Origin of the sequence: Paraburkholderia madseniana, from assembly GCF_009690905.1 — a bacterium.
Classification (GTDB): domain Bacteria; phylum Pseudomonadota; class Gammaproteobacteria; order Burkholderiales; family Burkholderiaceae; genus Paraburkholderia; species Paraburkholderia madseniana.
In genome coordinates this window covers 1-41790 of record NZ_VOSW01000082.1, presented here as the reverse complement: position 1 = coordinate 41790, position 41790 = coordinate 1, and the positions used below count along the sequence as shown (strand labels likewise).

36 protein-coding genes are annotated in these 41790 nt (G+C 63.0%); 13 read left to right on the top strand and 23 right to left on the bottom strand.

Features of this window, described 5'->3' with window-relative positions; all coding sequences use genetic code 11:
• Positions 1-354: 354 nt before the first annotated feature.
• Positions 355-1356: a LysR family transcriptional regulator gene (locus FSO04_RS33145; RefSeq protein WP_154565798.1), complete on the bottom strand. Its 1002-nt coding sequence runs from the start codon at positions 1354-1356 to the stop codon at positions 355-357.
• A gap of 202 nt (positions 1357-1558) precedes the next feature.
• Between FSO04_RS33145 and FSO04_RS33140 the strand changes: the two genes are divergently transcribed.
• The 3 genes from FSO04_RS33140 (at position 1559) to FSO04_RS33130 (ending at position 5815) form a co-directional block, all read left to right on the top strand.
• Entirely contained in the window at positions 1559-3724 is a 2166-nt protein-coding gene (locus FSO04_RS33140) for an FUSC family protein (RefSeq protein WP_154565801.1), read from the top strand.
• A 168-nt stretch (positions 3725-3892) separates the two neighbouring features.
• A complete protein-coding gene (locus tag FSO04_RS33135; protein ID WP_154565797.1) occupies positions 3893-4108 on the top strand; it encodes a hypothetical protein in 216 nt (71 codons plus the stop codon).
• Between the two features lie 192 nt (positions 4109-4300).
• Positions 4301-5815 (top strand): acetyl-CoA hydrolase/transferase family protein, encoded by a 1515-nt coding sequence (locus FSO04_RS33130; RefSeq protein WP_154565800.1) that lies wholly within the window; start codon positions 4301-4303, stop codon positions 5813-5815.
• A 65-nt stretch (positions 5816-5880) separates the two neighbouring features.
• On the opposite strand, the gene FSO04_RS33125 is transcribed toward FSO04_RS33130, so the two are convergent.
• Complete coding sequence (locus FSO04_RS33125) at positions 5881-6135, bottom strand: GlsB/YeaQ/YmgE family stress response membrane protein (protein WP_028197420.1); 255 nt, start codon at positions 6133-6135, stop codon at positions 5881-5883.
• 162 nt (positions 6136-6297) lie between these two features.
• Entirely contained in the window at positions 6298-7005 is a 708-nt protein-coding gene (locus FSO04_RS33120; RefSeq protein ID WP_154565796.1) for an MgtC/SapB family protein, read from the bottom strand.
• A gap of 662 nt (positions 7006-7667) precedes the next feature.
• On the opposite strand from FSO04_RS33120, the gene FSO04_RS33115 reads away from it, so the two are divergent.
• Positions 7668-8192, top strand: a complete 525-nt coding sequence (locus tag FSO04_RS33115; protein WP_154565795.1) for a hypothetical protein — start codon at positions 7668-7670, stop codon at positions 8190-8192.
• A 129-nt stretch (positions 8193-8321) separates the two neighbouring features.
• Here FSO04_RS33115 and FSO04_RS33110 read toward each other — a convergent pair whose 3' ends face one another.
• The gene (locus FSO04_RS33110) at positions 8322-9485 is read right to left on the bottom strand and encodes a metallophosphoesterase (RefSeq protein ID WP_154565794.1); all 1164 of its coding nucleotides are present in this window, start codon (positions 9483-9485) and stop codon (positions 8322-8324) included.
• 367 nt (positions 9486-9852) lie between these two features.
• On the opposite strand from FSO04_RS33110, the gene FSO04_RS33105 reads away from it, so the two are divergent.
• Positions 9853-10182 carry a hypothetical protein gene (locus tag FSO04_RS33105; RefSeq protein WP_154565793.1) on the top strand — a complete coding sequence of 110 codons (330 nt, stop codon included), beginning with the start codon at positions 9853-9855 and terminating at the stop codon, positions 10180-10182.
• A gap of 23 nt (positions 10183-10205) precedes the next feature.
• On the opposite strand, the gene FSO04_RS33100 is transcribed toward FSO04_RS33105, so the two are convergent.
• The gene (locus tag FSO04_RS33100; protein WP_154565792.1) at positions 10206-10790 is read right to left on the bottom strand and encodes a malonic semialdehyde reductase; all 585 of its coding nucleotides are present in this window, start codon (positions 10788-10790) and stop codon (positions 10206-10208) included.
• Between the two features lie 143 nt (positions 10791-10933).
• On the opposite strand from FSO04_RS33100, the gene FSO04_RS33095 reads away from it, so the two are divergent.
• The 5 genes from FSO04_RS33095 to yjfF all read left to right on the top strand — a co-directional run bounded on the left by FSO04_RS33095 (position 10934) and on the right by yjfF (position 16814).
• The gene (locus FSO04_RS33095) at positions 10934-11533 is read left to right on the top strand and encodes an alpha-ketoglutarate-dependent dioxygenase AlkB family protein (RefSeq protein WP_154565791.1); all 600 of its coding nucleotides are present in this window, start codon (positions 10934-10936) and stop codon (positions 11531-11533) included.
• 349 nt (positions 11534-11882) lie between these two features.
• Positions 11883-12869: an ABC transporter substrate-binding protein gene (locus tag FSO04_RS33090; protein WP_154565790.1), complete on the top strand. Its 987-nt coding sequence runs from the start codon at positions 11883-11885 to the stop codon at positions 12867-12869.
• A gap of 209 nt (positions 12870-13078) precedes the next feature.
• Complete coding sequence (locus FSO04_RS33085; protein ID WP_154565789.1) at positions 13079-14689, top strand: sugar ABC transporter ATP-binding protein; 1611 nt, start codon at positions 13079-13081, stop codon at positions 14687-14689.
• Positions 14686-15717, top strand: coding sequence for an ABC transporter permease (locus tag FSO04_RS33080; protein WP_154565788.1), 1032 nt, complete (start codon positions 14686-14688; stop codon positions 15715-15717). The genes FSO04_RS33085 and FSO04_RS33080 overlap by 4 nt, the downstream gene beginning before the upstream one ends.
• Positions 15714-16814, top strand: coding sequence for a galactofuranose ABC transporter, permease protein YjfF (gene yjfF / locus FSO04_RS33075; RefSeq protein WP_154565787.1), 1101 nt, complete (start codon positions 15714-15716; stop codon positions 16812-16814). The genes FSO04_RS33080 and yjfF overlap by 4 nt, the downstream gene beginning before the upstream one ends.
• Positions 16815-16820: 6 nt before the next feature.
• On the opposite strand, the gene FSO04_RS33070 is transcribed toward yjfF, so the two are convergent.
• Positions 16821-18122 carry an MFS transporter gene (locus FSO04_RS33070; RefSeq protein ID WP_171927924.1) on the bottom strand — a complete coding sequence of 434 codons (1302 nt, stop codon included), beginning with the start codon at positions 18120-18122 and terminating at the stop codon, positions 16821-16823.
• 76 nt (positions 18123-18198) lie between these two features.
• Entirely contained in the window at positions 18199-18978 is a 780-nt protein-coding gene (locus tag FSO04_RS33065) for a putative hydro-lyase (RefSeq protein WP_093647509.1), read from the bottom strand.
• Positions 18979-19152: 174 nt separating this feature from the next.
• Here FSO04_RS33065 and FSO04_RS33060 point away from each other — a divergent pair, with 174 nt between their 5' ends.
• On the top strand, positions 19153-20091 hold the full coding sequence (locus FSO04_RS33060) for a LysR family transcriptional regulator (RefSeq protein ID WP_154565786.1): 939 nt from the start codon (positions 19153-19155) through the stop codon (positions 20089-20091).
• A gap of 32 nt (positions 20092-20123) precedes the next feature.
• Here the strand turns inward: FSO04_RS33060 and mdcH are convergent, their stop codons facing one another.
• Genes mdcH through FSO04_RS33020 form a run of 8 tightly spaced genes read right to left on the bottom strand, consistent with a single transcriptional unit; the run spans position 20124 to position 27301 of the window.
• Positions 20124-21062 (bottom strand): malonate decarboxylase subunit epsilon, encoded by a 939-nt coding sequence (mdcH, locus tag FSO04_RS33055; protein WP_154565785.1) that lies wholly within the window; start codon positions 21060-21062, stop codon positions 20124-20126.
• The gene (locus tag FSO04_RS33050; protein WP_154565784.1) at positions 21062-21754 is read right to left on the bottom strand and encodes a malonate decarboxylase holo-ACP synthase; all 693 of its coding nucleotides are present in this window, start codon (positions 21752-21754) and stop codon (positions 21062-21064) included. The genes mdcH and FSO04_RS33050 overlap by 1 nt, the downstream gene beginning before the upstream one ends.
• Positions 21754-22569 carry a biotin-independent malonate decarboxylase subunit gamma gene (mdcE, locus tag FSO04_RS33045; RefSeq protein ID WP_154565783.1) on the bottom strand — a complete coding sequence of 272 codons (816 nt, stop codon included), beginning with the start codon at positions 22567-22569 and terminating at the stop codon, positions 21754-21756. The genes FSO04_RS33050 and mdcE overlap by 1 nt, the downstream gene beginning before the upstream one ends.
• On the bottom strand, positions 22566-23450 hold the full coding sequence (locus FSO04_RS33040; RefSeq protein WP_154565782.1) for a biotin-independent malonate decarboxylase subunit beta: 885 nt from the start codon (positions 23448-23450) through the stop codon (positions 22566-22568). The genes mdcE and FSO04_RS33040 overlap by 4 nt, the downstream gene beginning before the upstream one ends.
• On the bottom strand, positions 23447-23752 hold the full coding sequence (locus tag FSO04_RS33035; protein WP_233465058.1) for a malonate decarboxylase subunit delta: 306 nt from the start codon (positions 23750-23752) through the stop codon (positions 23447-23449). Before FSO04_RS33035 ends, FSO04_RS33040 begins: the two co-directional genes overlap by 4 nt.
• The gene (locus FSO04_RS33030) at positions 23638-24846 is read right to left on the bottom strand and encodes a triphosphoribosyl-dephospho-CoA synthase (RefSeq protein ID WP_233465057.1); all 1209 of its coding nucleotides are present in this window, start codon (positions 24844-24846) and stop codon (positions 23638-23640) included. The genes FSO04_RS33035 and FSO04_RS33030 overlap by 115 nt, the downstream gene beginning before the upstream one ends.
• A 2-nt stretch (positions 24847-24848) precedes the next feature.
• Positions 24849-26519: a malonate decarboxylase subunit alpha gene (gene mdcA, locus FSO04_RS33025; protein WP_154565780.1), complete on the bottom strand. Its 1671-nt coding sequence runs from the start codon at positions 26517-26519 to the stop codon at positions 24849-24851.
• Between the two features lie 8 nt (positions 26520-26527).
• The gene (locus FSO04_RS33020; protein WP_154565779.1) at positions 26528-27301 is read right to left on the bottom strand and encodes a GntR family transcriptional regulator; all 774 of its coding nucleotides are present in this window, start codon (positions 27299-27301) and stop codon (positions 26528-26530) included.
• Between the two features lie 188 nt (positions 27302-27489).
• Here FSO04_RS33020 and FSO04_RS33015 point away from each other — a divergent pair, with 188 nt between their 5' ends.
• Positions 27490-28788: an MFS transporter gene (locus FSO04_RS33015; protein WP_171927927.1), complete on the top strand. Its 1299-nt coding sequence runs from the start codon at positions 27490-27492 to the stop codon at positions 28786-28788.
• Positions 28789-28888: 100 nt separating this feature from the next.
• On the opposite strand, the gene FSO04_RS33010 is transcribed toward FSO04_RS33015, so the two are convergent.
• Both FSO04_RS33010 and FSO04_RS33005 read right to left on the bottom strand, forming a co-directional pair.
• A complete protein-coding gene (locus FSO04_RS33010) occupies positions 28889-31027 on the bottom strand; it encodes a TonB-dependent receptor (protein WP_154565777.1) in 2139 nt (712 codons plus the stop codon).
• A 509-nt stretch (positions 31028-31536) separates the two neighbouring features.
• The gene (locus FSO04_RS33005; RefSeq protein WP_154565776.1) at positions 31537-32457 is read right to left on the bottom strand and encodes a DMT family transporter; all 921 of its coding nucleotides are present in this window, start codon (positions 32455-32457) and stop codon (positions 31537-31539) included.
• Between the two features lie 114 nt (positions 32458-32571).
• Between FSO04_RS33005 and FSO04_RS33000 the strand changes: the two genes are divergently transcribed.
• The gene (locus FSO04_RS33000; protein ID WP_154565775.1) at positions 32572-33447 is read left to right on the top strand and encodes a LysR substrate-binding domain-containing protein; all 876 of its coding nucleotides are present in this window, start codon (positions 32572-32574) and stop codon (positions 33445-33447) included.
• A 9-nt stretch (positions 33448-33456) separates the two neighbouring features.
• Here FSO04_RS33000 and FSO04_RS32995 read toward each other — a convergent pair whose 3' ends face one another.
• The 6 genes from FSO04_RS32995 to FSO04_RS32970 all read right to left on the bottom strand — a co-directional run bounded on the left by FSO04_RS32995 (position 33457) and on the right by FSO04_RS32970 (position 41534).
• Complete coding sequence (locus FSO04_RS32995; RefSeq protein ID WP_154565774.1) at positions 33457-34515, bottom strand: ABC transporter ATP-binding protein; 1059 nt, start codon at positions 34513-34515, stop codon at positions 33457-33459.
• Between the two features lie 39 nt (positions 34516-34554).
• Positions 34555-36159 (bottom strand): ABC transporter permease, encoded by a 1605-nt coding sequence (locus FSO04_RS32990; RefSeq protein WP_154565773.1) that lies wholly within the window; start codon positions 36157-36159, stop codon positions 34555-34557.
• Positions 36160-37191 (bottom strand): iron ABC transporter substrate-binding protein, encoded by a 1032-nt coding sequence (locus FSO04_RS32985; protein ID WP_154565772.1) that lies wholly within the window; start codon positions 37189-37191, stop codon positions 36160-36162.
• 93 nt (positions 37192-37284) lie between these two features.
• Positions 37285-38673, bottom strand: coding sequence for a Dyp-type peroxidase (locus FSO04_RS32980; RefSeq protein ID WP_154565771.1), 1389 nt, complete (start codon positions 38671-38673; stop codon positions 37285-37287).
• An 85-nt stretch (positions 38674-38758) separates the two neighbouring features.
• Positions 38759-39910: an NHL repeat-containing protein gene (locus FSO04_RS32975; RefSeq protein ID WP_154565770.1), complete on the bottom strand. Its 1152-nt coding sequence runs from the start codon at positions 39908-39910 to the stop codon at positions 38759-38761.
• Between the two features lie 100 nt (positions 39911-40010).
• On the bottom strand, positions 40011-41534 hold the full coding sequence (locus FSO04_RS32970; protein ID WP_154565769.1) for a carbohydrate porin: 1524 nt from the start codon (positions 41532-41534) through the stop codon (positions 40011-40013).
• Between the last annotated feature and the right edge of the window lie 256 nt (positions 41535-41790).

Sequence of the window (41790 nt, the reverse complement as noted above, 5' to 3'; positions counted from 1 at the left end):
CCGAACAGGACCGTGAAACGACTCCACGCCGATGATAGTGCGGATTCCCGTGTGAAAGTAGGTAATCGTCAGGCTCCCCTGCAAGACCAGAAACCCCACCCCGCAAAGGTGGGGTTTCTGCGTTTACGGCTCTGAATTCAGCGCCAAGACTCTGGCGTCGTAGCGAGCACACGCGCGGACTCTTAACTCTCGTTCCCAACCCGCGGGACAACGCACCTCCATTCCGAGAGGTGCGTCACGAAAACACTGCCGCTATCTGGCAGGCCATAGATGCCGTCACAAATGTCCCGCCACTTCGTTACCTACGTTGCCACCTTCCACAGGCGCGGCCAGCTCGTCAGCTAAAAAACTGCGTCAGTGCGCGGCGACATCTCCGCCCCCAATGCCAGCCGTTCTCACAGGCACAGTGCCATCAACTGCATCCATCTGGCCAACTTCCGCAAGTAACGCCTCGTCGCGTGCAATCACCTTCGGTAGATGCGTGCGTAAGAACTCAACCCACGTCCGCGTCTTCGCATCGACGAACTTGCGTGACGGATACAGCGCGTAAACGTTCATCTTCTGCAGCGTATATTCAGGCAGCACGCGGACTAACGTCCCGTCACGCAGCCCGGCAATCGCTGCATAGAGCGGCACCATACCAATGCCCATTCCCTCGCGAATCGCGACGATTAGCGATTCCGCAATATTCACTTGCACGGGTCCATTCACTTCCATCATCTCGCTGCCGTTGGGGCCGTCGAGCACCCATTCGTAGGCCGGAAATGCTGGCGTGTGCAAGATCAGACACTCGTGATGCGCCAGGTCGCTGGGCTGTTGCGGCGCGCCATGAGCACGCACGTAAGCAGGCGATGCGCACAGGATGCTGAACGTTGTACCAAGCGGGAGCGACACGAGGTCGGAATTCGGCAGAGTCGAGGCGCCGATAACAGCGACGTCAGCGCTGCCTTCGAACAGGTCGGGCATGCGCTGCGACAACGTCAACTCGACGGTCACTTCGGGATAAAGCGCGCGATACCGGGAGATGGCCGGCAGCACGTAATGCTGGCCGATACTGGCAAAGCTGTGCATCCGCAAAGCGCCGGCAGGGCGTTCGTGGGCGCAGCTTGCTTCTTCTTCCGCTGTGTCGACATCTGCAAGGATCTGCTGAGAGCGTTTCAAATAACGCTCGCCCGCCGTGGTGAGCGCGAGCCGCCGTGTCGACCGGTTCAGCAAGCGCGTACGCAGATGAGCCTCGAGTTCCGAGACCGCGCGCGACATCGCGCCAGTCGTCGAATTGAGTGACTGCGCGGCGGCGGTAAAACTACCGGCTTCAACCACGCGCACGAACACTCGCATATTTTGTAGCGTATCCATCGATCCTTCTATTTCACGGCAGAAGCCGTATTGTCCGCCTGTCCCGCAAGCCCATTGTTGTTCATTCTGGAAGGGAGGTTCCGCGCCCGTCCTATTAATACGCGCAGCGCATGCTCTTACAATCGGCGCCTTGCCTGCTGGTGTGCGCAGCGTTCACCGGGGCTTCTTTTAGCGACAAACCGAGACGCGTTGCTTTCTGATGATGAGACGCCAACATGCGATCAAGCCCACCGTGGATTCTCGCCGGCAGTGGCGCGTCATGTTGCCGGCGCTCAGTCCCGCCGTTCGCGACTGGGCGAACAGCGACGGTCTGATCTGGCTGCATCTGCTGAAAACGGTCACTGCGGGTTTGCTGGCACTGGGCATCGCCATGTTTCTGGATCTCCAGCAGCCGCGAATCGCGATGACCACGGTGTTCGTGCTGATGCAGCCGTTCAGCGGCATGGTGCTCGCCAAGAGTTTCTACCGGATTCTTGGCACTGCGGTGGGGACGGTCGCTGCCCTGGTGCTCGGCGCGCTGTTCGTCCAGCAGCCCGAGCTGTACATGCTCGGCATGATCGGTTGGGTGAGCGTCTGTCTCGCGGCAGCGGTCCGGTATCGGCATTTCAGATGGTACGGCTTTGTGCTGGCCGGCTATACCGCCGCTTTGATCGGCATCCCGAATGTCACGGCGCCTCACGACCTGTTTCTGGCGGCGCTTACGCGCGCAGCGGAAGTGGCCGTCGGTATCGTGTGTTCGAGCGCAGTCAGCGCGCTCATCGTGCCGCAGCGTTCCAGTCTTGCGCTGCGGCGCGCACTTCATCTTCGATATACAAATTTTACTGCGTTCGCTGCCGAGGTGCTGGGTCGCGGAATCGACCGTTGCCAATTTGAACGGCGCTTTGCGGACCTCGTCGACGAGATCGTCGGCTTTGAAGCGACGCGAACATTTGCTGCCTTCGAGGATCCGGCCATGCGTTCACGCAGCCAGCATCTCGGCCGTCTGAACGGCGAATTTATGGACGCATGTGCGCGGCTGCATGCGCTGCACCAGTTGCTCAAACGTCTGCGTGTCAGCGGCCCGATCTGGAGGGTCGACGCCATCACGCCGTACTTCAGCGAGCTGTCGGCACTGCTTGAATCCACGCGGGATGCGAATGCTGATGCAGCGCACGTAGCTGCCGGCTTGCGGCTCTTTCAGGCGAGCTTGCCAAGGTGCGTGCGCGAAACGAGACGGCCACTGGAAGCCGCGCCCGCTGAATCGCTCGCGGACTTCGATACCGCCTCGGAACTGCTATATCGATTTGTCGATGAATGGATCCGCTACTCCGAGACTTACGCGTCTTTGGCGCGGCGCAAACCGGGAGCTGGGCCGTACACCGCCGGCCGCTACGTGAGCAGGACGAACGGCTTTGTGGTCGCGTTTACCTTTGCCAGGTCGGCGGTGGTGATGGCGATCGCCGGCTGGTTCTGGATCGCCACCGACTGGCCGAGTGGCGGTTTGGCAGTGATCGGCGCGGCGCTGGTTTGTGCGTTGACGTCGACCGCGCCGAACGCATCGAAAATGGCCGTGCAGATGGCAGTCGGTGCGGTGCTGGCGACCATGACCGGCTACCTTTTTACGTGCTACGTATATCCGAACATCGACGGCTTTCCGCTGCTTTGCGCGATGCTCGCTCCGGTGCTCGCACTCGGCGCCTTCATCGCATCGCGCAAGCTCTCGGCAGGGTATGGCATCGGCTTTTCCGTATTCTTCTGCCTGCTCGCCGCGCCGGACAACGTCGTCACGTATGCGCCCGATCTGCTGATCAACAATGGGATAGCGATCACGGCGTCGTTATTGCTTGCAGCAATCGTGTTCTCGGTGGTGTTTCCCGCGGACATGCCGTGGCTCACCGAGAGAATCAAGGGTGATTTGCGCGCGCAAGTCGTGTCTGCGTGCAAGGACGAACTGCCCGGACTCAATCAACGCTTTCAGTCGAGCACTCACGATCTGGCCTCACAGTTGCGCATGCTACTGACGCGGCGCTCCCGACGCCGCCGTGATGCGTTGCGCTGGATGCTCGTCACCCTCGAAGTAGGGCACGCCGTGATCGATCTGCGCAACGAAGCAGCACGTGCGGGCTACGCGCAAACTCTTCATTCGCACTGGAACAGCGGCCTCACGCGGACTTGCGACGACCTCGCGCGGCTCTTTGCGCGACCGGACTCACACGCTCTCGAGCGCGCGCTCGGATCCGTGCGCGCGGCCACGTGGATCGCGCAGGACCTGCTGGAAACCGTCCATGCCGACCGGGACCAGCGACACGACCTGCAGCGCATCCTGAGTTGCCTGCACTTCATCCGCACGGCGTTGCTCGACAAAGACGCGCCTTTCCATACGCGTTGACCCGCGCGTCGGATCGGGCGTGCGCCCCGATCCTTCTGCCAGATGGAAAGGTCCCTTCCGTCCAGCCCTGTTTATCCGCGTAGGTGGCGGTCATATAGTTTCTTCACCGCCGCGCAGTCCCCAAAAAGAACTTCCTGCGCGACGGAATCGTAAGAACTGGAGAACGAAATGAATGTGTTGAAGATTGCCCTGATTGCCTGCACTTTGTCCGCTGCTGTCGCTCATGCACAGACGGCGCCTGCCGCCTCGGAACAACAGGTCGCACAGGCGAATGCACCGCGCGCGAAGAGCGTCGATGAGCAACGCCGTGTCGCAGTACCGAAGGCCAAAGCTGAAGAGTGCGTAGGGCCTGTGAGTTTCTGTAATATTTTCTTCGGCAGCTAAGCAGCGCCACGCGCAACACCAGCAGTACCTGTAAGACCTGTCGCGGGAATGTTGCACGCGACGAAACGCCTGGCCGCGACGCCGTCCCGTCGAGACGCCGCGGCTGGTGCGATAAACTGGCTACTGAGCGAAGCACACCGCAGACGTGCGCACCGGTAGACTGGACGGGCGATTATGGAGAGACTCGATTTCATGTACCAGGACCGGATTCGTTGCTCCGCGCTGCGCGGAAAAATCACTTCAGCCGCCGAGGCGGCGCTTCTGATTCAGGACGGCATGCGCGTCGGCGCCAGCGGCTTTACGCGCGCGGGCGACGCCAAGGCTGTCCCGGTCGCACTCGCCGAGCGCGTCCGGCAGGAAGGCAAGCCGCTGCAAATTACGTTGATGACCGGCGCATCGCTAGGTCATGACGTGGATCGCATGCTCACCGAGGCGCATGTGTTGGCGCGTCGCTTGCCGTTTCAGGTCGACAAGACCCTGCGCGATGCGATCAACCGCGGCGAAGTGATGTTCGTCGATCAGCATCTGTCTGAAACTGTCGAGATGCTGCGCGCGAATCAGCTCGGCAAGCTCGATGTCGCCATTATCGAGGCCACCGCGATCACCGAAACTGGCGGCATCGTGCCGACCACTTCAGTCGGCAACTCGGCCAGCTTTGCGATCCTGGCCGACAAGGTCATCGTCGAAATCAATCTTGCCCAGCCGCTCGCACTCGAAGGGCTGCACGACATCTGGATTCCGGGCCGCAGGCCGAATCGCGAGCCGCTGCCGATCATGCATCCGCAAGACCGCGTTGGTACGCATGCCATCGAAATTCCGCCAGAAAAAATCGCGGCGATCGTGATCACCGACAAGGCGGACAGCCCGTCCACGGTGCTGCCCGCGGATGCGGAAACCGAGCTGATTGCGCGCCATCTGATTGAGTTTTTCCAGCACGAAGTGTCATGCGGACGCATGCCCCCGCAATTGCCGCCGTTGCAGGCGGGCATCGGCACGATTGCCAACGCGGTGCTGGCCGGTTTTGTCGATTCGCCTTTCGGCGCCTTCGAAATTTACTCAGAAGTACTGCAGGATTCGACCTTCGATCTGATGGACGCCGGCAAGGTGACGTTCGCCTCGGGTGCGTCGATCACGTTGTCGGCAGCGCGTCAGGCGCAAGTGTTCGGTGAACTCGAGCGCTATCGCGATCGCCTGGTGCTGCGTCCGCAGGAGGTCAGCAACCATCCTGAAGTGATTCGCCGGCTCGGTCTGATCGCCTTGAATACCGCATTGGAATTCGACATATACGGCAATGTGAATTCCACGCACGTCGGCGGCACGCACATGATGAACGGCATTGGCGGCTCGGGCGATTTCGCGCGCAATGCGTCATGCGCGATCTTTGCGACGAAGTCGATGGCGAAGGGCGGCCGCATTTCGAGTGTCGTGCCGATGGTGCCGCACTGCGATCACAACGAGCACGATGTGGACGTAGTCGTGACGGAGCAGGGCCTCGCCGATCTGCGCGGATTGGCGCCGCGGGAACGCGCTACGCTGATCATCGAAAACTGCGTGCATCCGCTCTATCGCGATCTGCTTCGCGACTACTATCGGGATGCCTTGCAATGGGGTGGGCAAACGCCGCATCGGTTGGACCAGGCTTTCACCTGGCATACGCGGCTGCGTGACACCGGCTCGATGTTGCCGGCAGTAGAGGCGCGTCTCTAAACGCGAAGTAAAACCGGCGTCAGGTGGCATTCGCTCCCGACGCCGTAAGACATCAGGTGCTACGCTCAGGTGCCGCGCCGCACAAGCCGGATAAGGAACAGCAGAATGACGGCGCCGATCACAGCGGTAATGATCGACCCGATCCAGCCGCCGCCGAGCGAAATGTGCAACACACCGGCAAGCCAGCCGCCGATGAATGCGCCGACAATCCCGACGATGATGTCGACGATCAGACCGAAGCCGCCGCCCTTGACGAGCACGCCAGCCAGCCAGCCGGCGATTGCGCCGATGATGAGCCATGCAATGATGCCGTGTTCCATATTCGAGACTCCATGGTTGAGTGTGAAGAAATCACGGTGACAGAGCTTAGTCGAAGGTTATGGGACAGTCCATATTCAGGACGCGGAATTAACATTGTCTGAATCTATTGCAAGCTAAGTGTAGACGATGCGCACGAATATGGGGAGCTTACGCAAGGTGGCTCACTCAGGCGTCGGCTCCGCATCTTTAGCCGTCCAGCTCACGCTCGATACGCTCTTTTCCATGCTGATGCGGCTGGCCATCTGTTCGAGCTTCGGCTGATCTTTCGGATGCAGCTTCAATGTTGCGGTAACGCGAATGCGTCCCGTATCGTCTTCGACGTCTTCGCTCGTCAGGCTCTGGAACGACAGCGGTGTCGAATACATTGAGTTGGATACCGCGGTACGAATGTGAATTTCATCGGCCTCCCGGCAAACGATCGTCAGCACATACTCGCGCACGAGGTCGGCGTCCGAAACGGGCGCCGCGTTGATGGCACGGCTCACTTCACGCAACACCGTATTGGTCAGCAGTACGACCGCGGTGCCGGCGAGGGCCGGGCCGTAATGCCCCGCACCGCACAATACGCCGACGGCCGCCGAGCACCACAAGGTCGCGGCGGTGTTGATCCCCTGAATGGAGCCCTTGTCGCGCATGATCACGCCGCCGCCGAGAAAGCCGACGCCGGAGACGACATACGCGGCAATCTGGGTGATACCGGCGGTGCCGTTGCCGGTCAGCACGCCGAGCGTGACGAACAGGCACGCGCCGCTGGCGACCAGCGTGATGGTCCGCAGGCCGGCGTTGCGCTGGCGCATCTGCCGTTCGAGGCCGATCGCGACCCCGCAGCTAAAGGCGGCAAAGAGCCGCAAGACGAATTCAATTGTCATCGGTAAGAGAGGTTGAAGCGCGTGTTCGCACAGTGTGAACCTTACGCATGACAGCATCACGTATCCGCAGGTGGAACGCGAGCGTGGTCAGGCGTGACAAGGCATGCGAGCGGGGGCTCGCGACGCAAAAGGCGTGGAGCATGCGCAGGCCATCGGGCCATGCGGCGCTTCACTTGCAGCAAGAGGGTAAAAGCGACGTGCACCGTCGGGCCCGAGGGCAAGACGGCGACAGGCAAAGGCTGACGCGGAAATCTTGCCGATCAGGCGATCGGGCGAATCGAAGCTCGACTGGTACTACTGCTACTGTCCAAGATCGTGATTCCGGTTAAATGAACTGGGCGAATTCTAGGCAGCTCTGCAAAGTTAAGTCAAGCCGGGATGAGGCAGGGTGGCGGAATGTGTTGTGGGTCGCTTGCAGAATTTTCCCCGGCAAGATCGGAATTTTCCTCGCATAAATACGGACTCCGAATATTGACGAGGTCCATCCCGGAAAACACACTGTTCGCACACTTCGAAACACGTCGTGTGGTTCGGGTGCTCAATCCACGTTTCATTTCCCAGGGTTTCGCCCAGAAATTTTTCGGTTGTCCTTGCGCTGTACCTTGCACATCCGATCCGCACCATGTCGTCTCTTTTCCGCTGTTCACCCAATTGAGGAATATATGAAAGAAAAAGCTCTCGGCGTTATTGCCGGCGCATTGATTGCTGCGGCTCCGCTCGTGTCGTTCGCCGCCGGTTTGCCTGCGCCGTTTGAAGGCAGCAGCACGCTGCAGGCGGATGGTGTCGTGAAGTCGATCGACCAGGCAAAACATTCCGTGACTGTGCTCGACGCACAGGGCGGCGAAGCTTCATTCAACATTACCGATACGAGCAACCTGGCGCAGATCAAGCAGGGTGGCAAGGTCCATATCCGCATGATGCGCAACGCCATGGTCAGCGTGACGCGCGGTGCCGACGGCCACGGCGCGGCTGTTCAACCGGTACAGCAGAACACTGTACAGAACGTGACCGCCGAAGTTCAGGCGATCGATCATGCCTCCGGCATCATGGCCCTGAAGGGCCCGAATGGCGCGGTGTTTCATATTCAGGGCCGCGAGCCGGCAAAGGTCGCCGGCGTGACGCCGGGTATGCAAGTGTCGGTGGCATACGCACCGCAGGTTAGCGTGGCCGTCGCGCCAGCTCAGTAACGCAAATTGGCTGACGTGGCGCGTCAGCGCCAAAGCGCGGATGTCCTTTGCGGACATCCGCGTTTCTTTTTTGCAGTGCAATCCAGTATGACTCCGATGCGGCGATATGCGGCACTCTAGCCCGGGGCCTTAGTCGGGCTCGCCGGGCACGAGGCGCAATCGCGTGATCTCCGAGGGAGCTCCCAGGCGCTTCGGCGGTCCCCAATAGCCGGTGCCGCGACTCGTGTAGACCCACAGGCCGTTCAGCCGTGCGAGACCAGCCGTGAACGGCTGCTGGAGACGCACAAAGAAATTCCATGGGAAGAACTGCCCGCCGTGTGTGTGGCCGGATAGCTGCAGTGTGAAACCTGCTGCCGCGGCTGCTTCGGCAGAGCGCGGCTGGTGTGCCAGCAGTACTTTGATCAGCACGTCGCCAGGCGCTCCTGCGAGGGCCGCAACCGGGTCGCTGCGATGCAACGGATCATGATGGCCCGCTGAGTAATCGGTCACCCCGGCAATCACGGCGCGCGCGCCGTCGTGTTCCACGATCACATGCTCGTTAAGCAGAACGTTTAACCCCAGGCGCCGGAATTCATCGATCCAGGCGTTCGCACCGGCGTAATACTCGTGGTTGCCGGTCACGAGGAACGCCCCGTGACGCGCGCTGAGCCGTGATAGGGGCTGCGTGTGTCTGGTCAATTGCGGCACGCTGCCGTCCACCACATCGCCCGTGACGGCAATCAGATCCGGCTTCAGACGATTCACCGCGTCGACGATCGCATCCACGTAACGGCCTTTGATGGTTGGGCCGACGTGGATATCGCTGATCTGGACGATCGTGAAGCCGTCGAGCGCCGGCGGCAAATCGTCGATCGGCACCTCGATCGTCACGACCTTGGCGCGGCGCCGTGCGTTGAACAGGCCAACGAGCGTCGAAAGCAGCGCAAGCAGCGGTACCGCGGCCGCCGAGCCGATGCGCCAATGCGCGATTGCTATTGTGTTCGGCCAGATTGCATCGACGGTGAGCAGCGAGGCGAGCGCCAGGTCACGCGCGAACGTCAGAACCAGCAGCGACGAGAAGAAACCCATCGCCAGCAGCCCGACCCACGCGAGGCGGTCGCTGAGCGGCTGCTGTTTGATGGTGCGCGCCAGCATGCCGAGCGGTATCAGAAAGATCGACAGCACCAGCCACAACGCGCACAGCCACCGGCCGGTGATGCTGACGGGCATGTCGGGAATCAGACGAAAACCGACGTAGATATGCAGCAGGATGCCAATCAGGATGAATCGAACAAGAAACGATGAGCGGCGCATAGAGAGGATAGAGGCGGGAAGGGGCCGGCACGAGCGGAGCAACGGCGGCGGCTCGCCAACTGCAATCATGAAATAACGGGCGAGCCGGATCATTCTACCGAGATGTGCAAACCCTTGCCGAGGGCGCCAGATCTGCTTCCAGGACTGGCCGGACACGTCTGTTTTTGACGAGGCAAGTGGATACCGCAACGCAGCAATTCTCGTTGCCGCATGCCGCCGTCTGAACTGCGGCGACGCTCTAATTAAATGGGCTTTGAATTGTGTTTCGCGTGCACTATTCTCAAATAGAACCGGCTCGTCTCAGGGCCATCGCGGCCCAGCGGCGGTTCGTTTTGTCCTCGGTTGAGGGCGAGGCAGGAGGCGCATCATGAAACTGCTTGGGTCGGGCAATCACGTACGCCACGTACTTCATGGGCATCACGTCGGACGAGAGGGCAGCCACGTCATGCTGCCGCTGGTGGGTATATCGCTGATGGCGCTCGCCTTGTACTTCGGCGTGCGCGACATCGACTTCTCCGAGCTGGGCAAAAACGCGTTATTCGACGTGGTGATGGTATGCGTTGCACTCGGCATCGCAGGGCTGTTCGGCGTCGTCGGCGCGTGGTTGCGTTCCAATGGCGACGACGCTGACGAAGGCTTTTGCTTTATCGGTGCGGTGATCGGCACAGTGGTGTTCTACGTGGCGCTCTTCAGATAAACGCACCGGCGGCTTAAGGGCTTTCAGACGATCTGGGCGGCTTCGTCGAAGGAGAAGCGCGGGCTGCGCGGGAAGAGCTTCGACGGGTCGCCATAGCCCAGATTGATCAGGAAGTTCGACTTTACGGTCGTGCCGGCGAAGAAGGCCTCGTCGACCTTGGCGGCGTCGAAGCCCGACATCGCACCCGTGTCCAGGCCGAGTGCGCGAGCAGCGAGAATCAGATAGCCGCCTTGCAGCGTCGAATTGCGAAAGGCCGTATCCGCGATCGCCCTGTCGTTGCCGGCGAACCAGCTACGCGCGTCGGCATGCGGAAACAGTTTCGGCAGATGCTCGTAAAACGCCATATCCATCCCGACGATCACCGTGACCGGTGCCGCCATCGTCTTCTCGAGATTGCCCGGCGACAAGGCCGGACGCAGCTTTTCTTTGCCTTCGGGCGTTTTCACGTAGACGAAGCGGCCGGGGCTTGAATTGGCCGAGGTCGGGCCGAGCAGCACGAGTTCGGTGAGCTGCTTGAGCACGGCGTTGTCGACCGGTTTGGCCTGCCAGCCGTTATGGGTGCGCGCTTTGCGAAAGAGCTGGTCGAGAGCTTGATCGGAAAGAATCATGATGGATACCCGTTGAAGTTGCAGAGTGAAAAAAACGGATGACAGCGCAAGCCACAGGCGTGAGCGTCGTCGTCGTTGCCGCCATAATAGCTAGGTTCTCACTCGCGCACGTGTCGCGCACGCAATCGCATTCGGGCAATCTTATGGCGGACCTTTTCGACGACCTTCCGGCGCCCGACGTGGACTGGTATCCCGAGTGGCTCGCGCCCGAGGCCGCGGCGCGCGCTTTGGCGCAACTCATCGGCGAAGTGGAATGGCGTCAAGACATGATGGGCACGCCCGCCGGCCGTGTGCCGCTGCCGCGGCTGACCGCCTGGCAGGGCGAACCGGACGCGGTCTACGTCTACTCCGGCATTCGCAACGTACCGCAACCGTGGACCGCGACCGTCGCGGAACTGCGAGCCGCCGCGGAGGCAAGCTGCCACGCGCGCTTTAACAGCGTGCTGATCAACCGCTACCGCAGCGGCACCGACAGCATGGGATGGCATGCGGACCGCGAGCCTGAACTCGGCACCCAGCCGGTGATTGCGTCGATCAGCCTGGGCGTCGCGCGCACTTTCGACTTGCGGCACAACAAGACTGGCGTCGTGCAGTCGTTTTCGCTGAAAGGCGGCAGCTTGCTGGTGATGAAGGGCAACACGCAGGCCGACTGGCGGCATCGCGTGCCGAAGGAGCCGCGTGTGGCCGGCGAGCGGATCAATCTGACGTTTCGCTGGGTGACGCCGCGCGGGGCAACTCGCTAGCTTGCGGGCTGACCGTTAGCCGCGCCGCTCCTGGTCCGAAGGCCCGAAAGTCCGGCACCCACTCGCTACCTGGCCCGAAGCCACACCGAGCACTTAAGCGCATAAAAAAGCATCTCCAACGCCACGCTCGATCGCCGCCGATGCTCGAGCGAACCCGCAGCATTGCCCACGTCCACCGTTACTGCCGATACCGCCAGCGATACCAGAATTGGTATCGCTGACGCGAATCATATGATTGGACGGTTAACGCCCCAGACACTACGCTACATCACGATCCACGCACCGTGAGGGCCGCAAACACCGGGCGGGTTCGATGGATCGCCGACACAACAACGATCAGGAGACAGTCATGGCGAATACACGACGCGCCGCATGTCGTGCGTTGGGCGCGCTCGCGCTTTGCTCGAGCATCGGCGCACTGGCGCTGACAGCGCCGGGCGCATACGCGCAGGACAAACAGATCACCCTCGGTTTCGCACAGGTCGGCGCGGAAAGCGCATGGCGAACCGCCAACACCGAGTCGGTGAAGTCAGCGGCGGCGGACGCCAAGATCAAGCTCAAATTCTCCGACGCCCAGCAAAAGCAGGAAAACCAGATCAAGGCGATCCGCTCCTACATAGCGCAGAAAGTCGATGTGATCGCGTTCTCTCCGGTCGTCGAATCCGGCTGGGAGCCGGTGCTGCGCGAAGCTAAAGCCGCAAAAATTCCGGTGATCCTGACTGACCGCAACATCGACGTGAAAGACACGTCGCTGTACGTAACGATGATTGGCTCGGACTTCATGGAAGAGGGCCGGCGCGGTGGTCATTGGCTGGCCGATCACTATAAGAATGATCCGGGCCCGATCAACATCGCGGAACTGCAGGGAACGGTCGGCTCGGCGCCGGCCAACGACCGGCATTCAGGCCTGATCGAAGTGATCAAGAGCGATCCCAAATTCAAGATCATTGCGTCGCAAAGCGGCGACTTCACACTTGCCGGTGGCAAGCAGGTGATGGAAGCATTTATAAAAACTTATGGAAATAAAATAAATGTAGTTTATGCGCATAACGACGATATGGCGCTCGGCGCCATCCAGGCGATGGAAGAGGCCGGCATGCATCCGGGCAAGGACATCACCGTCGTCTCGTTCGATGCGACCAAGGGCGGCTTCCAGGCGATGGCCGCGGGCAAGATGAACGTCGATGTGGAGTGCAGTCCGCTGCTGGGACCGCAATTGATGTCGGCAGTCAAGGACGTGGTGGCCGGCAAGCCGCTGCCCAAGCGTATCCTGACGGAAGAGACTGTCTTTCCGATGAGCGTCGCGGCGCAGACTTTGCCGACACGCAAATATTGAGGCGGAGTGTGATGGCTAACTGATTAGCTATCCATACGATAGACGCAGAACGCAAGCGAAGTACGGACGGATCGCAGGGGTTTCTCCAGTGGTGCCTGACCGCCTGGCTGCTTCGGCAGCGGGCGGTCTCTTTTCCGCAGAATCAGATTGCGCACAACGGGGCCAGCCTGAGCCCACCCGACCAACGCACCGCCGATCGAGCGAGGTCTATGACGCATCCCGCATCGGAACCCAATCCGCCGGCCATGAAGGCCGTCACAGGCGACGCTCGCGACGGCGCCGCCTCGAATGCACTCGAACCCATTCTGGCCACTACCGGCGTCAGCAAGACGTTTCCGGGCGTGAAAGCGCTGCAGCGGGTCGACTTTCGTCTGTTCCCCGGCGAGATTCACACCCTGATGGGACAGAACGGCGCCGGCAAATCCACCCTGATCAACGTGCTGACCGGCGTAGTCGCGCCTGACGCCGGTACGATCCGCCTCGGTGGCGAGACCGTCGCGTTTGCGTCGCCGCAGGAGGCGGAAGCGGCCGGCGTGCGCACGCTGTATCAGGAAGTGAACCTGTGCCCGAACCTGTCGGTGGCGGAGAACATCTTTGCGGGCCGGCAGCCAAAGCGTTTCGGCGCGATCGACTGGCCCGACATCAAGCGGCGCGCGCAGGCAGCGCTTGCCCGCCTCGACGTGACACTCGACGTCACCAGATCGCTCGACGCCTATCCGATCGCAGTGCAGCAGATGGTGGCGATCGCAAGGGCACTGTCAGTCGACGCACGCGTGCTGATCCTCGACGAGCCGACCTCCAGTCTCGACGACGGCGAAGTCGCGCAGCTTTTCAAAATACTTCGGCATCTTAAACAGTCGGGAATCGCCATTCTGTTTGTCACGCATTTCATCGAGCAAACCTATGCCATTTCCGATCGCATCACGGTGATGCGCAACGGCGAGCGTGAAGGGGAATATCTCGCGCGGAATCTGCCGGCCGATCAACTGGTCGCGAAGATGGTCGGTCATGAGCGCATGAGCGCGCGCTTGCGCGAAGCGGCACATGACGGCCACGCTGTTCATGAAGGGCCAGAGAGCAAGGACGCTGTTCAGCCGTTCGTCGAACTGCGCGGCGTCGGAAGGCGCGGCACGCTGCAGCCGATCGACCTTGACGTGCAGCCGGGCCAGATCCTGGGCCTGGCCGGCCTGCTGGGCTCGGGCCGCACGGAGACCGCCCGGCTGTTGTTCGGGGCCGATCGCGCCGACAGCGGCACTATCCTGATCGAAGGCCGGCCTGTGCGGCTGCGTTCGCCCCGGGACGCGGTGCGCCACGGCATCGGCTATTGCGCGGAGGACCGCAAGAAAGAGGGCATCGTCGCCGAACTGTCGATCCGCGAGAACATTCTGCTGGCGTTGCAGGCGCGGCGCGGCTGGTTGCGCAAGATCAAACGGCATCGCGCGCAGGAAATCGCGGACATGTGGATCGAGCGCCTCGGCATCAAGGCAGCGGACGCCGAACAGCCAATCGGGCTGCTCTCCGGCGGCAACCAGCAGAAAGCGCTGCTCGCGCGCTGGCTCGCTACGAATCCCAAACTCCTGATTCTCGACGAGCCTACCCGCGGCATCGACGTCGCCGCCAAGTTCGACATCATGGACCGCTTGCTGGCGCTGTGCGCGAACGGTCTGAGCATCCTGTTCATTTCGTCGGAGATCAGCGAGGTGCTGCGCGTGAGTCATCGTGTGGCGGTGCTGCGCGATCGTCGCAAGATCGCAGAAGTGGCCGGCAAGGCCTCGAACGAAGACAACATTTATCGACTCATCGCGGGGAGCGGCGAATGAAGCTATCGAACTGGTTCGTGCGCGATGGTGCGGAGCGCCCGTTGATCTGGCCGTGCGTCACGCTGGTGCTCTTGTGCGCCCTGAACCTCCTGGTGAATCCAAATTTTCTTTCTTTGAGGATACTCGACGGCCATTTGTTCGGCGCGCCGATCGACGTGTTGAATCGCGCTGCGCCGCTGGTGCTGGTTGCGACCGGCATGACGCTCGTGATCGCCACGCGCGGCATCGATATTTCGGTTGGCGCGGTGGTCGCGATCGCTGGCGCCGCGGCGGCCACGATACTCGCGACGCAAGCCGCACCGAGCGCCGCATTGATCGCGCAGGCGCTGGTCGCGGCGCTGATCGTCGGTGTGTTGAGCGGCATGTGGAACGGGTTGCTGGTGTCGTTCGTCGGCATGCAGCCGATCATCGCAACGTTGATCCTGATGGTCGCCGGCCGTGGCATTGCGCAATTGTTGACTGCGGGGCAGATCATCCCGATCGGCGCACCGGGTTACCTGTTCGTCGGCGGTGGGTATTGGCTTGGCGTGCCGTGTTCGGTGTGGATCGCAAGCGTTGCCGTGCTGGCCACCGTGGGGCTCGTTGAAGGCACCGCGCTCGGGCTCTTCATTCGCGCGATCGGCGTTAATCCAGTGGCGACGCGTCTCGTCGGCCTGCGCTCGAAAGCGCTGGTATTCGCGGTGTACGGCTTCTCGGGACTGACCGCCGCGATGGCGGGCATCCTCATCAGCTCGAACGTGCGCAGCGCCGATGGCAACAACGCGGGCCTGCTGCTCGAACTCGATGCGATTCTGGCGGTGACGCTCGGCGGCACATCGCTGCTCGGTGGCCGCTTCAGTCTCGCCGGCACCGTGCTGGGAGCGTTGATCATCCAGACGCTCACCTATACGACTTATTCGATCGGCGTGCCGCCGGAAGCGACGCTCGTCGTCAAGGCGGCCGTGGTGCTGGCGGTGAGCGTGATCCAGTCGCCCTCGGCGCGCTCGCTCGCCATGTCGCTCTTCAGGCAGCGCGGGGTGGCGCGATGAGACGACTCCTCGAGGCCTGGGCTCATATCGTCGATCCGCGCACCTTACCGATCGCCGTCACTGTCCTGTTGTTCTGCGCCCTGTTCGGTTTCGGCTCGGTGATGTACACCGGCTTTTTCTCGTGGCAAGTGCTGCTCGATCTGCTGGTCGATAACGCCTTCCTGCTGATTGTCGCGATCGGTATGACGTTTGTGATCGTGTCCGGGGGGATCGATCTGTCGGTGGGCTCGGTGGTGGCGCTGACCACCATCGTCGAAGCGGTGTTGTCCGAACACATGCATTGGCCGGTCTGGTTGATCGTGCCGATCGTGTTGCTGATGGGCACGGTGTTCGGCGCGGTACAGGGGGCGCTGATTCACTTTTTCCGCTTGCAGGCGTTCATTGTCACGCTGGCCGGCATGTTCTTCGCGCGTGGCCTGTGCTTTCTGATCACGACGCAGTCGATCACCATCAACGATCCGACGTTCCAGAAAATTTCCGCGTTTCGGCTCAACATCGGCGTCGGTTCGGTGACGGCCAATGTGTTGATCGCCCTCGTCACGCTTGTCGCGGCGATCTATGTCGCGCATTTCACGCGCTTTGGCCGCAACGTGTATGCGATTGGCGGCAATCCGCGCTCGGCGTTGCTGATGGGCTTGCCGGTCGCGCACACGCGGATCGGCGTGTATGCGTTGAGCGGCTTCTGTTCGGCGCTCGGCGGCGCGGTGTTCACGTTCTACGTGCTGTCGGGTTATGGGCTGCAAGGGCAGGGTATGGAGCTCGACGCGATCGCGGCAACGGTGATCGGCGGAACCTTGCTGACGGGCGGTGTCGGCTATGTGATCGGGTCGCTGTTCGGCGTCGGCATTCTAGGCACGATCCAGGCGCTGATTACCTTCGACGGCACGCTCAGTTCGTGGTGGACCCGCATTGTGATCGGCGCGTTGCTGTGCGCGTTCTGCCTGCTGCAACGGCTGATCGAGCGGCATGCGAAATCGGTGGGGCGGCCGGGTGGCACCGGTGCTGTTGTGACGCCAGGCCGTGAGCATGGTCGCGGCGATGCACCAGCGGCGTCCGATTCCCATGTGATCGGACGCGCGCCGGAGCAGGCGTTATAGCGCGGCTTAGGCGTTGAGTTCCCGCCCTCGGGTTTCCGGCAACGTCAGCGCGGCGAGGATCACGAGTCCGTATGCCGCGGCGGCGAATACGCCGATCGCGTGACCGAGCGTCATGGTCTGCGAGACGTAGCCGATCAGGAACGGAAATGTCGCGCCGACTGCCCGCCCGAAGTTGTAGCAGAAGCCCTGGCCGGAGCCCCGAATGCGCGTCGGAAACAGCTCGGTGAGAAACGCGCCCATCCCCGAGAAAATGCCGGACGCACAGAAGCCGAGCGGGAAGCCGAGCACGAGCATCGTGAGGTTGTCGAGCGGGAGTTGCGTGTAGATCAGCGCGATCGCACACGAGGCCAGCGCGAACGTGATGAACGCGCGTTTGCGGCCGATCTTGTCGCTGACGTAAGCGCCCGTCAGATAGCCGCAGTACGAACCGACGATCACCACGCCCAGATAGCTGCCGGTGCCGATCACGCTCAGATGCCGTTCGGTCTTCAGATACGTCGGCAGCCAGGTGGTCACCGCGTAATAGCCGCCTTGTACGCCGGTCGCGAGAATGGACGCACGCAGCGTCGTCCAGACGATGTCGCCGCGGAAGATGTCGAGCAACGAGGGACGCGTTTGTGCCGCGGCTTGCGCTTCTTTCTGCTGCCGATGCACTTCCGGCTCTTCAACGAAACGGCGAATCCAGATCACGAACGGCGCCGGTGCAATACCGATCGCGAACAGCACGCGCCACGCATAATCGGCCGGTACCCATGAAAACACGGCCATGAACAGCAGCGTCGACACGCCCCAGCCGATTGCCCAGCCTGCCTGCACGAGCCCCACCGCCTTGCCACGGTCACGCGGACGGATGACTTCGCCGATCAGCACCGCGCCCGCCGTCCATTCGCCGCCAAAGCCGAGCCCCATCAGCCCGCGTGCCCATAGCAGTTGCGAAAAATTCTGTGCCAGCGCGCAAGCCAGCGTGAAAACCGCGAACCAGAGAATCGTGATCTGCAAGGTCTTCACCCGGCCGATGCGATCCGACAGCACGCCGGCCGCCCAGCCGCCGAGCGCCGAACTCAGCAGCGTGACCGTGCCGATGAGACCGGCGTCGCCGCGCGTGATGCCCCATGTCGCGATCAGCGTCGGAATCACGAAGCTCAGGAATTGCGTGTCCATTGCGTCGAGGACGTAGCCGATCTTGCAGCTCCAGAATGCACGCTTCTCGCTCGTGGAAATCTGCTGATACCACGCAAACGGGTTTTTGCCTGTGCCGGGCGCACTGTAGCGCTCGGTGTCTGCGGTCAACTGCGCTTCGGTTTTCATAGCTGGGCTCCGGTCGTAGTCAGTGGCCGCGTCTTGCCGCGCGGCTTGTAGTGGGACAACTCAAATAACGCCGCGGCTAGAGCATCGCCAGCGTGGTGTTGGGAATGTCGGTAACGAGCATGTGTCCCGGTTTGTGCGCGATCGCAAACGGCAAACGTGCGCTTTCTATTGCGGCTTGCGGCGTGACGCCACAGGCCCAGAACACCGGTAGCTCGTCGCTGCGCACCTCGACTGCGTCGCCGAAATCGGGCCGCGTGATGTCGCGAATGCCGATCAGCGAGGGATCGCCGATATGGACCGGCGCGCCATGTACCGCGGGAAAACGGCTGGTGATCTGGATGGCGCGGATCGCGTCCGCGGCTTTCATCGGCCGCATCGAGACCACGCGATTGCCGCCGAACACCCCTGCGGCCACGTTGCGTTCCCGCGTGCGATACATCGGCACGTTGACCTGCTGTTCGATATGGCGCAGCGGGATGCCCTCGCGCCGCAACATTTCTTCGAACGAAAACGAGCAGCCGATCGCGAACACCACCAGATCGTCGCGCCACAGTTCGTCGAGACTACGCACCTCCTCGGCACGTTCGCCGTGGCGGTACACGTAAAACGCGGGGACGTCGTTGCGTATGTCGAGATCAGCGCCGAGCGACGGGACGCGCCATTCGCCGGGTTCGCCGATGCCGAGCAATGGGCAGGCCTTCGGATTGAGCGTGCAGAAGCGCAGGAAGTCGTCGGCGTATTGCCTGGGCAGGATCGCGAGATTGGCTTGCGCATAGTCGCCGCAGTAGCCCGCAGTCGGCCCGGAAAGACGGCGGCTGCGAATCTGCTGACGAAACTCGGATGGCGTGTAGGACATGAACGGCTTGACTCCAGCTAGGTCCGGGTGACCGATGGGAGCCAGATTAGTAACGCCAAAAATATCCTTCCAGCGAGTTATTCTTGTGTTTTGTTAAATTAAACTTAACAGCATCGCCAGCGGTTTTGCGGCGATGATCGAGTCTTTCGGGTCGTTGTTGGGAGAGCTAATGCAATGAATACGCGCTTTGTCGAAACGTTTCTGACGCTCGCCCGTCTAGGCAGTTTTCGCGCGACCGCCGCTGCCATGCACGCCACGCCCGCCGCGATTTCGCTACGCATCAAGACGCTTGAAGCCGAGTTGGGCGTCGAGTTGATCGAGCGCGACGCCGCCGAGTTCCAGCTCACGGCGCATGGCGAACGGCTGCTCGCGCATGCGCGCTCGGTGGTGCAGGCCACGCGCTCGCTGCAACTGGCCGCGCAGGACGAAACCCAGGTGACGAAGCGGCTGCGGCTCGGCGTCATCGAAACGGTGGTGCATAGCTGGCTGCCGGACTACATCAGGATGCTGAACGTCGAGTACAAGCGCATCGTCGTCGACCTGACCGTCGACTCGAGCGCCGTGCTTGCGCCTCGTTTGCGCGCCGGCGAACTGGATCTCGTCATTCAGGTGGAGGAAACCGGCGAACAGGAAGCGTCGATCGTTTCGACCTTGCTGGCGAGCTATCCGGTGCGCTGGATCGCGCGCAACGATCTGATTCCGGCGAGCCGTGCCAAGCATGTGCAGACGGTATTGCAGAAACCCGTGCTGACGTTCGGCCGTGGCACCGCGCCGCAAGTCGCCGTGGAGGCGATCGTGGAGATGCTCGCGAAGCGCGCCGGTGTGCCGCTTGCGGATACTCAGGTGACCTGTATGCCGTCGGTGGCGGTGATCGTGAAACTGTTGCGCGATGGCTATGGAATCGCGGCAGTGCCGGCGCTATTCGTCGAGCCTTTTCTGAGCAACGGCGAACTAGGGCAATTGCAGGTGCGTCCGCTGCCGCCGCCGATCGACGTTGCGATGATCTACCGCGACGACGCCGACGTCGGTGTGCTGGCGGCATCGCGCGTTGCACGCAGCGCGTGTGATCAGTATGCGAAGGCGATGGGGCGGCAGTTGATCGAGAGACGATGAGGTGGGGCTCGAGTCGTCCGAACGGCCGCGTCTTAAAGTCCATCCATGCTGAGTCGCCGACGCGCCGTAGCGACCAGCTTGTCGAACGAGAAGGCACTTGCGGCAAGCGCAGTGGTCTCCGGAAAGTTCTCGCGCGCAATGTCCGTCAACACCTGATCCGGCGGCGCTTCGATCAGCACGCGGGCGCCCATTTCCTGCATAACGGTGAGCGCGTCGAACCAGCGTACGGTGTGACGCATATTGGTCGCGAGATCGTCGCGAATGGCGTCTGCTGTGTACAAGGGGCGGCCGCCGCGATTGCCGATATAGGTAGTCTGTGGCGTGTGGAAAGGGACGTCTTTTGCGTACGCAACGAGTTCGTCCGTGGCATGCACGAGCAGTTCGCAATGTGACGGCACACTTACCGCAAGACGCATGGCTTTGCGAGCACCTGCCGCCAGAGCGCGTTCGATGAACGTGTCCAGCGTGCCATTCGCCCCGGCCATGACGATCTGACGCGGCGCATTTACGTTGCCAATATAGACGCGTTGATTGCCCGCTTCAGCGTGCTGCGCGGCGAGTGTCTCCAGTTGGTGTTCGGTCAAACCCGACACGGCCGCGAGGCCGTAGCCGGATGGGTACGCCGTCTCCATCAACTCGGCGCGTTTGCGGACCATCTTTAACGCGTCGCCAAAGTGAATCGCGCCGCAACTGACCGCCGCCGCGTACGCGCCCACCGACAAACCCGCGCTGATCTCCGGCAAGAGTTGTTCCTCTGCCAGTGCGCGTGTGATCGCCACGCCCGCGGCGGTCAAACCGATCTGAACAGCTACGGTTGAGCGCAGGGCATCTGGCGTGTCAAGGGTGAGTACGTCGATGTCGAGCACCTGAGACGCTTCTTCGAGTGTGCCGGTCACGGCGTGATGCTGCGGCAGACGGTGCAGAAATCCTTCCGACTGCGCGCCCTGGCCGGGAAACAGAAGAGCAAGCATCAGGCATTGCCGTGAGCGGGCGCCCACGGATCGGTAACCAATTGCGGCCCGCGAGCATGGCGCGCCATCACGCGTGCTTTGTCCGCTGCCCACTCGGCCAGCGCAACGCCGCCTGCGGGCGTTTCCAGTTGCGCATCCACACGAATGCCGGCGCGTTGCGCGGTCGCTTGAAGATAGTCCAGCAACTGAATGGCGGCGTGGTGCGAGAGTTTTTCCGGTGCGCGAATCAGCAGATCGAGATCGCTCGAGAACGTGACCGTGAGAGTCTGCGTTGCCAGTTCGAAGCCTGCGCTGCCGGTCGGTCCCCAAACGAATCCAGCCAATGCGCTGGCCGTGTCGCGTCGTAGTGCAGCAAGGGCCGCGAAAGTCGGCAACGCATTGCGCGACGCAAGCGGGCTGCGTCGCGCCAACGCTTCCGGCGCCACGGCGATTTCAATATCGTCCCGATGCGCCCACGTGCCGTAACGCTGCGACCGCTCCGTACCGCGCAAGCCGATCGCCACGAAGCCGTCAGCGGCCAGTGCGCGTCGCACAACCGCATACGGCGCGCGCTCGAAAGACCCGCGAACCCACGCTGGCTCGCCGTCAAACTGTGGCAAGCGGTACAAGCGCAGCAGATCATGCGGCTGCCAGCGCGCGTCGCACGACAACGCGTGATCGGCGGCAAACGGCGGCGCGGCGCAGACCTGCATTACACGGCATCCCATTGTTCGGCGAGACGCCGCCGCACTTCGATCGACGCCGCGCGATTCTTTTGAGCCGCAGCCGATTCCAGACGATGCGACAGATCGCGACTGCCGGCGCGCGCGCTGCGAATCTGTTCGGTCAATACCTGACGCACGCGCTCGATTTGCGCGGCATCGGGTGCGTCGGCGTCGACGCCTTCGATCAACTGATCGAGCAGGCCAAGCTTGGCGAACGACGTCATCGAGTACGACATCGGCACAATGGTTTCACCGAGCGCGTCGAGTGCTTCGACGGTGCGCCGCGTAACGCGCGCGGCCGCTTCCTTGCCCATTGCGTGAACCATCGTGCCCGGCGCTTCGAGTGCAACGATCCGGTTGGCCTGATAGCCGTGCGCGAGGAATGCGCCCGACATGGCGGGCCCGACGATCAGCGCGATCACCGGATGCCCGGCGTCGCGCGCCGATGCATAGGCATCGACCGCGGCGGCGCAGGCGAGGTGAATGCCGAGCATCTCTTCGCGGTAACCGTACGCCTGACTTTTCACATCGACGATCGCGACGATTGGGCGGCGCGTACCGCTCGCTTCGTCCTGCGCAATGACCTCGCGTACAGCGCGTGCGAGCAGCCAGCCTTGTTCGAGACCGACGACGTTATCGGTCGCGCGCGGAAAGCGGTTGTCGGGATCGGGGACGACCGCAATGAAGTGCGCGGTCTCGCCGCCGAGCGACGCGTTGCCGCTCCATACGGGCGCGTTGCCGGACGATTCGCCGGCAAGTGCATGGAACCAGCGTGCGCCGCGGCTGAGGGTGGCATCGCTCATGCCTGCTCCTTGCGCGCGTTGTTCTGCGCATGTGGGTTGTACACGTCACGCATCGTTTCCGGCGTCACGCTGGCCGGGTCGATTCGCGCGAGGCGGTTGAGAAAAACGTCAACCTGTTCGCTGCGATGCGCAGCCGGCAGCCCTTGGGTGAATGCGGACCGCACGGCGGCGCGTACCGCGTCCGCATCGTCGTCGACCAGTTGATCGGCGAGCGCGGTCGCGGCCCGTTGTTCGCCGCCGATCAATTGCCAAACGCGGCGCCGATCGCTCGCATCGAGTTCTTCAATACCGGCTTCCTGTTCGATCACTTCGGGACCGTTCATGCCGAGCCGTCCCTGCTTCGTTACGACCAGATACGAGCACAAGGCAGCTGCCAGCGACATGCCACCGAAGCAACCGACCATCCCCGCGATCACGCCGACCACGGGCACATGCCGGCGCAACGCGACAATCGAGGCCTGAATCTCGGCGATTACCGCGAGACCGAGGTTAGCTTCCTGCAACCGCACGCCGCCGGTTTCGAACAGCACGACTGGGCGGACGATCTTGCCGCGTTCGCAGTCGCGCAAGGCCATCTCGAGCGCGGCGGCGATCTTGCTGCCCGACACTTCGCCGATACTGCCGCCCTGGAACGCGGACTCGATGGCAGCGACCACAGCCGGCTCGCCGTCTATAGTGCCGCGTGCGATCACGCAGCCGTCATCCGCCTGGCAGACGACACCTTGCAACGGCAGCCACGGCGATTCGATCTTGTCGAACGGTCCGAGCAGTTCGCGGAACGAGCCGGCGTCGAGCAGCGAGCGGGCGCGTTCGCGGGCGGGCAGTTCGATAAAGCTTTCGCGCAGCATCGCCGCGGGGTGTGCGGTGGCGACAGTAGTCATGCGGCGTCTCCCTGTTCCGCCGCTTCAATGGCCTCCGCGAGCCGCAGCGCGACGACGCCCGGTGTCGCACCGAAGTCGTTGATTTCGATTTGCGCTGCGCCGTCGTAGCGCGTGAAGAAGCGGTCGAGCACGCTCTTCCAGATGTGGCTGTAGCCGTCGACGCTGGTCCGCACCACCACATGCGCGCTCAGGGCCGCGCTGTTTTCGGCTGGCGACAGCAGGACTTCCAGATCGCCCGAGCCGACCACACCGACATGCGCGCGAGTCGTGACGGCGCGTTGCGCCGGATAGTCGAAGGGCAGATGTTCCATGACGCTGAGCTCCCGCCGGCGTCGTGATGCGCCAGCATGTCGAGAAAGAGGGCGGCGGCGAGCAGATCGGCTGCGCCGCCAGGGGATGCGTTGAGCGACAGCAATGCGTGTTCGAGTGCGACGAGGGCGGTGTGCCCATCCGGCGTCGAGCTTCCGCCGGCTTGCAGCACGCGGCGCGCGCCGTGTTGCGCGGCGTGCAAACCGGGCAAACCCGCGCGATGCAGCAGACAGGTGTCGTCGAGCGACACCATGATCGAGAGCAGGGCGTCGACGCGCGCGGCGGTTTCGTCGATTCCTCGGGCCCGCGCTGCGAGTAAAGCGGGCAAGCCGATATTGACGACATGCGGGAAACCGTCTTGCGCTTCGCGGCGTGCTCCACCGACCTGATAGCGCTGCCGCGCGCGTTCACCGTGACTATCGGAGGGGGCGGCGAAGCGATCCGGGAAGCAGGCAGTTTGTGCCGCGAGCGTGCAGACGCGCGAAGCGCTCAGGTGCGCAGTGTCGCCCGTCATCGAAGCCCCCGCCACCAGCAAGCCGACGATCCAGATCGCGCCGCGATGCGCGTTGCTGCCGCCGGTGGCATGCAGCATGTCCTGTTCGCCGGCGCGGCCGATCTGCGCGAGTTCAGCACGCAAAAGCGCGGATGGTTCGCCGTGGCGGCGAGCCGCGCGGGCGAGCGCCGCGAAGGTTGGTTCCAACGCATGTGCCGAGCGCAGCATGGTGGCGAGATCGAGGTCGCGATGCGCACCGCTGCCGCGCCGGTCGACCAGTGCGGGTTTCGGCGTGAGCTGAGCCTCTTCGATTAGCGCGGACACCGCGAAGCGCGCGAGCTGCGCATCGGACGGTGCTGCCCGTACCCTAACCGCCTGCCTTTCTACCGTGTCTGCCGCGTGCAAAACCGTGGCGCGCTGGCGTGCCGGCGCGATGCGCCAGAGCACGTCGACGTCAGCCACTGGTTCGGCATACGCCGTGAACCTGGCCGTGCCCGTCTCTCTCCCAGTCAGCGCGGCCGCACGGGACGCGAGTTCCGCCTTCGCGTCCGGCATGGCGTCGGCCTCGCACTCGAGCAAAACAGCGGGCGCCATCGTTACCAGCTCCTGAAGCGGGCCGGCGGTTCGTAAAGGCCACCCGACCACGTCACCAGATCGTCGATGCTGCGTGCGGCCAGCAACGAGCGCTTCGCTTCACCGCGTCGAATGCCGAGATCTTCCGGATACGCGACGATGCCACGCCGGCGCAATTCCGCGGTTTTTTCCGGCTTCGCGCGCAGCCCGATCGGCGTGACACCGGCTACTGCAGCCAACGCCGCACGCCGCTCGTCGATCCCTTCGGCCTTGTGCAAATACGCGATGCCTTCCTCGGTGACGACGTGGCTCACGTCGTCGCCGTAGATCATCACCGGCGCGATCGGCATGCCGCTCTTCGCGCCGACGGCCACCGCATCGAGTTCATCGACGAAGGTCGGCTCGCCGCCTTTCTTGTACGTTTCAGCCATTTGCACGACCAGCTTCTGTCCGCGCGACACCGGACCCTGATCCTTCAGCAGCTTGAGCCATGCCTCGCTCGAATGACGCCGGCCGCGTGGATCGTGGCCCATATTCGGCGCACCGCCGAAACCGGCGAGGCGGCCGCGCGTGACCGTCGACGAATTGGCGTCCGCGTCGATCTGCAAGGTCGAGCCGATGAATAGATCGACGCCGTATTGACCGGCCAGTTGGCACAGCACACGGTTCGAGCGCAGGCTGCCGTCGTTGCCGGTGAAAAAGACGTCGGGGCGCGCTTCGATGTACGCCTCCATGCCGACCTCACTACCGAAACAATGGATGCTGTCGACCCAGCCCGATTCGATCGCTGGGATCATGGTGGGGTGCGGATTGAGCGTCCAGTTGCGGCAGATCTTGCCTTTCAGGCCGAGCGATTCGCCGTAGGTGGGCAGCAACAATTCGATCGCCGCCGTATCGAAGCCGATGCCGTGATTCAGCGATGTCACGCCGTACGGTTCGTAGATGCCGCGAATCACCATCATCGCGGTGAGTACCTGCAGGTCGCCGATATGCCGAGGGTCGCGCGTGAAGAGCGGCTCGACGGCGAAGGGCCTATCCGCCTCTACGACTACGTCGACCCACGAACCCGGAATGTCGACGCGCGGCAGTTCATCGACGATTTCGTTGACCTGCACGATCACGATGCCGTGCCGGAACGCGGCGGCTTCGGCGATGGTCGGCGTGTCCTCGGTGTTCGGACCGGTGTACAGATTGCCGTGACGGTCGGCCTTTTCCGCGCACAGCAGCGCGACGTGCGGCGTGAGATCGACGAACATCCGCGCGTACAACTCGACGTACGTGTAGATCGAACCGATTTCGAGTTGCCCGTCTTCGAGCAGTTGCGCGACGCGCAAACTCTGCGGCCCCGCAAACGAGAAGTCGACCTTGTGCGCGATGCCGCGCTCGAACAGCGTCAGATGTTCAGGACGGCCGATGCTCGATATCAGCAGATGCACGTCGTGGATCTTTTGCGGGTCCACCTTGGCAAGCGCGCGCGACAGGAAGTCGGCCTGTTTCTGGTTGTCGCCTTCGAGTGCGACGCGGTCGCCCGGCTGAATCAGTGTTTCAAGCGCATCGACGATGCGGTTGGTCGGCAGGACGCCGTCTTCCAGCCATGGTGCGATGGCCGCGAGTCGACGGTTCTTTTCGTCGCGGCGCGTGGTCCAGGAACGTGCGGTGGTGGACGCTTCGGTGGCTTCGGCGGATCGATTCATCGGCGGATTCAGCTCCCGGTGGTGGTGCGCGTGCGTCTGGCGCGCGGCTTGGGTTGATTCGCAAGCGCGGCTTCCGCCTGCGCGCGTTCGGTCAGGAAACGATGGAGCAGGTCGCCGGTGCCGAGCAGATGTGCGACAACCAGGGACTGTGCAGCGGGAATATCACGACGTTGTACGGCGTCGAGCAAGGCGGTGTGTTCGTTGTCCGACTCGCCTTTGTACGACGGCAGACCGAACTTCAGGCGCAGATACCGTTCGCCGCGCCGATGCAGCGTGCCGATCATGTCCTCGAGTTGCGGACGGGCGGCGGGCGCATACAGGCTCATATGAAACGCGACATTGCGTGCGACGTACAACGACGGGTCCGGCTCGCGTTCGGCGGCAAGGCAAAGGGTGGCGGATTCGCGCAGCGTGGCGGCGGTGTGATTCGGAATGGCGAGTCCGATGGCGAGGCTCTCCAGCGCGGAGCGAATCTCATAGATTTCGCGCGCTTCATCCGCCGACAACGGCGCGACGGTCGCGCCTTTATGCACGGCGGCTCTCGCCCAGCCTTCGCTTTCGAGCTGGCGCAAGGCCTCGCGCACAGGAATGGCGCTGACCGAAAAATGCCGCGCGATCGCGTCCTGCCGCAGCGGCGCACCAGGCGCCAGGGTGCCGTCGACAATCGCCGCGCGCAACGCCTCCGCGATGATGTGGGACGTGCTCTCACGCGGCGCCGCCGGGGGTAAAAGCGGGCTGCGCGCCGGGGCATCCAGGGGAAAACCATCTATTGCGTCGCTCATGATATTGAATATTATATATGAAATTGCGCACTTAACAGGCGGGCAAACCCGGAAAGTTTTCTACCACCCGGTGGCCTGCGATGTCCTCTCGTCGTTATACGAGGCACAGCGATCCACTGGCAAGCGCGCCATCTCGTCGTTCCCTTTATGTAAGTCACGTAAGCCAACCGCAGGGCCGGAGGAGCATGATGAATTCACTAACCGACCGCACGCCGGTCGTTCGGCGCCGCACGCCGCTCAATCGTTCGCAGATCGCAGGATTTTGGGGAGCGTGGGCCGGCTGGACGCTCGACGGGATGGACTCGTTCATCTACGCGCTCGTGCTGACGCCGGCGTTGACCGAGTTGCTGCCGCGCTCGGGGTATGCCGCGACGCCCGCGAATGTCGGCCTCGCCGGTTCGATTCTGTTCGCGCTGTTTCTGGTGGGCTGGGGGCTGTCGTTCATCTGGGGACCGCTGGCGGACCGCTTCGGCCGTACCAAGGTGCTGGCGGGCACCATTTTCACGTTCGCTATTTTCACGGGACTTGCGGCGACCTCGCACAACGTGTGGGAGCTCGCCATCTATCGCTTCATTGCCGGGGTCGGCATTGGCGGCGAGTGGGCGTTGGCGGGAACTTATGTGGCCGAGTCATGGCCGGAAGATCGCCGCAAGATGGGCGCCGGGTATCTGCAAACGGGCTATTACGCCGGGTTCTTTCTGGCGGCCGCGCTCAACTACACGATCGGCGTGCACTACGGCTGGCGCGCGATGTTCCTGACCGGCGCGGTGCCGGTCGTGGTCGCGATTCTGGTGCTGCTGCGCGTGAAGGAAACGGAGAAGTGGGAAAAGGCGGACGCGAGCACCGTGCGCGCCAAACCGCTGCGCGAAATTTTCGGGCCGACGTATCGGCGCCGCACGTGGGTTGCGTGCATTCTACTGACGATCGCGATTATCGGTTTGTGGGCAGGCGCGGTATACGAGCCATCGGCTGTTATCCAACTGGCGACGAAGGCCGGCATGGCGAAGAACGATGCGATCCGGACCGCGTCGCTGGCAACCGGCTTGCTGTCGATTTCGACGATTCTCGGCTGTCTCGCGTTGCCGCCGCTGGCCGAGCGGATCGGCCGCAAGAAGACACTGGCGGTTTACTTCCTCGGCATGGCGGTGGCGATTGTCGGCAGTTTTGGCTGGGCGTTCTATCTGCCGAATGGGCTCGCGCCATTTATTGCGTGGCTCTGCGTGCTGGGTTTCTTCGGCGGCAATTTCGCGCTGTTCAGTTTGTGGCTGCCAGAGCAGTTCGAGACCCGGGTGCGAGCCACGGCGTTTGCGTTCTGCACGTCGTTCGGGCGGTTTGTCGGAGCCGGTGTGAATTTTCTGCTCGGCGCGGCGGTGTTGCATATGCATACGCTGGGCGTGCCGGTGGCGCTCACGGCGCTGGCGTTTATCGTCGGCCTGTTTGTGATTCCGTTTGCACCGGAGACGAAGGGGGAAGTGTTGCCGCAGTGAGCCGTTTTCACTACGACGACTGAAACGAACAACCGGGCGCAGTGCCCGGTTGTTCGTTTAACGCATCAACGCGTGCAGCGCATGTCACGCGTTACACCCCTCACATATGCCACCTTGCCGACACCGTCAGCGTGCGTGGCGCGCCCGGCATGTTGTACATATCCGCGTTGCCGTGTGCCGCGATGAAGTACTTGCGGTCGAACAGATTATCCAGCGTCAATGCCACGTCCACGTTCTTGCCGTGATACCCCGCGCCGAGATCGAACGTCACGAAAGAAGGCAAGGTGACCGCATCGCTCGCCGAGGTATAGCGCGCCGACTGGAACTGCGCACCGCCAGCCGCGTAGAACCCGTACTTCAGATCGCGCTTGATCCACACGCTCGCGCTATGACGCGGCATCAGTCCCGGCGTGTTGTTGTGCAGCACCAGCCCGGCTGAACTCGCTTGCGGCGAGCCGTCGACGTTTCCGTTCAGGTACGCATACCCCGCATACACGGACCACTTCGGCGCGATTTCTCCCGTGGTGGATAGTTCCAGCCCGCGCACGTGCTGCGTACCGATCGGCAGCGCGTAAGTCGGGTTGGACGGATCGGCGATCTGCTGATTGGTCTGCTTCATGTCGAACAGCGCGACGCTCGCGCTCGCGCGGCCCAGGTCGAACTTCGAGCCGATTTCGAAGCTGGTGGTCTTTTGCGGCGCCAGCGCCGAACCGTTGGCGAATGCGCCGCTGCTGATCAGCGTATCGGCGAGCGGCGAGAACGACTGGCTATACGACGCGTACAGCGACACCCAGTCGAGCGGTTCGTAAATCAGACCGACACGCGGACTCCACGCGCGATCCGTGCGGTCCAGATTCACTTGCGCCGAGGTGTAGTCGTTGCGGGTCTGCGTCAGATAGTCGAAGCGCAGGCCGGCAAGAATCTTCCAGTGTTCGGTCAGCGAGATCAGGTCCTGCGTGTAGACGCCGGCGAGTCCCAGCACGGTCGATGCATTCGTCTTCGCCGCCGTGCCCGGCTTCACACCCGGCAAATCGATGAGTTGCGGATCGTACAGGTTGTACGTTGCGACCTTGGTGGTCGAGTAGAGGGTGTCGAATTTCTGCTGTTGCGACAGCTCGACGCCGTACAGCAGCTCGTGCTTCATGCCGAACAGCGTCGTTTTCTGCGTCAATTCGAAGAGGCCGTCCACGCCGTGATCCTGGCGAAAGCGGGTGCTTTGATCGAGCGTGACGACCGGATTCGGCGCCGTCTTGATCGGCTCATACGTGACGTAGTTTTTGCGTTCGAGCGAGAAGTCGTACGCGCGCACGGCAGTGTGCAACGACAGCGAATCGTTGAAGCGGTGATCGAGCGATACAGTCGCGCTCTTCGCATCGACATCGTTATAGGACGTGTTCGCGGCGTCGGCCGAACCGTAGTACGTGTTGATCGGCACGTTGACCGGGCGGCCGAGATAGGCGGGCAGACCCTGATCCGAGGTGCGGCGGTCGTGCAGATAATCGGCTTCGAGATTGAGGATGGTGTCCTTGTCGATGCGGAATTGCGCGGACGGCGCCACGGCCTGGCGATTCAACTGGAACTGGTCGCGAAAGCTGTTCGAGTTTTCGGCGACGCCGGTGATGCGAAAACGCGCGGCGTCGTTCGCATTCCAGCCGAGATCGAATTCGCCGCGCCGTTCGCCTTCGGTGCCGAGCGTCACGCCCACGGCCTGCTGTGGATTGGCCGTCGGCTTCTTCAGTACGCGGTTGATCAGGCCGCCGGCCGAGCCGCGTCCATAGAGCACGGCCGCCGGCCCCTTCAGCACGTCGACACGTTCGACGTTCGACAGATCGCGATAGTAGAGCGCATCGTCGCGAATGCCGTCGACGTATTGATCGGTGATGCTGTTGAAGCCGCGCAGGGTGATCTGGTCGCGCTGACCATCGCCGACCGAGAAACCGATGCCCGGCACGTTGCGCAACGCGTCCTGCAGCGAGGTCGCGTTCTGTTCGTCGAGCAGCGCGCGCGGCACGACGTTGACCGTCTGCGGCACGTCCATCAGCGACATGTTCATCTTGGTCGCGGTGTTCGAAGTGTTCGAGTCGTACGAGCGGTCGGCCGCGGCCTTGACGGCGATGGCGGGCAGCGTGCTGTCGGCCGCGCCGGCAGCGGGCGTAGCTTCCTGCGCCAGCAAAGGTTTGGCGCTGGCAAGAGAAGTGGCGAGCAGTAGCGCGCGGTAAGTATTCTTTTTGACGTTCATGGCGACGTTCTTCGAGTATGGATGGGTAGTGTTTTTGGTTTTGACGTGCAGCGTTCAGCGGAAGCGCCAATACAAAAGCGCCAGACGTGCGCAAAGAAGGCGCAAGCAGGCGCGCACGGCCAGGCAAAGGGCGTGTGGTCAGTCAGGCGAGACGAAGTGGTGATTTCCCCTGTTGCTGTTGAATGAATTCGAAAGTCGAAACGGCCGGGGCGCCGTGCGTCAACGCAAGATGCGCTGGCGTGACATCGGCTGCCTCGGAATGGCATGTCGATGTGGGGATGGGAAGTGCAGCAGAAGCCGGATCAGTGCCCGGCTTGTAATATCTGGAAAGTATAAACGAGAACGATTCTCGATTGTGCGAAATGAATGGAAAATGCGGGTTTTTTGCAGGGATTTTTTTCGGCGAAATGAAAGCCGATGCCCCGAACGCGAACTGTCACCCGGTGACGGTAAGCGGCGCGCGACCGGCGTGCAACCCGTCCGGCGCCGCCGGCCCTACTGCTCAAAGCTCAATCGGCGTGACGCCGTGCGCGGGCGCCGGGGCGCAACATCGAAAGTAGCGGCCAGCCGAGATTCACGCCCAGACTTGCGATGACGATCAATGCCATACCCGCGAGTTGCGGCAGCGACAGCGCTCGCCCGTACACAACCGCATCGACCACGATCGCCGTCAGCGGATAGACGAATAGCAGCACGGCGATGATCGGCGTGGTCAGTTTCGGTAGCGCGCCGTAGATCAGCACGTATGACAACCCCGTATGCAGCACGCCCATGCCGACCAGCCAGAACCACTGCATCGGCCCGATATGCACGGCGGTAAGCGGCGCAATGAAGGGCAGGCACACCACGCCGACCGCGCATTGCGCGAGCGTCAGCAGATGCGGTCGCAGATTGCCGAGTCCCTTGGCGATCAGCGTGACGCTCGCATACAGCACCGAACCTGCCAATGCTTCTCCGATACCGATCAGATAGCTTGTATGTCCCTGCAGATTCACGGTGGCCGCGACGCCCGAAGCCAAAACTAGCCCGACGAACGCGGTTGCGATCCAGCCGAGCCGGTCGGCGCCGAGGCGCTCGTTGAACAGCGCCGCGCCCATCAGCACGACCCAGAACGGCTGCACATGAAACACCACGGTCGCCACCGCAATGCTGGTGCGATGGATTGCGTCGAAGAAACCGACCCACTGCGTGACCATCAACACGCCGGAGATCAGCGCGAGCGCGACGGTGCGCCGCGTGAAATGCGCGCGTGTGAAGAAACCTTTCCACGCGCAATACGCCGCGAGCGAGAGGAAGCCGAACAGGCAGCGAAAGAACACCAGCGTCAGCGCGCCGAGCCGCGCTTCCTCGACGAAGATGCCGAGCGTGCCCATCAGAAGCCCGCCGCTGGCCAGCGTAATGGCGCCTTGTTGACGTTGGGTGAGGGACATGCGAAGCGGCTCCGGAAGTGAGTCACATAAGGTGGAGTCACGAGTATCGCGCGGCTTGCGCGGCATGGACAAACGAATTAAATTGAGTAATTCCATAAGCTGGATTGATAAATCATGCACCCCGAATTCGACGTCGATTTGCTGCGCACCTTCGTCGCGGTGGTGGAAACGGGCAGCTTCACGAAGGCTTCGACGACCGTGCATCGCTCGCAGGCGGCAGTCAGCATGCAGATCAAGCGGCTCGAAACCATGCTCGGCACCACGCTGTTCGCCCGCAATACGCGCAATCTCTCGCTCACGCGGCCCGGCAATACGCTGCTCGAATACGCGCGGCGCGTGCTGGCGTTGCATGAGGAGGCGTGGTCGGCGATCGTGCGGCCCGAGGTGACCGGGCGCGTGGTGCTGGGCGCACCGGACGACTACGTGTCGTCGCTGCTGTCGCCGGTATTGCGGCGTTTTTCGAATCTGTATCCGCACGTGGAGATCGAGATCGTCTGCGCGCAGAGCACGTCGCTCGCGCCGATGCTGGCGGACAACAAGATCGATCTCGCCTTCGTTACGCGTGACCGAAAATTGCGCGGCGAGTTCGTGCGCAGCGAGCCGATGGTGTGGGTAGGGGCGTCGGTGGATACGCCGGTGCTGGCGGCGTCGCCTTTGCCAGTTGGGCTTTACGAGCCGGGTTGTGTCGCGCGCCAGCACACGCTGGCTGCGCTGGACGGCGCGCATATCCGCTATCGGGCGGCGTTTAGCAGCGCCAGTCTGATGGGTTTAGTGGCGACGGTGGACGCGGGGCTGTCGGTGATCGCACTCACGCGATGCAGCGTGCCGCCGCGGCTGGCGATTCTCGGCGAAGCGCAAGGCTTGCCGAAGATCGCGCCGCTGGAAATCGTGGTGGCGCGCAGCGCCAAATCGGACCGGCCCACGTGCGATTATCTGGCCGCGCAGATGGTGCAGGATTTGTCGCTGCGCCCGCAAACGCGCGGGGCTTAACCGCGCCGCTCAACTACGCGGATAAGCCGTCACTTCACCATCCACCGCAAGCCGCACGTGTTCGCCCGGCCGCGGCGACAGATAACCCGGCACGCGAGCGCGCACCACGGTCCGCGCGCCGGACTGCAATTGCAGCGCGACGCCCGCGTCCTGCCCCTGAAAGATCACCTCCTGCACGACGGCGTCATAGGACGCCACGCCATTCGGCATCGTTTCTTCAGCACGCAGCAGACGGATCTGTTCAGGCCGCACCATCACATCGACTGCGCCATTGCCCATCGGCTCGCACAGCGCCAAGTCGCCGAGCTCGCAGTCGACGCGATCGTGCTTGACGACGCCCGGCAACAACACCGCTTCACCGACGAACGACGCGAGTTCACGCGTCACCGGCCGGCGGTACAGCGTCTCCGGCGTGGCGGTCTGGATCAGCCGGCCGTTCCACAGCACCGCAACCTCGTGACCGAGCGACAGCGCTTCCGATTGATCGTGCGTGACAAGGACCGCCGTTGCGCCCGTCGCGGCCAGGGCGCTTGCCACCGCTTGCCGCGTTTCGAGCCGCAAGGCGGCGTCGAGCGAGGAGAAAGGTTCGTCGAGCATCACCAGCGTCGGCGACGGCGCGAGCGCGCGAGCCAACGCCACACGCTGCTGCTGACCGCCCGATAACTGCTGCGGCGCGCGAGCGCCGAAGTTCGCGGGCAAGCCGACCAGCTCCAGCAATTCAGCCACCCGATGACGTGCGCGCCGCTGCGTCCGCGGCAAGCCGAACACGATGTTGTCCGCCACGGACAGATGCGGAAACAGCGCACCTTCCTGCGGCACATAGCCGATGTGGCGCTGCTCGGAAGGCACATGCAGGTTGTCGCCAGCAACGAGGCGGCCGTCGATTTCGACGCTGCCACGATCCGCGCGTTCGAAGCCGCACAACAGCCGCAGCAAGGTGGTCTTGCCGCTGCCGGACGGTCCGAGCAGCGCGAGCAGCGTGCCGCGTTCGACGGAGAGATCGATGCCGTGCAGCACCGGATGGCCGTCGAACGATTTTTGCAGGCCGCGGATACGAAGTTCGCTCATGAAAATCCGATGGAAAAAGCGGGCGAGGGCGCGCGACGTTCAGCTGCGCTCGCCGAGTAATGCCGATTTGCCGAGCAATGCGAACAGGAGGCCGGAGGCGAACAGCGAAATGCCGGTGAGCAACGCCGCATAGGGCGCGGCGGCGGCGAACGCCATTGTCGACGTGTCGGCCCAGACCTGGGTCGCGAGTGTTTGCGTGTCGATGGGAGAGAGCAGCAGCGTCGCATTCAGCTCGGTGACGACCGAAATGAACACCATCGCCGCGGCCGCGCCGAGTCCAGGGCCCGCGAGCGGCAACACCACGCGGAACAGGGTCTGCGACCAGGTCAGGCCGAGTGCGCGCGCAGTCTCTTCAAGACGTGGCTGCGCCTGCATGAAGGCGGCGCGCACGCTCACCAGTGCCACCGGCATGAACAGCATCGCGTAAGCGATCACCAGCAGCGTCGCGCTTTGATAAAGCGGTTGCAGTGCATGCACCGCGAGCGACACGATGGCCAGCGCGATCACCAGCCCGGGTATGCCTTGTGCCAGAAACACGGTGCGTTCGAACAGCGTCGCGAAACGCGTCGGATAGCGCACCAGCAGGAACGCGAGCGGCACCACCAGTAGCGTGGTCAGCAATGCGGCGGCGAGCCCGAAACCGAGCGACGAGATCGTCGCGTTGAACAGCAGTTCGGGCGACACGTCAGCCGGGGTGACGGCGGCCGCGCCCGGTTGCGTAAGCCAGAAGCCGATCATGCCGAGCGGCACACCGAGCGTTGCGATCGCAAGCGCGGCAAAACCGGCGACGACGACCCAACGCCACGCGCCGAGGTCGTAGCGCAACACCGCGCGACGTGTGCCGCGATCGACGCGTTCATAACGCGCCGCGCCGCGTACCCGAAACTCGAAGGCCAGCACGACGAGGCAGATCACGATCAGCAGGCACGCGAGCAGCGAAGCACCACCGCCGTCGAAACTGGTGCGGTATTCCGCGTAGATTTGCGTGGTGAAGGTGCGAAAGCGCAGCAGCGTAAACGCGCCGAATTCAGACAGCACGCCGAGTGCCACCAGCAGCATGCCGCCGAGCAGCGCAGGGCGCAGTTGTGGCAGCACGACGCGAATGAACGTGGTCCAGCGGTTGCAGCCGAGCGCGCGCGCGCTTTCTTCGAGCGCCGGGTCCATGCTGCGCAACGCCGCGGCCACCGGAAGATAAACGAGCGGGAAATACGCGGAGCTCAGCACCAGCAACGCGCCGTTGAAGTCTTGCAAATCCAGGCTCAGCGACACCCAGGCATAGCTCGAGATGAAGGCCGGCATCGCGAGCGGTGCGGCGGCGAGTACGGCCCAGATGCGACGTCCCGGCAAATGCGTGCGTTCGACAAACCATGCGGCCGCCGTGCCGATGGCAGCGCAGACGAGCGTGGTCGATACGGTGATCAGCAGCGTGTTGACCAGCAGTTCGCCGACGAGTGGCCGGAAGATCAGATCGACCGCCTCGCCGATGCCGAAGCTCGCCGCGCGCCAGAAGGTAAACGCAATCGGCAGCAACACCAGCAAAGCGCTGAGTGCTGCTGCCGCGAACAAACCGCGCGGCGCGCGCGAATGGGCGCGCGCCGGGGCGGGGGTTACAACCGGAGGCCCGGCTGACACGGCATCGCTCATTTACAGTAAGCCTGCCTGGCGCAGCAACTTGCCTGCCTGGCTGTCGTCGCCGAGTTGCTGGATCGTCAGCGCCGGTGGATTCAGTTCAGCGAAGGGCTTGAGGATCGGGTCCGGCGCGACACCTGCGTGCAGCGGATATTCGAACATGACGTGGCTGTTCGCCATCAACTTTTGCGCGCGTTCGCCGACCAGATAGGCGAGAAACTTCTGCGCGCCGTCCGTGTTGTGCGCGGACTTCAGCACTGCCGCGCCCGACACGTTCACCAGCGCGCCGACGTCGCCGTTGCCGAAGTGATGAACCGCGCTGCGGGTTTTCGCGTCGCCGAGTTCGGCGTGCAGACGGTCCCAGTAGTAGTTGTTGATCACACCGGTAGCCACGCCGCCACGATTGACCGCGGCGACCACGCCTTCTTCGTCGTCGAAAATCTGCGCGTTGGCTTTCAGGCCCTTCAGCCATTGCACGGTTTGCGCTTCGCCCTTCAGCGCGAGTACGGCGCTCACGAGCGGCAGGAAGTCGGCGTCGCTCGGTGCAATGCCGACCTTACCTTTCCATTCTGGCTTGGCCAGGTCGATCAGCGATTGCGGCAGTTGCGATGCTTGCAGCTTGGTCGTGTTGTAGGCCAGCACGCTTTCACGCGCGGTCACGCCGACCCATGCGCCGGTCGGCGAGTTGAAACGCGCCGGCACGGTAGCGAGGGTCGAACCGTCGACCTTGTTCAAGAGGCCTTTCTCTTCGAGCAGCGTCAGCTCGGGCGAATTTTCCGTGAAATACACGTCGGCGGGCGTCGCTGCACCTTCCGCGACGATTTGCGCGGCCATCGCCGGGCCTTCGCCGTTGCGGATCTTCACCGAAATGCCCGACTGCTTTTCGAAGTCCTTGGCGAGCAGATTGACGACCTGCTCGTGCTGCGCGTTGTAGAGCGTGATCGACGCAGCGTGGGCCGTCGACGGTACGGTCGCGAAGGCGGCCAGCGTGAGGGCGGCAGCGCTGCTGACGAGGCGCAGGCGAGTGCCAAACCAGGAATGAGCCATGATCCTAAAATCCGTTAGTGATGTTGTTGGTCTTTGATGCGCCGCCTGCCTCGCGGCCGGCGGCTTGCTTTGCGACTTACTTCGTGGCTTGCATTACGTCTCGAACAACCCCGCGCCGATGTACGAACCCGGCTTCGCGCCCGGCGGCACCGCGAACACCGCGCTGCCTACGTGCGTCGTGAACTGGTTCATCATGTCGAACTTCGCGAGCTTGTCGTTGATCGGAATGAAGCCGGTACGCGGGTCGCTCTGATGAGCCACGAAAATCAGCCCCGCGTCGTATTCGGTTTCCTGACGCCATGGCGGCCAGCGCTCGATGTAGAAGTTCGTGCCGTCGTTGTACGAATAGGAGCGGCGCAGAATCTGCGCACCGTTGTTGCTCGCCTGATTCGACAGACGCACATGCGAGTTCTCCGGAATCACCGGATTGCCGTCCTTGTCCTCTTCCTTCAGGTCCACGGCGTCGAACTCGTTTTTCTTGCCGATCGGCGCGCCGCTATATTTGTGACGGCCGAACACCTGCTCCTGGAAGTCGACTTCAGTGTTGTCCCAGTGTTCGAGCGTGATGCGGATGCGCCGTACCACGGTGTAGGTGCCGCCTTCCATCCAGGGCGCGTCGGCGGTGGCGCCGGCCCAGACTAATTCGTTCATCAACTGCGGTTTCGCGGTCGACGGATTGTTGGTGCCGTCCTTGAAGCCCATCAGATTGCGCGGCGTCTGGCCGCGCGGACCCGACAGGAAACCGGATTGGCCCCAACGCATCGCTGCGGCGCCGTACGCGAGACGCGCCAATTGCCGGACCGCGTGAAACGCGACCTGCTGATCGTTCGCGCAGGCCTGGATGTACAGGTCGCCGCCGGTTTTTTCGGCGATGAGCTGGTCGCCGTTGAAGCGCGGCAGATCGACGAGCGCGGCGGGGCGGCGCGAGGCGAGGCCGTAGCGGTCCTTGCCGTCCTTCGTGAACAGACCCGGGCCGAAACCGAACGTGATCGTCAGGCCGCATGGGCCGAGGCCGAGCACGTCGCCGGAATCGGGCGCGGCTTTGGTGTTGGTCGGGCTGTAGGCTGTGTCGTTGGCCTTGGCATCGGACTTCGTGCCGACCTGCGTATCAATCTTTGTGTCTGCCAGTGCTGTTTTGGCCGCGGCGCCGGTCGGCAGCGGTGCGGCTGTGGCGCCTTGCGTCAGGCGCGCGGCAGCGTCGGTCCAGGCACGCAGCAGCGCGATCACGTCTTCGCGTTTCTCGGTCGTCAGATCGAGCGCGGCAACGTACGTGTGACTCTGCTGGGGCGTGACGATGCCGCCTTGATGCAAGCCGTAGAACGGCTCGACCGCCGTCTGCGGATCGGCACCGTGCGCCGGCGTCTTGCCGAGCGCGGCCTGGGCGACGCCGGTCGCACCGAGGCTCGCGCCCGCTGCGACCACCGCACTGCCGGCCCTCAGAAAACCGCGCCGAGAGGGCCGCGGGGGTTGATCGTTTGCCATGGTTCCTTCACCTTCATTTGGCCGTGGGGAATGCCTGGGTTGCGTTCCGGCTCGTTGGCCGGATCTGCGTCCTTCTTTGCTGCGTCTACTTCGCGATCACCAGGGTGTTCACGTCGTCCTGCACGTAGTAGAAACCGTCGCCTTCAGGCGTCATCGCGAGACCGAACAGGTCGCCGTTGCCCGGGGGCGATTGCGCCTTGTCGGTGTCGATCCAGCGTGCGTAGATCTGCTTGCCGCTGGCCGGATCGATTTCGACGATCTGGCCGTTCAGCGCGTTCGTGACGAGCAGGTGGCCGTTCGGCGCGGTGACCATTGCAAGCGGGCGATGCAGCAGACCGTCGGCGGTCAGTTGGCGGCCCACGCCTGCGCTGGTGTCGCGCGTCATCGGTTCGTCGATTTCGGTGATGCGGTTGCCGATTGCATCGGACACGTACAGCAGTTTCTGATCGTTCGAGAGCGCGAGTCCGGTCGGGCCGACGAGGAACACGCCCTTATCGGCCTGTGCGCCGAAGCCGCTGCCCACCACGGTTTCCTTCTTGACGACGGGAGCCTTGCCGGCCGGCACGTCGAGGTCCAGACGCAGCACGGTGGCCTGCTTGAACACCGGCGGATTGCCGTTCGCACCGCCCACGCCGAAGCCGGCGTTGCTGACGAACAGCGTCGCGCTGGTGCCGTTATCGACGACCGCCATGTTGCCCCACGGATCGTTGATATTCGGGCTGCTGATGGCCGATGCAACCTTGCCGTTCGGATCGATCACGATCAGGCAGCCGGCGCCCTTGGTGCCGGTGGTGCCGTCATTGCTCGGCGTGCTGCCGACGATCACGTAGCCCGACTTGAGCATCGTCATCGCGGTCGACAGGCCGATGCCGCCCGGGCATTCCTTCAGATCGCGCGGCACCGTGGCGAACACCGTCATCTCCTTGGTGTCCGGGTGATAGTTGATGATCGTGCTGCCGGTACCCTGCAGATTGGTCGAGTTATTGAAGTTGCCGACCAGGACGTCACCTTGCTTGACGGTGCCTGCCGTCACCGGAGCGACCACCACCGCGTACGGATTCTGGTCGCCGTTCCCCGGCACGGTGTTGATCAGCGTGGTGTGATGCTTGACGGTTTCGAGGAAACCTTGCGGTTCGGCGTGCGCGAGGCCGGCCGTCGCGAATGCGGCCGTGCTGACTGCGGCGGCGATCAGGGCGCGCGCGGCGCGCGGCGAAAACTTGCGCGTGGGATTGTTCATGAGTGAGCCTCGGTGCCTGCGCACAAAGCGGTAGTTGCGGTCATGATCGAAAGCATGGGATTCGATGGGTCTTGAGCGTGTGTGGTGATGGCGAACGGCATCAGAACGTAATGTTGGTCCGCACGCCGATGACGAACGTATTGCGCAGCGGCTGCGTCGGATCGCTCGGGTTCTGGCCGGCGCCGGCATTGAACGTATATTGAGCGTCGGCCTGCAGTTGCCACCACGGGTTGACCTGATACTGGTAGGTCGCTTCGAGCGTGGTTTCGCTGGTGCGCACGCCGTAGGGGCCGCCGCTGAATGCCAGGTTATCCTGATCAAGACCATTCGCGTGGTTGCCGATCTTGATGTAGGTGAGCGCGATGCCGGCGCTGTCGTTGTCGCGACCGACGAACGGCGCCTTCAGCACGATGCCGAGGTTGGCCGCGACGCTCACCAGATTGCGGTCGCCCGGCGCCCCCATCACGCGCGCGAAGACGTTGAGGCTGCGCGGTTCGTCCGGATCCTGGCGCCAGATCATCTGGTCGGCAACCGCGTAGAAGCTATAGTCGCCATGATGATTCTGCGCGACGCCGGTCGTCGCCGGGTTCGCGAGCGAGAGGCCGGTGTTGTCGAAGCGCTGATCGGCGAAGCTGCCGTTGTTGTACCAGACGCCGAGCTTGTAGGTGCCGGGCAAACCGCCGCCGCCCGCACTGACCATTTCGCCGTCGGCCGGCTGGTTGATCGCGTACTGCAACTCGCCGATGAACAGCGTGCCGTTGTGCAGATTGAAGTTGGTGCCGCTCTTGTTGTTCGGGTTGTTGCCGAGCGGATCACCGTCGAATACGCCGGCGAGCGCCGTCAACGAAGGCGTGATCTGTCCGCGCACGCGCACGCCGAGGTCGGCCAGCGGATAAGCGGGACCGCCGGACGGCATATCGTAGGACGGCAGGGCAGGCCAGCCGAACATCGTGTTCACGAACAGCGCCGAATTCGTACTGGTGATGAATTCCTGGTCGATACTTTGCTGACCGACCTTCACGTCGATGCGCTTGTTCAGGAACGACTGCTGGTACCACAGTTCCCACAGGCGGGTCGTGTCCTGGGCTTCAATGCCGCTCGCCGTATTCAGCGTGCCGAGCTTGTTGGCGCTGAGGTTGGCCCCGTGGATCTGCAAGGCGCTGACGTTGAACAGGCCGCCCGGCAAACCGAACGCCTTTTGCGTGTCCATCTGCACGGTCGCCGTGGTCAGGCCATCGTAGTCCGCGCCGCGCGCGAGACCGCCGCGGACATTGGCGAGCACTTCGCTGGTTTCCGTGAGCGTGAACGTCACGCCGTATTTGCCCAGCCAGGGGCGCAGACCGCCGATGTCGCCGAGCATCGTCGGGCGATTCCAGAACCCGGTCCACTGATTCGTCTGCGTCGCCTTGATGTTCAGGTCGGCTTCGGGCGCTTCCGGCGCGGCATCGGGATTGGCTTCCGCCATGACCGCGCCGGCGGTCAACGAGGCCCACGCGAAAGCCGTGCAAAGCGCGGCGCGGCGCAAGGAAGGCAAACGCGAACGGCGCGCGGCGCCGCCGCGCATGGCGGAGTCGTGAAGCGAGCGCGCCTGAACGGCGGGCTCGACGGACTGAGCGAACTTCATCGAAATCCTTATTTGTGTTGTATCGACTGATCTGACTATCGCGGCGCTACGTCACCAGGTGCCTGCGATGTGCCGCATCGGTTCGCGACGCCTGATGCGGCAGATGGCGAGATCGTACGCATGCGGAATAGGTGCGTCAACACAAATGCTGTCTCTTATACACATCTAAAAAAAAAACTTGAAAAAACAAAGCATATCAATCTCATATTCAGTCTCACACTGTATGTACATGGTAATGCCACTCTTGTATGAAGAC

Excerpts from the sequence above, each read along its gene's own strand:
- FSO04_RS33145 (WP_154565798.1), bottom strand. The coding sequence starts at position 1,356 with ATGGATACGCTACAAAATATGCGAGTGTTCGTGCGCGTGGTTGAAGCC.
- FSO04_RS33140 (WP_154565801.1), top strand. The coding sequence starts at position 1,559 with ATGAGACGCCAACATGCGATCAAGCCCACCGTGGATTCTCGCCGGCAG.
- FSO04_RS33135 (WP_154565797.1), top strand. The coding sequence starts at position 3,893 with ATGAATGTGTTGAAGATTGCCCTGATTGCCTGCACTTTGTCCGCTGCT.
- FSO04_RS33130 (WP_154565800.1), top strand. The coding sequence starts at position 4,301 with ATGTACCAGGACCGGATTCGTTGCTCCGCGCTGCGCGGAAAAATCACT.
- FSO04_RS33125 (WP_028197420.1), bottom strand. The coding sequence starts at position 6,135 with ATGGAACACGGCATCATTGCATGGCTCATCATCGGCGCAATCGCCGGC.
- FSO04_RS33120 (WP_154565796.1), bottom strand. The coding sequence starts at position 7,005 with ATGACAATTGAATTCGTCTTGCGGCTCTTTGCCGCCTTTAGCTGCGGG.
- FSO04_RS33115 (WP_154565795.1), top strand. The coding sequence starts at position 7,668 with ATGAAAGAAAAAGCTCTCGGCGTTATTGCCGGCGCATTGATTGCTGCG.
- FSO04_RS33110 (WP_154565794.1), bottom strand. The coding sequence starts at position 9,485 with ATGCGCCGCTCATCGTTTCTTGTTCGATTCATCCTGATTGGCATCCTG.
- FSO04_RS33105 (WP_154565793.1), top strand. The coding sequence starts at position 9,853 with ATGAAACTGCTTGGGTCGGGCAATCACGTACGCCACGTACTTCATGGG.
- FSO04_RS33100 (WP_154565792.1), bottom strand. The coding sequence starts at position 10,790 with ATGATTCTTTCCGATCAAGCTCTCGACCAGCTCTTTCGCAAAGCGCGC.
- FSO04_RS33095 (WP_154565791.1), top strand. The coding sequence starts at position 10,934 with ATGGCGGACCTTTTCGACGACCTTCCGGCGCCCGACGTGGACTGGTAT.
- FSO04_RS33090 (WP_154565790.1), top strand. The coding sequence starts at position 11,883 with ATGGCGAATACACGACGCGCCGCATGTCGTGCGTTGGGCGCGCTCGCG.
- FSO04_RS33085 (WP_154565789.1), top strand. The coding sequence starts at position 13,079 with ATGACGCATCCCGCATCGGAACCCAATCCGCCGGCCATGAAGGCCGTC.
- FSO04_RS33080 (WP_154565788.1), top strand. The coding sequence starts at position 14,686 with ATGAAGCTATCGAACTGGTTCGTGCGCGATGGTGCGGAGCGCCCGTTG.
- yjfF (WP_154565787.1), top strand. The coding sequence starts at position 15,714 with ATGAGACGACTCCTCGAGGCCTGGGCTCATATCGTCGATCCGCGCACC.
- FSO04_RS33070 (WP_171927924.1), bottom strand. The coding sequence starts at position 18,122 with ATGAAAACCGAAGCGCAGTTGACCGCAGACACCGAGCGCTACAGTGCG.
- FSO04_RS33065 (WP_093647509.1), bottom strand. The coding sequence starts at position 18,978 with ATGTCCTACACGCCATCCGAGTTTCGTCAGCAGATTCGCAGCCGCCGT.
- FSO04_RS33060 (WP_154565786.1), top strand. The coding sequence starts at position 19,153 with ATGAATACGCGCTTTGTCGAAACGTTTCTGACGCTCGCCCGTCTAGGC.
- mdcH (WP_154565785.1), bottom strand. The coding sequence starts at position 21,062 with ATGCTTGCTCTTCTGTTTCCCGGCCAGGGCGCGCAGTCGGAAGGATTT.
- FSO04_RS33050 (WP_154565784.1), bottom strand. The coding sequence starts at position 21,754 with ATGCAGGTCTGCGCCGCGCCGCCGTTTGCCGCCGATCACGCGTTGTCG.
- mdcE (WP_154565783.1), bottom strand. The coding sequence starts at position 22,569 with ATGAGCGATGCCACCCTCAGCCGCGGCGCACGCTGGTTCCATGCACTT.
- FSO04_RS33040 (WP_154565782.1), bottom strand. The coding sequence starts at position 23,450 with ATGACTACTGTCGCCACCGCACACCCCGCGGCGATGCTGCGCGAAAGC.
- FSO04_RS33030 (WP_233465057.1), bottom strand. The coding sequence starts at position 24,846 with ATGGCGCCCGCTGTTTTGCTCGAGTGCGAGGCCGACGCCATGCCGGAC.
- mdcA (WP_154565780.1), bottom strand. The coding sequence starts at position 26,519 with ATGAATCGATCCGCCGAAGCCACCGAAGCGTCCACCACCGCACGTTCC.
- FSO04_RS33020 (WP_154565779.1), bottom strand. The coding sequence starts at position 27,301 with ATGAGCGACGCAATAGATGGTTTTCCCCTGGATGCCCCGGCGCGCAGC.
- FSO04_RS33015 (WP_171927927.1), top strand. The coding sequence starts at position 27,490 with ATGAATTCACTAACCGACCGCACGCCGGTCGTTCGGCGCCGCACGCCG.
- FSO04_RS33010 (WP_154565777.1), bottom strand. The coding sequence starts at position 31,027 with ATGAACGTCAAAAAGAATACTTACCGCGCGCTACTGCTCGCCACTTCT.
- FSO04_RS33005 (WP_154565776.1), bottom strand. The coding sequence starts at position 32,457 with ATGTCCCTCACCCAACGTCAACAAGGCGCCATTACGCTGGCCAGCGGC.
- FSO04_RS33000 (WP_154565775.1), top strand. The coding sequence starts at position 32,572 with ATGCACCCCGAATTCGACGTCGATTTGCTGCGCACCTTCGTCGCGGTG.
- FSO04_RS32995 (WP_154565774.1), bottom strand. The coding sequence starts at position 34,515 with ATGAGCGAACTTCGTATCCGCGGCCTGCAAAAATCGTTCGACGGCCAT.
- FSO04_RS32990 (WP_154565773.1), bottom strand. The coding sequence starts at position 36,159 with ATGAGCGATGCCGTGTCAGCCGGGCCTCCGGTTGTAACCCCCGCCCCG.
- FSO04_RS32985 (WP_154565772.1), bottom strand. The coding sequence starts at position 37,191 with ATGGCTCATTCCTGGTTTGGCACTCGCCTGCGCCTCGTCAGCAGCGCT.
- FSO04_RS32980 (WP_154565771.1), bottom strand. The coding sequence starts at position 38,673 with ATGGCAAACGATCAACCCCCGCGGCCCTCTCGGCGCGGTTTTCTGAGG.
- FSO04_RS32975 (WP_154565770.1), bottom strand. The coding sequence starts at position 39,910 with ATGAACAATCCCACGCGCAAGTTTTCGCCGCGCGCCGCGCGCGCCCTG.
- FSO04_RS32970 (WP_154565769.1), bottom strand. The coding sequence starts at position 41,534 with ATGAAGTTCGCTCAGTCCGTCGAGCCCGCCGTTCAGGCGCGCTCGCTT.